Annotated in this window: 53 protein-coding genes, 5 tRNA genes and 1 pseudogene (2 of these 59 running past the window's edge); 44 read left to right on the plus strand and 15 right to left on the minus strand. The window is 37.3% G+C overall.

Annotated elements, in window-relative coordinates; translation table 11 throughout:
- The 8 genes from LQV35_RS06525 to LQV35_RS06560 all read left to right on the plus strand — a co-directional run.
- Nucleotides 1-460 carry the 3' portion of a hypothetical protein gene (locus LQV35_RS06525; protein WP_230057072.1) on the plus strand. It extends 254 nt beyond the left edge of the window, so the window shows 460 of its 714 coding nt (coding positions 255-714); its start codon lies off the left edge, out of view; it ends in the stop codon at nt 458-460.
- 9 nt (nt 461-469) lie between these two features.
- A complete protein-coding gene (locus LQV35_RS06530) occupies nt 470-1,015 on the plus strand; it encodes a YajG family lipoprotein (protein WP_230057073.1) in 546 nt (181 codons plus the stop codon).
- Complete coding sequence (locus LQV35_RS06535; RefSeq protein ID WP_230057074.1) at nt 1,012-1,581, plus strand: ComF family protein; 570 nt, start codon at nt 1,012-1,014, stop codon at nt 1,579-1,581. Before LQV35_RS06530 ends, LQV35_RS06535 begins: the two co-directional genes overlap by 4 nt.
- 104 nt (nt 1,582-1,685) lie before the next feature.
- Nucleotides 1,686-4,295 (plus strand): DNA topoisomerase (ATP-hydrolyzing) subunit A, encoded by a 2,610-nt coding sequence (gene gyrA, locus LQV35_RS06540; RefSeq protein ID WP_230057075.1) that lies wholly within the window; start codon nt 1,686-1,688, stop codon nt 4,293-4,295.
- Nucleotides 4,296-4,310: 15 nt separating this feature from the next.
- On the plus strand, nt 4,311-4,808 hold the full coding sequence (locus LQV35_RS06545; RefSeq protein WP_230057076.1) for an LPP20 family lipoprotein: 498 nt from the start codon (nt 4,311-4,313) through the stop codon (nt 4,806-4,808).
- Nucleotides 4,784-5,185 carry a hypothetical protein gene (locus tag LQV35_RS06550; RefSeq protein ID WP_230057077.1) on the plus strand — a complete coding sequence of 134 codons (402 nt, stop codon included), beginning with the start codon at nt 4,784-4,786 and terminating at the stop codon, nt 5,183-5,185. Before LQV35_RS06545 ends, LQV35_RS06550 begins: the two co-directional genes overlap by 25 nt.
- Nucleotides 5,182-6,336 carry a sigma-54-dependent transcriptional regulator gene (locus tag LQV35_RS06555; protein ID WP_230057078.1) on the plus strand — a complete coding sequence of 385 codons (1,155 nt, stop codon included), beginning with the start codon at nt 5,182-5,184 and terminating at the stop codon, nt 6,334-6,336. Before LQV35_RS06550 ends, LQV35_RS06555 begins: the two co-directional genes overlap by 4 nt.
- Before the next feature lie 113 nt (nt 6,337-6,449).
- Nucleotides 6,450-7,475: an aspartate-semialdehyde dehydrogenase gene (locus tag LQV35_RS06560; protein ID WP_230057079.1), complete on the plus strand. Its 1,026-nt coding sequence runs from the start codon at nt 6,450-6,452 to the stop codon at nt 7,473-7,475.
- Nucleotides 7,476-7,918: 443 nt separating this feature from the next.
- Here LQV35_RS06560 and LQV35_RS06565 read toward each other — a convergent pair whose 3' ends face one another.
- Genes LQV35_RS06565 through LQV35_RS06600 form a run of 8 tightly spaced genes read right to left on the minus strand, consistent with a single transcriptional unit; the run spans nt 7,919 to nt 17,150 of the window.
- On the minus strand, nt 7,919-8,752 hold the full coding sequence (locus LQV35_RS06565; protein ID WP_230057080.1) for a pyridoxamine kinase: 834 nt from the start codon (nt 8,750-8,752) through the stop codon (nt 7,919-7,921).
- On the minus strand, nt 8,752-9,663 hold the full coding sequence (locus LQV35_RS06570) for a radical SAM protein (protein WP_230057081.1): 912 nt from the start codon (nt 9,661-9,663) through the stop codon (nt 8,752-8,754). Before LQV35_RS06570 ends, LQV35_RS06565 begins: the two co-directional genes overlap by 1 nt.
- A gap of 1 nt (nt 9,664) precedes the next feature.
- Entirely contained in the window at nt 9,665-10,690 is a 1,026-nt protein-coding gene (gene hemE / locus LQV35_RS06575; protein WP_230057082.1) for a uroporphyrinogen decarboxylase, read from the minus strand.
- 21 nt (nt 10,691-10,711) lie between these two features.
- Nucleotides 10,712-11,218, minus strand: coding sequence for a YqhA family protein (locus tag LQV35_RS06580; protein ID WP_230057083.1), 507 nt, complete (start codon nt 11,216-11,218; stop codon nt 10,712-10,714).
- 48 nt (nt 11,219-11,266) lie between these two features.
- Nucleotides 11,267-14,137, minus strand: a complete 2,871-nt coding sequence (locus LQV35_RS06585; RefSeq protein WP_230057084.1) for a response regulator — start codon at nt 14,135-14,137, stop codon at nt 11,267-11,269.
- Nucleotides 14,134-14,877, minus strand: coding sequence for a hypothetical protein (locus LQV35_RS06590; RefSeq protein ID WP_230057085.1), 744 nt, complete (start codon nt 14,875-14,877; stop codon nt 14,134-14,136). The genes LQV35_RS06585 and LQV35_RS06590 overlap by 4 nt, the downstream gene beginning before the upstream one ends.
- Nucleotides 14,864-16,693, minus strand: a complete 1,830-nt coding sequence (gene uvrC, locus LQV35_RS06595) for an excinuclease ABC subunit UvrC (protein ID WP_230057086.1) — start codon at nt 16,691-16,693, stop codon at nt 14,864-14,866. The genes LQV35_RS06590 and uvrC overlap by 14 nt, the downstream gene beginning before the upstream one ends.
- The gene (locus LQV35_RS06600) at nt 16,680-17,150 is read right to left on the minus strand and encodes a hypothetical protein (protein ID WP_230057087.1); all 471 of its coding nucleotides are present in this window, start codon (nt 17,148-17,150) and stop codon (nt 16,680-16,682) included. The genes uvrC and LQV35_RS06600 overlap by 14 nt, the downstream gene beginning before the upstream one ends.
- A 180-nt stretch (nt 17,151-17,330) precedes the next feature.
- On the opposite strand from LQV35_RS06600, the gene nhaD reads away from it, so the two are divergent.
- The 3 genes from nhaD to LQV35_RS06615 are packed head-to-tail and all read left to right on the plus strand — an operon-like array spanning nt 17,331 to nt 20,793.
- Nucleotides 17,331-18,701, plus strand: a complete 1,371-nt coding sequence (gene nhaD / locus LQV35_RS06605) for a sodium:proton antiporter NhaD (protein WP_230057088.1) — start codon at nt 17,331-17,333, stop codon at nt 18,699-18,701.
- On the plus strand, nt 18,701-20,236 hold the full coding sequence (gene guaA / locus LQV35_RS06610) for a glutamine-hydrolyzing GMP synthase (RefSeq protein WP_230057089.1): 1,536 nt from the start codon (nt 18,701-18,703) through the stop codon (nt 20,234-20,236). The genes nhaD and guaA overlap by 1 nt, the downstream gene beginning before the upstream one ends.
- Before the next feature lie 59 nt (nt 20,237-20,295).
- Nucleotides 20,296-20,793, plus strand: coding sequence for a DNA-deoxyinosine glycosylase (locus LQV35_RS06615; protein WP_230057090.1), 498 nt, complete (start codon nt 20,296-20,298; stop codon nt 20,791-20,793).
- Nucleotides 20,794-20,877: 84 nt separating this feature from the next.
- Here LQV35_RS06615 and dnaJ read toward each other — a convergent pair whose 3' ends face one another.
- The 6 genes from dnaJ to ribA all read right to left on the minus strand — a co-directional run bounded on the left by dnaJ (nt 20,878) and on the right by ribA (nt 24,627).
- Nucleotides 20,878-22,002, minus strand: coding sequence for a molecular chaperone DnaJ (gene dnaJ, locus LQV35_RS06620; protein WP_230057091.1), 1,125 nt, complete (start codon nt 22,000-22,002; stop codon nt 20,878-20,880).
- Nucleotides 22,003-22,011: 9 nt separating this feature from the next.
- Nucleotides 22,012-22,866 (minus strand): zinc metalloprotease HtpX, encoded by an 855-nt coding sequence (htpX, locus tag LQV35_RS06625; RefSeq protein ID WP_230057092.1) that lies wholly within the window; start codon nt 22,864-22,866, stop codon nt 22,012-22,014.
- 104 nt (nt 22,867-22,970) lie between these two features.
- Nucleotides 22,971-23,327: a hypothetical protein gene (locus LQV35_RS06630; protein WP_230057093.1), complete on the minus strand. Its 357-nt coding sequence runs from the start codon at nt 23,325-23,327 to the stop codon at nt 22,971-22,973.
- A gap of 1 nt (nt 23,328) precedes the next feature.
- Complete coding sequence (locus LQV35_RS06635; RefSeq protein ID WP_230057094.1) at nt 23,329-23,529, minus strand: PP0621 family protein; 201 nt, start codon at nt 23,527-23,529, stop codon at nt 23,329-23,331.
- Nucleotides 23,523-24,065 carry a 16S rRNA (guanine(527)-N(7))-methyltransferase RsmG gene (gene rsmG / locus LQV35_RS06640; RefSeq protein ID WP_230057095.1) on the minus strand — a complete coding sequence of 181 codons (543 nt, stop codon included), beginning with the start codon at nt 24,063-24,065 and terminating at the stop codon, nt 23,523-23,525. The genes LQV35_RS06635 and rsmG overlap by 7 nt, the downstream gene beginning before the upstream one ends.
- Nucleotides 24,049-24,627, minus strand: a complete 579-nt coding sequence (gene ribA / locus LQV35_RS06645; protein WP_230057096.1) for a GTP cyclohydrolase II — start codon at nt 24,625-24,627, stop codon at nt 24,049-24,051. The genes rsmG and ribA overlap by 17 nt, the downstream gene beginning before the upstream one ends.
- A 60-nt stretch (nt 24,628-24,687) precedes the next feature.
- Between ribA and hemB the strand changes: the two genes are divergently transcribed.
- From hemB to LQV35_RS06705, 12 genes are all read left to right on the plus strand, one after another.
- Complete coding sequence (gene hemB, locus LQV35_RS06650) at nt 24,688-25,659, plus strand: porphobilinogen synthase (protein WP_230057097.1); 972 nt, start codon at nt 24,688-24,690, stop codon at nt 25,657-25,659.
- Nucleotides 25,660-25,802: 143 nt separating this feature from the next.
- On the plus strand, nt 25,803-26,729 hold the full coding sequence (argF, locus tag LQV35_RS06655) for an ornithine carbamoyltransferase (RefSeq protein WP_230057098.1): 927 nt from the start codon (nt 25,803-25,805) through the stop codon (nt 26,727-26,729).
- A gap of 4 nt (nt 26,730-26,733) precedes the next feature.
- Nucleotides 26,734-27,216, plus strand: coding sequence for a DUF2603 domain-containing protein (locus LQV35_RS06660; RefSeq protein WP_230057160.1), 483 nt, complete (start codon nt 26,734-26,736; stop codon nt 27,214-27,216).
- On the plus strand, nt 27,209-28,570 hold the full coding sequence (gene hemN, locus LQV35_RS06665) for an oxygen-independent coproporphyrinogen III oxidase (RefSeq protein ID WP_230057099.1): 1,362 nt from the start codon (nt 27,209-27,211) through the stop codon (nt 28,568-28,570). The genes LQV35_RS06660 and hemN overlap by 8 nt, the downstream gene beginning before the upstream one ends.
- A gap of 97 nt (nt 28,571-28,667) precedes the next feature.
- Nucleotides 28,668-30,401: a TolC family protein gene (locus LQV35_RS06670; protein WP_230057100.1), complete on the plus strand. Its 1,734-nt coding sequence runs from the start codon at nt 28,668-28,670 to the stop codon at nt 30,399-30,401.
- 47 nt (nt 30,402-30,448) lie between these two features.
- Nucleotides 30,449-31,072 carry a transglutaminase-like cysteine peptidase gene (locus LQV35_RS06675; RefSeq protein ID WP_230057101.1) on the plus strand — a complete coding sequence of 208 codons (624 nt, stop codon included), beginning with the start codon at nt 30,449-30,451 and terminating at the stop codon, nt 31,070-31,072.
- Nucleotides 31,069-33,024 (plus strand): bifunctional diguanylate cyclase/phosphodiesterase, encoded by a 1,956-nt coding sequence (locus tag LQV35_RS06680; protein WP_230057102.1) that lies wholly within the window; start codon nt 31,069-31,071, stop codon nt 33,022-33,024. The genes LQV35_RS06675 and LQV35_RS06680 overlap by 4 nt, the downstream gene beginning before the upstream one ends.
- A 3-nt stretch (nt 33,025-33,027) precedes the next feature.
- Nucleotides 33,028-35,163 (plus strand): type I secretion system permease/ATPase, encoded by a 2,136-nt coding sequence (locus LQV35_RS06685; RefSeq protein ID WP_230057103.1) that lies wholly within the window; start codon nt 33,028-33,030, stop codon nt 35,161-35,163.
- Nucleotides 35,164-35,165: 2 nt separating this feature from the next.
- The gene (locus LQV35_RS06690) at nt 35,166-36,662 is read left to right on the plus strand and encodes an HlyD family type I secretion periplasmic adaptor subunit (RefSeq protein WP_230057104.1); all 1,497 of its coding nucleotides are present in this window, start codon (nt 35,166-35,168) and stop codon (nt 36,660-36,662) included.
- Complete coding sequence (locus LQV35_RS06695; RefSeq protein WP_230057105.1) at nt 36,662-37,177, plus strand: DUF5416 domain-containing protein; 516 nt, start codon at nt 36,662-36,664, stop codon at nt 37,175-37,177. Before LQV35_RS06690 ends, LQV35_RS06695 begins: the two co-directional genes overlap by 1 nt.
- Nucleotides 37,174-37,794, plus strand: a complete 621-nt coding sequence (locus LQV35_RS06700; protein WP_230057106.1) for a response regulator transcription factor — start codon at nt 37,174-37,176, stop codon at nt 37,792-37,794. Before LQV35_RS06695 ends, LQV35_RS06700 begins: the two co-directional genes overlap by 4 nt.
- Nucleotides 37,787-38,419 carry a transglutaminase-like cysteine peptidase gene (locus LQV35_RS06705; protein ID WP_230057107.1) on the plus strand — a complete coding sequence of 211 codons (633 nt, stop codon included), beginning with the start codon at nt 37,787-37,789 and terminating at the stop codon, nt 38,417-38,419. Before LQV35_RS06700 ends, LQV35_RS06705 begins: the two co-directional genes overlap by 8 nt.
- On the opposite strand, the gene LQV35_RS06710 is transcribed toward LQV35_RS06705, so the two are convergent.
- Nucleotides 38,416-38,637 carry a hypothetical protein gene (locus tag LQV35_RS06710; protein WP_230057108.1) on the minus strand — a complete coding sequence of 74 codons (222 nt, stop codon included), beginning with the start codon at nt 38,635-38,637 and terminating at the stop codon, nt 38,416-38,418. The two genes, LQV35_RS06705 and LQV35_RS06710, sit on opposite strands and share 4 nt — an antisense overlap.
- A 140-nt stretch (nt 38,638-38,777) precedes the next feature.
- Here LQV35_RS06710 and LQV35_RS06715 point away from each other — a divergent pair.
- From LQV35_RS06715 to fusA, 21 genes and pseudogenes are all read left to right on the plus strand, one after another.
- Nucleotides 38,778-38,853, plus strand: a tRNA-Thr gene (locus LQV35_RS06715).
- Nucleotides 38,854-38,909: 56 nt separating this feature from the next.
- Nucleotides 38,910-38,994 (plus strand) — tRNA-Tyr (locus LQV35_RS06720).
- Nucleotides 38,995-39,001: 7 nt separating this feature from the next.
- A tRNA-Gly gene (locus tag LQV35_RS06725) sits at nt 39,002-39,078 on the plus strand.
- A gap of 122 nt (nt 39,079-39,200) precedes the next feature.
- A tRNA-Thr gene (locus LQV35_RS06730) sits at nt 39,201-39,275 on the plus strand.
- A 66-nt stretch (nt 39,276-39,341) separates the two neighbouring features.
- The gene (tuf, locus tag LQV35_RS06735; RefSeq protein WP_230057109.1) at nt 39,342-40,541 is read left to right on the plus strand and encodes an elongation factor Tu; all 1,200 of its coding nucleotides are present in this window, start codon (nt 39,342-39,344) and stop codon (nt 40,539-40,541) included.
- A gap of 61 nt (nt 40,542-40,602) precedes the next feature.
- Entirely contained in the window at nt 40,603-40,776 is a 174-nt protein-coding gene (gene rpmG / locus LQV35_RS06740) for a 50S ribosomal protein L33 (protein WP_230057110.1), read from the plus strand.
- A gap of 17 nt (nt 40,777-40,793) precedes the next feature.
- Nucleotides 40,794-40,869, plus strand: a tRNA-Trp gene (locus LQV35_RS06745).
- A gap of 15 nt (nt 40,870-40,884) precedes the next feature.
- Nucleotides 40,885-41,064: a preprotein translocase subunit SecE gene (gene secE / locus LQV35_RS06750; RefSeq protein ID WP_230057111.1), complete on the plus strand. Its 180-nt coding sequence runs from the start codon at nt 40,885-40,887 to the stop codon at nt 41,062-41,064.
- 11 nt (nt 41,065-41,075) lie between these two features.
- Nucleotides 41,076-41,606, plus strand: coding sequence for a transcription termination/antitermination protein NusG (gene nusG, locus LQV35_RS06755; protein WP_230057112.1), 531 nt, complete (start codon nt 41,076-41,078; stop codon nt 41,604-41,606).
- An 11-nt stretch (nt 41,607-41,617) separates the two neighbouring features.
- Nucleotides 41,618-42,043, plus strand: coding sequence for a 50S ribosomal protein L11 (gene rplK, locus LQV35_RS06760; RefSeq protein ID WP_230057113.1), 426 nt, complete (start codon nt 41,618-41,620; stop codon nt 42,041-42,043).
- A gap of 60 nt (nt 42,044-42,103) precedes the next feature.
- Entirely contained in the window at nt 42,104-42,805 is a 702-nt protein-coding gene (rplA, locus tag LQV35_RS06765) for a 50S ribosomal protein L1 (RefSeq protein ID WP_230057114.1), read from the plus strand.
- Nucleotides 42,806-42,958: 153 nt separating this feature from the next.
- Entirely contained in the window at nt 42,959-43,444 is a 486-nt protein-coding gene (gene rplJ / locus LQV35_RS06770; RefSeq protein ID WP_230057115.1) for a 50S ribosomal protein L10, read from the plus strand.
- A gap of 19 nt (nt 43,445-43,463) precedes the next feature.
- The gene (gene rplL, locus LQV35_RS06775) at nt 43,464-43,838 is read left to right on the plus strand and encodes a 50S ribosomal protein L7/L12 (protein WP_230057116.1); all 375 of its coding nucleotides are present in this window, start codon (nt 43,464-43,466) and stop codon (nt 43,836-43,838) included.
- Nucleotides 43,839-43,960: 122 nt separating this feature from the next.
- Nucleotides 43,961-48,100, plus strand: coding sequence for a DNA-directed RNA polymerase subunit beta (gene rpoB, locus LQV35_RS06780; protein WP_230057117.1), 4,140 nt, complete (start codon nt 43,961-43,963; stop codon nt 48,098-48,100).
- Entirely contained in the window at nt 48,093-52,601 is a 4,509-nt protein-coding gene (gene rpoC / locus LQV35_RS06785; protein ID WP_230057118.1) for a DNA-directed RNA polymerase subunit beta', read from the plus strand. Before rpoB ends, rpoC begins: the two co-directional genes overlap by 8 nt.
- 64 nt (nt 52,602-52,665) lie before the next feature.
- Complete coding sequence (locus tag LQV35_RS06790; protein WP_230057119.1) at nt 52,666-53,067, plus strand: DoxX family protein; 402 nt, start codon at nt 52,666-52,668, stop codon at nt 53,065-53,067.
- A gap of 173 nt (nt 53,068-53,240) precedes the next feature.
- Nucleotides 53,241-54,595: pseudogene (nhaC, locus tag LQV35_RS06795) on the plus strand (Na+/H+ antiporter NhaC).
- Entirely contained in the window at nt 54,595-55,725 is a 1,131-nt protein-coding gene (gene iadA / locus LQV35_RS06800) for a beta-aspartyl-peptidase (RefSeq protein ID WP_230057120.1), read from the plus strand. The pseudogene nhaC and the gene iadA overlap by 1 nt, the downstream one beginning before the upstream one ends.
- A 71-nt stretch (nt 55,726-55,796) precedes the next feature.
- A complete protein-coding gene (gene rpsL / locus LQV35_RS06805) occupies nt 55,797-56,189 on the plus strand; it encodes a 30S ribosomal protein S12 (protein ID WP_230057121.1) in 393 nt (130 codons plus the stop codon).
- A gap of 77 nt (nt 56,190-56,266) precedes the next feature.
- A complete protein-coding gene (gene rpsG / locus LQV35_RS06810; RefSeq protein ID WP_230057122.1) occupies nt 56,267-56,737 on the plus strand; it encodes a 30S ribosomal protein S7 in 471 nt (156 codons plus the stop codon).
- Nucleotides 56,738-56,749: 12 nt separating this feature from the next.
- Nucleotides 56,750-57,671 carry the 5' end (the start) of an elongation factor G gene (gene fusA, locus LQV35_RS06815; protein WP_230057123.1) on the plus strand. 1,157 nt of this gene lie beyond the right edge of the window, so only the first 922 of its 2,079 coding nucleotides appear in the window; the start codon lies at nt 56,750-56,752; the stop codon falls past the right edge of the window.

Raw genomic sequence — 57,671 nt, forward strand, 5'->3', positions numbered from 1 at the left:
GATAGATACAAATATTGGGCTTAAGAAGGTATATTTTCATCGTTTTACAGATGAGAGAAAGAGCGCTAGAAGTATCGTTTACACACGCAAAAATGGCACACAAACGGTCTTTAACTCAAATCCACGCCTTGAAGTACTTTTTTATATGTTCTTAGAGCATGAGCTAAATAGCCGAGGTATAGTAGTGGTAGATACGCAGACATCGCCATATACATATAGGCTTGATTTTAAATTTTATGGTTTAAAGGGCGATTATGATAGATCGGCTGAGTATCTTTCTGGTAGTATTAACGGTGAGTTTAGCCTTTCAAATATAAATCTTAAACGCCAGAAAAAAATAAATACCCGCCAAGTTGTTGAAAAGCTTAAGGCGAGCGACTCTAATGACTTTGACTTTTTTGTTGCGCTTTTGGTTAAGCAACTTGCCATAAATGTCGCTGATGAAATTTCAAAACTTTAAAGGAAAATGATGAAAAATTTACTACTTATCTTAGCCTTTGTATTTTTTGCAGGATGTTCTACAAAACAGACTTTTATAGCATTAAAAGAGTATGTGCCTTCACAAAGCGCTAAGAGTGCTAAAAAAGCCATTGTAATAGCTAGCGTAAATGATATGCGAACCAATAAAGATGTCATCGCTACGATAACTAGCACAAGTGGAGAGATAAGCGAATATGTCGTTTTAAATACCGATGTTGCGACATATTTTAAAAATGCCCTTTTAAATGAGCTTCATTCTCGTGGCGTAAGTGGTGGCGGTGAAAATACGATAGTTGCGAATATAAATATCACTGAGTTTAAAGCAAATATGAGTGGTTATGCAAGCGATAATACAAAAGCAAGTATCAAAGTAGTACTAAATGCAATTCGTGGCAGTGAGACGATAACTAAAAATTTTGCTGATAATCAGACGAAATTTGAGCTTATACGAACTGGAAGTGCGTTTTCTCCGATATTAAAAACGATGATAGACGATATGGTAAAACGCGTTGCAGACGGACTTATATCGCTTTGAGGTGTTTTGGCTGTGAGTGTTTTAGCCTAAGTTTTATATGCGGTCAATGCGCCAGAAATTTCCAAGACTTTGACCTGAGTTTTAGGCAGATCGCAGATCTTAAAGTCTATACTTTTTATGATTATTCTGATATAAAAAGATTTATCCATGCAAAACACAAAATGCAAGGTGGGTTTGCCTTAAAACACCTTGCCAAACTAAGTTTTGCAAAATTTGCAAGTGAGTTTAATCCAAATTTTACCCTAAATGCCATACCTATTGACGATAAAAATAAAAGCGGATACTCACATACAGCTATCTTAGCTCGTGCTTTGCGTTCTAAATTTATAAAGCCTATTTTTAGTGCCTTGCATGCTACTTCAAGCGTAAGTTACAGCGGACAAGAGCTAAAATTTCGAGAAGCAAATCCTAGAAATTTCAAACTACTAAAGTCACCATCTTATCCTGTTATATTGGTTGATGACATTATAACTACTGGTACGACTTTGCTTGAAGCTAAAAAGACACTTGAGAGCTTTGGTTTTGAAGTTGCTTTTGCGCTTGCTTTGTCTGATGCAAGATATTAAAATTTAAAAAGAAATTTTAGTAAAAATTAAATTAAAAAACTAACTCTTAGCAAGTTTTTATCAAAATTTAGCTAAAATCTATGCAGTTACTTTTAAGGATAAAAATGGAAGATAATTTGTTAAATTTAAACCAAGACATACAAGACATTGATATCGAAGAGTCGATAAAGGCAAGCTATCTTGACTATTCGATGAGTGTTATCATAGGAAGGGCGTTGCCTGATGCAAGAGATGGTTTAAAACCAGTTCATAGGCGTATCCTTTATGCTATGCATAAGCTTGGAGTTAGGGCAAGTGCAAAGTATGTAAAGTCGGCTCGTATTGTCGGTGATGTTATCGGTAAGTACCATCCGCACGGCGATACTGCTGTTTATGACGCACTTGTTCGTATGGCGCAAAGCTTTTCTATGCGTTATCCTAGTGTTGATGGACAGGGTAACTTTGGATCTATTGATGGTGATGGCGCTGCTGCTATGCGTTACACCGAAGCTAAGATGACTAAGCTTAGTGAAGAAATTTTGAGCGATATAGAAAAAGAGACGGTTGATTTTATACCAAACTACGATGGTAGTGAGATGGAGCCAGATGTACTTCCAAGCAGAGTGCCAAATTTACTTTTAAACGGCTCAAGTGGTATTGCTGTTGGTATGGCTACAAATATACCTCCGCACAGTCTAGATGAGCTTATAGATGGACTTTTGCTTGTTCTTGATAATAAAGATGCAACCCTTGAAGAGGTTATGCAGCATATAAAAGGTCCAGACTTTCCAACTGGAGGTATAATCTTTGGCAAAAAGGGTATCATAGAGGCATATCGTACGGGGAGAGGACGCGTAAAGGTGCGTGCAAAAACTCACATCGAGAAAAAGCCAAATAAAGATGTTATCGTTATTGATGAACTGCCATATCAAACAAACAAAGCTCGCCTCATCGAGCAAATCGCCGAGCTTGTAAAAGAGAAGCAGATAGAGGGTATTAGCGAAGTTAGAGATGAGAGCGATAGAGAGGGTATACGCGTTGTTATCGAGCTAAAACGCGACGCGATGAGTGACATCGTGCTTAATAACTTGTTTAAATCAACCACAATGGAAAGCACTTTTGGCGTTATAATGCTAGCCATCGATAACAAAGAGCCAAAAATTTTCAGCCTTCTTGAGCTGTTAAAACTTTTCTTAAAGCATCGTAAGACTATTATTATCCGCAGAACGATTTTTGAACTCGAGAAAGCAAAAGCAAGAGCGCACATCTTAGAAGGTCTAAAAATCGCCCTTGATAATATCGATGCGGTTATAAATTTGATAAGAAATAGCGCCGATACAGCTACTGCAAGAGCTGGACTTATGGAGAATTTTGGACTTAGTGAGCTACAGGCAAATGCCATCCTTGATATGCGCCTTAGCAAGCTTACAAATCTTGGTCGTGACGAGATCGAGAGCGAGCTAAAGGCACTTCTTGAAGAGATAGAGCGACTAAGTAAAATTTTAAAAAGTGAAGACTTATTAGAAAATATCATAAAAGAGGAGCTAACTGAAATTCGCTCAAAATTTAAAGTTCCTCGTATCACTGAGATAGTTGATGACTATGACGATATAGATATTGAAGATCTTATACCAAATGAAAATATGGTCGTCACCATCACTCACCGCGGCTACATCAAGCGCGTGCCAAGCAAACAGTATGAAAAGCAAAAGCGTGGTGGCAAAGGCAAGGTCGCAGTTACTACATACGATGATGACTTTATCGAGAGCTTCTTTACGAGCAACACGCATGATACTCTTATGTTTGTTACAGATCGTGGTCAGCTTTACTGGCTTAAGGTCTATAAAATTCCAGAAGGAAGTAGGACAGCCAAGGGCAAAGCAGTTGTTAATCTCGTACAACTTCAAGCAGATGAAAAGATCATGGCGATCATTCCAACAACTGACTTTAGCGAGAGCAAATCACTCGCATTCTTTACTAAAAATGGTATCGTAAAACGCACAAATTTAAGTGAGTTTAAAAACATCAGAAGCATTGGCGTAAGAGCCATCAGCCTTGATGAAAATGATGAGCTAGTTACAGCTCTCATTGTTGAAAACGATGATGACTTTTTGCCAAATGAGAACGAAAACGATGAATCGCAAAATGTAGAAATTTTGGCAACCGAGGTTGAAGCCGATGAAAATGGCGAGCCGATCAGCCTTGAGGGTGAAGAGAGTGGCGAGAAAATGCTATTTATCGTTACTAAAAAAGGTATGTGCCTTAAATTTAATGTAAGTAAAGTTCGCCAGATGGGTAGAGCTGCACGAGGCGTGACGGGTATTAAATTTAAAGAGCAGGGCGATGAGGTTGTTGGCGCAGCAGTTATAGAAAGTAACTCACAAGAAGTTTTAAGCATATCTCAAAAGGGTATCGGCAAGCGTACGACAGCTGATGAGTATCGCTTGACAAATCGCGGTGGCAAGGGTGTTATATGCATGAAGCTAAACAACCGTACTGGCGATCTTATCGGTGTTGTGATGGTTGATGATGATATGGATCTGATGGCTCTTACAACAAGTGGCAAGATGATACGCGTTGATATGCAAAGTATCCGTAAGGCTGGTCGAAATACAAGTGGTGTTATCGTAGTAAATGTCGATGGGGACGATGTGGCTAGTATTGCAAGATGTCCAAAAGCTGAAGATGACGAAAATGAGCTTGATGAGGGCGAAACAAGCCTCTTGGAAGAGTAAAATTAAGGAGTTGTGATGAGGGCTAAAATTTTAGGTGTGGTATTGCTAGCGGTTATTTTTGGAGGTTGTTCGTTTAATGGATTTTTTGGAGATGATGATGTTGCAAAGCGCAATGTTGTTATACAAAAGATAGACAAAGATGACCTTAGAGAGGTCATGAAAAAAGAGAAGATGATATATGATACAGCGCCAGTTGAAGTAAGTTTTGATGCGATAGGCGAGGGTATAGCCCCTACAAATGCTATCTCATATGCACAGGCTCAAACTCTTGCAAAGCGCGCTGCTGTCGCTGATGCTCAGGCGCAGCTTGCTGGCAAGCTTTACGGCGTGAAAGTAAATGGACAGGACACTGTGCGCGATGCGATGTTAAAAGATAGCTCGATCACTACTAAAGTTCAAGGGCTTGTAAAAAATGCTCGTATCAAAGAAGAAGGCTTTAAAAACGGGCTTTATAGGGTTGAGATGGAGCTTAGGATAGATCAAAATAAGTGGAACGAAGTCTTTGCTTACTGATACTTTTAGTATCTGGGATTTGGGCTGAGCAGCTGATATTTTCAGCCCAAGTCGATGTTACAAATGCCTCTTTATCAAGACAGGCTATAAGTATTACAACATCACACATACAGCTAAAAAATGCAAATTTTAAATATCTTTGTGAGATAAAAAATGAAGATAACAATAGCGATATAGAGATATTTTTAAACACGCACAAAGAAGAATTACTTGATTGTTTTATGTTGTATAAAGCTAGGGTAAAAAGCAAAGTTATAAAAAGCGAAAAAAATGTAAAGAAAACACTAAATTTACGCGTGCTTCCAACAAGGTTTATCATAGATTTTAAGTCAAAACTAGCCATTATTAAGACCATTTCAACAAAGGGGGATAGATGAAAATTCTCATCGTTGAAGACGATATAAATATGCGAAAGTCGCTAGAAATAGCGCTTGGCGACTATGATGAGTTTGAAATTTCTAGTGTTAAGAGTGCGATAGAAGCTCTAAAAAAGCTTGATAGTATTGCTCCAGAACTCATCATAACCGACATAAATATGCCCGGCATGGACGGTATAGAGTTTATAAAAGAGCTTGATGGTAAATTTGATGTCATTATAATGACCGGAAACGCTACCTTAAACAAAGCCATAGAGAGTGTAAGGCTTGGTGTAAAGGACTTTTTAACAAAGCCTTTTGATGTTGAGACGCTTTATCAGGCCATAAAAAGAGTTGAAATTTTAAAAGAGAAAACGCCGCATAAAAAAACTAAAACAGAAGAGATTAATAGCGAGTTTATAGCCTCATCAAAAGCACTTCAAGAAGCACAAAATATCGCACTAAAAGCTGCAAAAACAGACGCTAGCATTATGCTTATGGGTCAAAGTGGTGTTGGAAAGGAAGTTTTTGCAAATTTTATACACAAAAACTCAAAACGAAAAGAAGCACCTTTTATAGCCATAAATATGGCTGCTATACCTGACAATTTGATAGAAAGCGAGCTTTTTGGCTTTGAAAAAGGAGCATTTACGGACGCAAGTGCCAGCAAAAAGGGTCTTTTTGAGCTGGCAAATGGCGGAACTTTGTTTTTAGACGAGATAGGCGAAATGCCAATAAATTTACAACCAAAACTACTTCGAGCACTTCAAGAGCGCGAAATTTCAAGACTTGGTGCAACTAAACCCATCAAGATAGATGTCCGCATAATAAGCGCTACAAATGCTAATTTAGACGAGCTTATAAAAGAGGCAAAATTTAGAGAGGATTTATATTATAGGCTAAATACCATCCCTGTTTTAATACCTCCACTGCGTGAGAGAAAAGAGGAGATAATGCCGCTTGCTAACCATTTTTTAAGCCTAAACTGCAAAGAATTTGGCGTAGGCAAGAAAAGTTTTGCAAAATCAGCCATAAAAGAGCTTGAAAGCTACAACTTCCCGGGCAACATAAGAGAGCTTATCTCTGTCGTGCAAAGGGCTGTGATTTTAAGCGAGGGCGATGAAATTTCAGCACAAGATCTATTTTTGCAAGCTAGAAGCGTGAAAGATTAAATTTGTGTAAAATTTGAGATAAATTTAAAAAATTTTAAATTTGTTTGCAAAATTTTGGTGTAATATTTAAAAAAAGTTGTAAAATAGCCATAAATCAATGAAAAAGGATTAAGATGAGAAAATTTAATATCGCAGTCGTTGGTGCAACTGGTGCCGTTGGGGAGGAAATTTTTAATATTTTAGCTGAGCTTGATTTTCCTGTTGGTGAGATTTTGCCTCTTGCAAGTGCTAAAAGTGCCGGAAGTCAGATAGAGTTTAAAGGTAAAAACTATAAAGTAAAAGAGCTTACAGACGCTGTTTGGCAAGAGCATGATATAGATATAGCATTTTTTAGTGCGGGTGGTTCAGTTTCTGAGCGTTTTGCTCCGGCTGCGGCGGCAAGCGGTGCGGTCGTGATAGACAATACAAGCCATTTTCGTATGCAGCCAAATGTCCCGCTCGTAGTGCCTGAGTGTAACCCATCAGACATAACACTTTACAAGGAAACCGGTATCATAGCAAATCCAAACTGCTCGACTATCCAAATGGTGCAAATTTTAAAGCCACTTGATGATGCTTTTGATATAGAGCGTGTAAATGTGGCGACCTATCAGGCAGCAAGTGGAGCTGGAAAAGAGGGTATGGAGGAACTTGTTTTACAGCTTCAAAAATTCTTTGAGTTTAAACTTGATGAATGCGAGGCAAAGGTGTTCGCACACCAACTAGCGTTTAATGTCATACCTCACATTGATGTATTTTTGGATAATGATTATACAAAAGAAGAGATGAAAATGGTAAATGAAACGCAGAAAATTTTACACAAAAATATCGAAGTTTCAGCAACTTGCGTTCGTGTGCCAGTGCTAAGAAGCCACTCAGAAGCCATAACTATACACTTTAAAAATAGCGTAGATGCAAACAAGGCTCGTGAAATCCTAAGCAAAGCACCAAGTGTGGTTGTGGTAGATGAGCCATCTGAGAAAAAGTATCCGATGCCACTAATTTCAAGCGATACAAACGAAACTTATGTAGGCAGAATTCGCAAAGATAACTACCGAGACAATGTCCTTCATCTATGGTGCTCAGCAGATCAGATCCGCGTAGGTGCAGCAACAAATGCTGTAAGAATTGCACAAAAATGGATAGAGCTGCAAGAATAAGCTAAATTGACCGCTCATTTGGGCGGTCTTTGTAAAATTTAAATTTTCTAACCACCTTACATTTTCTCTTTTTTATTTACCATATCGGCTCTTTTGCTAAAATTTGTCAATAACAAGCTAGTAAAATTTAATAAGTTTATGCTAAAAATAGATTAAAAATCTATCAAATAATATTCTAAACAAAGATTTTTTAATCATTTTGGTTTTATAGTTTGGCTTTATTAAAATTTCTAGCAATAAAAAATGGGCTAAGTATGTTTTGTATTAATTGGTAGAAAAAGCAAAATTTGCCTAAAATTAACTTTGTAAATATATTGGTTTAAACCATTAAACATTTGTGATAGTGCTTAGAAAATTTGGATAGGCTTGCTATAAAATTCTACTAAAAAATGCTATCTTTTTTATTTTTTTAAAATTAGTTAACGCCACAAAGCTTATTTATGCTAAATTTGACATGATCCTAAAGTGTGTAAAATTTTTTCAAACTGTACGCCGTACCAAGTTTTATTTGGATCTTGTAGTGTGACTTTTATGCTCTCTACGACAAAATTTGCAGCTCTTTTTATCGCTTCTTCTTCACTAAAACCAAGCACTAGCGAGCCAAAAAGCACAGAGGCAAATATATCCCCAGTTCCACTTGTTTTTAGCGGAAGTAGTTCGTGAAAGTATTCGCATTGTTTGTTGCTTTTTGTATCAAACGCTATAACACCACAGCTATTTTTAGTGTAGCTTACGCCTTTTAGGACGATTTTTGAGGCGCCTATTTGTGCTAAGCGAGATAAAATTTCATCGATATAGCCCTTATCGTAACCATCATTTTTATATTCCATACCACACATCGCGGTTGCTTCTGTGAGATTTGGCGTTATTACATCAGCTTTTTTGCAAAGCTCGCGCATTGCCATTGCAAAATTTTGATCAAAACCAGGATATAGCTTGCCGTTATCACCCATGCAAGGATCAACAAGTATGATCTGGTTGTCTTGTTTAAACTCATCAAAGAGTTTTGCCATGATCTCAAGCTGCTTAAAGCTTCCCAAAAATCCAGTATAGATACCATCAAAATTTATATTTTCACTTTTCCATGTGTTGCAAATTTTTTCAATCTCATCGGTTAAATCGCAAAAAGTAAAATTCTTAAAACCCGTATGCGTTGAAAGCACTGCCGTTGGTAAGATACAAGTTTCTATCCCAAGTGCGCTAATAACAGGTAGTGCCACCGTAAGTGAGCACTTGCCAACGCACGATATGTCTTGTATGGTTAAAATTCGCTTCATTACTCCTGCCTAATCTTATAAAAATTTACTCCAGCCACACTGACTTTATGGACTTTGCCTTGATCTATAAGTATGCCTAGGTTTTGTTTTGATGATTCGCTAAAATTTTCACTCACATTTGCTTGGCTTTGTGGTCTGCGAGATAAAGTTTGTAAAATTTCATCACAGCTAAAGTTATAAATTTCTGTGCTTTTTTGGGCTTTGGCTATCACAACTGGTACATTTTTTATAAATCCAGCAAGCTCGTTTAATCGCTCATAACTCACGCTTTTTACAGGATATGCTGGAGGCCTGTCTATGCTGCTTATATCAACCCTGTCAGGAGCTATAAAATTTATAGCTTCATTTAACGCTAAAAACTCGCTTTGCTTGTCGTTAAAGCCAGCAACGACTAGTATCTCAAGCACAAGCAAGCCCTGAAAATTTTTACGAAAATCTGCCATTGCTTCGATGATGTTTCTAATATCTAGCGTGCTTTTATCGCGATCTATCTTTTTAAATGTGCTTTGTATCGCACTATCAAGGCTAAATTTTACTATGTCAAGACCTTTTAGTGCGTCCCGTATTTTGGGATTTAGTGCACCAGTGCCATTACTTAGTATGAGTAGTTTTTTGTCTGTTTTTATTAAATTTAGCTCAGTTATTAGCTCTTTTAGGTGCGGATAAAGAGTCGGCTCTCCATTTGCGCTTATGGTTATAACATCGATATTTGGATGAGTTTTTAGGGCGTTTTTGACCTCGGTTATGACATCTGCTACACTTGGAGGGTCTGGTATGAAATTTCTAGGTTTTGCCCCTTTTAGCTCACAATAAATACAGTCAAAGTTGCATGACTTTTCATTTGGACTGAGGTCTATGCCTAGGCTCATACCAAAACGGCGCGAGTTTATCGGACCAAAAACTACATTCAAACTATGCCCTTGCACTTTTTTCTTGAACTTGCTTGATGAAGTATTTAGCATGCTCTACTGGTATATCTGGCAAGATACCATGACCTAGGTTAAATATATGTGGTGTGCCTTTCATTACGCTTAAAATTTCATCTATGCCCTCATCAATAGCCCTTTTACTGTAAAGGCGAGTTGGCTCCATATTTCCTTGTAAAACATAGCGTGGGCTTAGGTCTGACTTTGCAAGGTCGATAGGCGTACTCCAATCCACTCCAAAAACATCAAAATTCCCGCTTATCTTATCTAAATATCCGCTTATGCCTTTTGGAAAGACGATGACTGGAAAGTCTGGAAATTCTGCTTTTATGGCATCTACTATGCGCAAGATGTAGCTCCAGCTAAACTCAAAGAAGGCACTCTCTTCAAGTGCAGCCGCCCAGCTGTCAAAAATTTGTATCGCATTTACGCCAGCTTTTATCTGCGCCTTTGCATAGCCGATACAGACTGTTGTGACCTTGTCTAAAATTCTATGCAGTAGCTCAGGATCGCTGTATAACATCTTTTTGCAGATCGCGTAAGTTTTTGTACCTTGTCCTTCTATCATATATGTAGCTAGCGTCCATGGCGCACCCAAAAAGCCAATGAGTGCCTTGTCGTTAGCCAAATTTTGTCTAGTTAAGCCTATTGTATCATATACATAGCTGAGATTTTTAACCGCAAGTTCGCTGTCTAGCTTATCAAGATCAGACTGCGTTTTTATCGGTGCGTCAAAGACAGGACCTTCGCCTTTTATAAATTTTAGCCCCATGCCCATTTCAAGCGGTACTACAAGGATGTCGCTAAAAAGTATAGCTGCGTCAACGCCTAAAATTTCTACAGGCTGTATAGTAACCTCACTTGCTTTTCTGTAATCTTTGCAAAGACTTAAAAAGTCACCGGCTTGGGCTCTTACTGCCATATATTCAGGTAGATAGCGACCAGCTTGTCGCATCATCCAAACAGGAGTGTATGGGGTTGGTTTTTTTAAACATGCGTCAATAAATATCATAAATTTCCTTTTTTGTAAATTTTAGTGATGACCTTTGTGCAGGAAGTAAAGTCCTATACAAAGTGCTAGGATCGAACCAGCAAGATATAACATCTCAACTGGCGTAGTAAAGTTTGTATGCAAAACTCGCTGGAAAAAATTTACGATTAGCACCATTACGATAACTTTTGCGAGTTTATCTTTTAGCTCATCAAGTGAATGCACCTCTAAGACATTTAAATTTCGGCTGTCTTTTAGCTCTTTTATTGGGCTTATGAAAAGCTCATAAATGCCAAAGCCAAAGATAAAAAGCACAAGTGCCATAAGATAAAGATCTATCGCTCCAACGATTGCTCCAACCACATCTGAGTGGAAATTTTCAGGGTGTATGCCTTTAAAAAAGTAAGCATAAATATCGCCAAAAACGACGATAACATCGTAGCTTGCGATGATAAAGAGCACTATTGCGCCCAATATACAAAAAACTACTGGTAAGACGGTAAACATATTACTCGCCAACATCAATCTCTCAAACAAACTCTTTAACATTTTTTTCCTTAGTAGTTTAAATTTTTCTAAAATTTTTAGATTAGTTGATCAGCTCTCTCTCTCTCTCTCTCTCTCTAAATACTCGCTACTTTCGACATCTCTTTGGAGATTTTTTATGATACTTGAAAGCTTAGTTTTGTTTATTTGCGGTGAAAGTGTTCTAACATAAGATTTTAGTCCGCCTAGCTCTTTGCTTATCTCGCTAAAGATAAACAGCCTGCTATCGACACTATATCTGATCCTAGCCTCATCAACATCAAGTATGACCTTATCCATCTCAAAGCCAGCCGCATTTTCATCGATAAGAACCGCGCCAAATGGCTTTTCTTTAAGCTCTTTCTCAAATTCATCAATGCTATTTGCCACAGTCAGATACTCGCTAAATTCTTTAAGTGCACCAGCGAAAATTTTGTTTTCTAATGGTGTTTTTTTGTAAAGCAGGATATGTTTGTTTGTCTTTTCTAGGTTGCCTTGCTTTTTAAAACTTTGGATATTGTCGATGTATTTGGTTAGAATTTGTTCAAGCTCTTTGCCAGCCATCGGTTTTTTAATGGTGCTATCAAACATCTCAATCGTTTGTTGCGATAAAAATTTGCTCGTATTGGAGATCATTGCTATGATAGGCGTTTTGAAATTTGGGTTTTCATCTTTTATGCGTTTTATCGTCTCAGCAACATTTGTATTGGTTAAATTTATGCTTGTAAATATTATAGTAAATTCATTCTCACTTTGTGTGCTTAAAAGCTCAAAGTTGTGCGCTATGGTTAAGTTAATGTTATAGTTTCTAAATGCAAACTCGGCAAATTTTACACTTATACCATTATCTTCGATAAGTAAAATTTGTGGTTTTGATAGGCTAAATTTAACGCTTTTTAGCTGAGAGCTTGTTTGCATAAAAGATAAAATTCCAAGTGGCGTTAGTGGATCTTTTATTTTTATTAGATTTTTTAAAGCAGAGCTTACCTCATGCTCATTGCGGGTAAAGACTATGTCGTAGTCGTGTCCAGCAAGTAGTTTTGTATCATTTACAAAGCTTTTAAATTTAATGCCAAGACCGTCCATGGTTCGCTTGAAAAAGTCGTTGTATTCTTTGTTGTTATCCTCAATAAAAGCAACATTTTTTGTAAATTTATCATAGAGCGACTCGCGAACATTTTTGATACGAAGCCTAAGTGTAAAGAAAAATTCATTTCCAACATTTGGAATGCTTTTGATATTTAGCTCAAGTCCTATCATTTTTAGGTATAAATTTGCCATCGATAGCCAAAAGTCGCTGTAATTAGCAGTAAGCAAGCGGTTTTTATCCGTGTCTAGGATGGTTGCTATCTTTGCTTCACTCATTGGCTTAGCATCATTTTTAACACTTACTAAAATTTGAGAAACATCACTACTTTTGGTAAAATCAGCTGGTTTTATCTCAACATAGAGCTTTGAGTAGGCGTTACACTGGGCTGTTGCACCAAAGATGAAGCCAGAGATGATGGCTATTATCTTACTTTCATCGCCTTCAACTTCATTTTTAATAGACGGATCGATGTAGGTTGCGTAGTTTATGTGCCTTTTTTCTATCTCGTAGATATTTGCCTCAAGAGCCTTTTTAAAGGTTGATTGCGGGCAAAATGTACTTGTTTCGCAAACAAGGTTTTCTTGCTTGAAATTTGCTATCTTGCTTAAGTTTTCTATTATGAGATGTGTGGCTGAGAAATTTTCTTCGATAAGATTTATCGCCTTAATGCACTCAACATCTTTTAGCTCTTTTTTAAGAAAGGCTAGGGCTTGAGAATTTTCTTTTAAAAGCAGTTTGTTCTTCTTTGCTATGTGTGTCATATAGTTATTTTTTAACCTATTTAGACCTTCTACATAGCTCTTTTCATCTTGTAGCTCTTGAGTGATGTCGCTTAGTATATTTATGATATCTGCATGCGAGTCATCGTCTGATTTTATATTAAATCTATGTTTTGCTTCATTTGTAGCCTCTTTGATTTTTTGGTATCTTAACATGTCCTTGTAGACGATGGAAAATTTATACATAAAGAGTAGCGAAAGCACCGTAAAAAGAAATAGCAAGAGCTTGGTGTTGTTTATGTTTTCTTCATTTGAGCTTAAGAGATTTTCATCTATGACATCAGAGATTTTGGTTAAGAGTGAAGTCAGGTAAATTTTTAACCTGTATAACATTATGATATCTTTTTCTATTATGACTTGCTCTTTGGCAACAAAATTTTGTCTAGCACTCTCAAATTCTTCAAATAAATCTTTGGCGTAGTTTTTTTCCGTTATAACTAAAATTTTTGCATTTATCTCATCATTTAGTAAAGCTTGTCTTGAAATTTCAGCCAAATTTTCCATATCAAGCCAGTCAGAGATAATTCTTTTATTTGGCGCAGTCTTGTTTTGCAATGCATCCAGTATAAAATTTCTATTATCAATCATTTTGGCAATATGGTTATGTATGGATGTGGTTGATAAAATGTAAGTTTTATCTTGGATCGATATAGAGTCTGATTTTGCAAAGGTTGAGTAGTTTTGCAGTATTTTGTTGTTTAATGTCTTATCAAAATTTATAAAAACTGCACTGTATTTTATATTTCCCTGTTTGATAAATTCTCTAGCATTTGCTAGCTGCTCTACCATCGATGTAGCAAGCTCTTTGTTTGTTAGATGCTCTATCTTTTCATTGACCTTATCTCTTATTTTTTTAACGATATCATTTTGTAAAACTATATTTTTATCTCTTGCATCTATGATGGCTCGTCGCTCAATAAAAAGTTCTCGCATTATATCTTTGAGTACGATTTGCTCTTTTAAATTTGTGCTTATTTCTTTTAAGTCTATTAGTTTTATAGCCTGATGATATGTCCCATAGCTAAATGTAAGGATAGCTAGGGCTATTGGCAGGAGCAGGAGATATTTTTTCATTTTCTGTCCATTTGTTGTTGTAATAAATCAGCCAGTGAGTTTATACACTCTCTGGCGCTTATAAGTAGGTCGTTGTAGCTTGTTGTATTTGCATTTAAAAGCATGTTGTAAATTTCTATCAATGGCGTTATATGAAGGTTTTGCGCTAGCTCTTTTAACTTTGCAACAACTTTTCTTACCATAGTATAGTCGCGTACGGTCATCAAATTTTGTAACGTGATGTCGATTTTATTTGCGCTTTGGACGAAAATTTTAAGATATTGCAAAAATTCATCTCTTGTAAGGGTGAGCTTTAAATTTGCTTGCTCTAGCCACTCTAGGTTTATGGTTATGTTTTGTTGTTTTAGGCTTTGTTTGTTTTTAAATTCACCAAATATCATTGGCAGTCGCAACATACTAAGAGTTGCGCCATCTTTTGTGTTTATCTCATCGTCAAACATCCTATCTTCAAGCCGTAAGTCAAGCTCGTAAAGCTTGTTTGATTGCTTGTGAGAAATTTCATTGACGCTTAAAATAACAACTAAAAGCTTGCCACTGCGTGAGCGTATATGTACTTTTTTGCTGTGAGATGATAGTGTGAGTATATGCTCGATAATGCTTTGTTTATTATCATATCCTACCACAAGCTCGCCTATGTCTTTGTGGTGTTGCAAAAATTCAGCAAGGCTTGAAAATTCTAAAAAGTCAAGAGCCTTTTCGCCCATTCCTAGGATGTTAAAATTTTCATCATATATTATCAACTCTTGTTCCTTTTAGCGCTTGAATCTTTTGCGCAACGCTTTTGTTTGTAAGCTTTGCTATCTCGTCAAAATTTGCGCTATAAATTGTATCAAAACTTCCATAAAATTTTACTAATTTTTCTATGCTACCAGCCGAAACTCCAGCCTGAGCGAGCTTTGAGCTTGCAAGATCTTTTTTTTGTCTTGTTTTTCGGTGAAAACTTATAGCAAAACGATGACTTTCGTCACGAAGTTTTTGAAAAAATTGTAGCTTTTTATCATCAGTGCTAAGGCTAAATTTGCCTTTTATGGTGTAAATTTTATCTTTTGCAAAACCTTTTGCACGATGTGCTTTGCTGTCTATTTTTTCCTTTGAGATGGCTATGATGTCAACATTTGCCCCGATGCTTGCTAAAATTTCATGTGCTAACCTTAGTATCGCCTCTCCGCCATCAAGCAGCCAAAGATCAGGTGCGGATAGTTTGTCAAAACGCAAAGCTCTTGCCGTAAGACTTTCGCGCATTTGATCATAATCATTCTTGCTTTGCAGGTGCATGTGTCGGTAGTTTTGCTTTGCCCATTCTCCGTTTTCGTATCGTATCATGGCACCAACATTTGCCTCACCAAAAAGGTGTGAGTTGTCAAAAGCTTCGATAACATAGGGCATGTGTTCAAGCTCAAAGTAGCTTTGTATCTCAGATAAAAGCTCGTTTTGGCTTGTCTTGCGGTGTTTTTGGATGTTTATTTGCGCATTTTTGGCAGCTACTTCGCAAATTTTACGCTTTTCGCCTATTTTTGGTGTTTGGATATTAAATTTTCTAGTGTTGTGTCTTGTATTTAGGATATTTTCTATTATGCAACTATCTTCAAACTCATCAAGAGTGTAAATTTTTGTGCTTACAAATGGTTGCTCTGGTGTAAAGCTTTCTAAGATTATTTGCTTATATGCCTCATTTATAGCGTTTTCATCAAGCTCTTTTGCCGCTGTGATAACGCTTTTTACTCCATTTACTCTTCCGCTTTGCACGCTAAAACGCACAGCGCAAAGCAAGTCATTTTCGCCCACAACAGCGTATGCTTCAAAATCCTCAAGCTTTGCAAGATCGACCTCGACTTTGGTATTTAAACTCTTAATAGTCTCTATTTGATCGCGAACCACAGCAGCTTGCTCGTAGTTTTGCATCATAGCAAAGCTACTCATCATCTCTTTAAGTCGCTTTATTAATAAATTTGGATTTTGCAATGCTAAAATAGCTTCTTTTACTATATTAGCGTATTCATCAGTAGAGATTTTGCCTTCGCAAGGGGCTTTGCAGCGACCTATTTGATGAAATAAACAAGCTTTTTTGCCTTTTAGGCACGAGCTTTTTTGCACTAAAGCAAAGTTTAGATATAACCCATCAAGTAGCTCTCTTGCGCCGCTAAAATATGGTCCAAAGTAGCGTATATTTGTCCCTTTTATGATCTTTCTTGTTATCTCAAAACGAGGGTAATCATTGGCTAAATTTATATAAATGTATGGGTATGTTTTATCATCACGAAGCAAGATGTTGTACTTTGGTTTTAGCTGCTTGATAAAGGAATTTTCAAGGATAAGTGCGTCTGCTTCTGAGTTTGTGACGATGTATTCAAGTCTGGCAGTTTGGCTTATCATTTTAGAAATTCTCATGCTAACTTTTGGGTTTGGAGCAAGTTTTGGCGTAAAACAAAAGTAGCTTTTTACTCGTTTTTTTAAATTTTTTGCTTTGCCTACATAAAGTAGGCGATTTTGCTCATCAAAATACTCATAAACGCCAGGCTCGTTTGGTAGAGTTTTTATCTGGTCAATTAATGCCATTTTTTGCCTTTATAATGGCTCTTAATGCTTCAAATTTCTCATATAATTTTTCATCTTTGCAAGAATTTTCAAACTCACCTTTTGCTCTGAGAGATCTAAAAATTTGTGTATTTTGTTGTGTTTGTTGAGGTTTTTTTACTCCATGTAAAACAAAAAATTTTATGTGATTTATGTCCTCAAAAACAGATATTTTTCCATCATTTTTTGCTTTTGTGGCTATAATCTTTAATAAGCTTTTTATGCTAATTATATTACTATTATGCCTTAGTTCTTGTAGTGCAAGAGGGTGCTTTAGAGCACAATGTAGTGTATCGCCGCTAACATAGCAAAATGCTATTAAATTTCTATGATGTGGTTGCATTACTTTTAACAAACATGCGTATTCGCGGGCTTTGCTTAAGTTTTTATACAAAGGATTTTTATAAATATGTTCAATCAAAATTTTAGCTTGTTTCATAAGCTCATTTTATCATTTTTTGTCTTAATTTTTCTCGCTGGTTGTGGATATAAGGCTCGACCTTTTTATGATGAGGCGCCTGAAAAAAAGAGTAAAACCGAGACGATAAATAAAATTTAAATAAAATTTAGCTCTTTTTAAGTAAAATATCACAAATTTTAAAAATTCCAAGGAGAAAAGATGAAAATTCTTTCACTTATGTTGCTGATGTTCTCAGCTCTTTTTGGCTCTGGCGGCGAGGTTGGTGCGATGCCCGATCTTACAACTACATGGGTAGGTATACTATGTTTTATCGTGTTTTTGATCGGATATTATTTTATCGCTGCGGAAGAGGTTTATCATATAAATAAAGCCAAACCAGCGCTATTTATAGGCACTTTTATGTTTGTGCTTATAGGAATTTATATGGTTGTAAATGGCATGGATGTTCATCCGCTAAATCATGAAGTAAATCATCTAATCCTTGAAATAGCTCAGATAGTATTTTTCCTAACGGTCGCGATGACATTTATCGAAGCTCTAATTGACAGAGATGTCTTTAACGCCTTAAAATACAACCTTGTATCAAAAGGATATAGCTACAAAAAACTATTTTGGCTAACTGGTGTTATCGCGTTTTTCTTAAGTCCAGTGGCAGATAACCTTACTACTGCACTCATTCTTTCGACCGTTCTTTTAACTATCGACCGAGAAAATAAACCATTTTTGGTCTCTGGCGCTATAAATATCGTGGTTGCAGCAAATGCTGGTGGCGCGTGGAGCCCTTTTGGTGATATAACTACACTTATGGTTTGGGCTGCTGGCAAGGCTCCATTTGTTGACTTCTTGGCGCTTTTTCCTGCTTCTATCATAGGCTGGGTGCTTACAGCGTGGCTACTTTCGCTTAGTGTTCCAGAGGGAAGCCCACACTTTGACCCTACCACAGAGCCAAAGGTCGCTATCAAAAGAGGTGGCAAAGTGATAATATATCTTGGTATTTTTACTATCATTTGTGCAGTCTTAGGACATCAGCTTTTCCATCTTCCAGCGATGTTTGGCATGCTTTTTGGTATGTCTTTACTTGGAATTTATACATATATCTTCAAGAAAATTTACAAAGAAGAAAAACCAATCAATTTGTTTCACTTTATGTCAAAGATAGAAAATGATACGCTGATGTTCTTCTTTGGTATCCTTTCTGCTGTTGGTGCACTACATTTTCTTGGGTTTTTGGACTATCTTATCAAGCTTTATGATGTGTTTGGACTTTCGGCGGTTAATATCGCAGTTGGCTTTGTTTCAGCTATCGTGGATAATGTTCCTGTTATGTCGGCAGTTCTTAAGTCAAACCCACAAATGAATTTAGATCAGTGGCTACTTGTTACTCTAACGGCAGGTATAGGTGGTTCGATGATAAGCTTTGGTTCAGCTGCTGGTGTTGGTGTTATGGGTAAGCTAAAGGGAATTTATACATTTGGTGCCCATATGTCACAAGCTTGGAAGGTCGTCGCTGGATATATACTTTCTATCGTGGTTTGGTATATTCAATTTGAAATTTTAGGATTGTATTAATGAAAAATGCAGATATTGTTGTTTTAGATTTTGGTTCACAATACACCCAGCTAATAGCTCGTCGACTTAGAGAGCAGGGCGTTTATGCAGAAATTTTGCCTTTTAACGCAAAGCTTGAAGAGATAAAAGCAAAAGCACCAAAAGGTGTTGTACTTAGCGGCGGACCTGCTAGTGTTTATGCTCAAGATGCTTACTTTTGCGATAAGGGTGTTTTTGAGCTGGGCGTTCCTTTGCTTGGAATTTGTTATGGTATGCAGCTTTTAGCACACACAAACGGTGCAAAAGTTGAGGCTGCAAACAAAAAAGAGTATGGCAAGGCAGAGCTTAGCGTTTCTGGCACACATCCGCTTTTTGATGGCACACCAGCTAAGCAAATCGTTTGGATGAGCCACGGAGATGTTGTCCTTGAGTTACCAAAAGGTTTTAACTCCCTTGCGACAAGCGAACACTCGCCGTTTTGTGCCTTTGGAGATGAGACACGCAAATTTTATGCACTTCAGTTTCATCCAGAGGTTCAGCATAGCGAGTTTGGAACACAAATTTTAAGAAATTTTGCAAAGCATATTTGTGGCTGCGAAACAACTTGGAACATGGGAAGCTTTGCTAAAGATCAAATGGCAAAGATCAAAGAAAAAGTAGGCTCTGATAAAGTGCTTTGTGCGGTTAGCGGAGGTGTTGATAGCTCTGTTGTGGCAGCGCTTTTAGCACATTGTATAAAAGAGAATTTAATCGTCGTTTTTGTTGATAATGGACTTCTTCGTACAAACGAAAGAGCGCAGGTTGAAAATACATTTAAAACTCGCCTTGGCGTAGATCTTATAACTATTGATGCGAGTGAGCTATTTTTAGGACGCTTGGCTGGCGTAACTGATCCTGAGAGAAAGCGAAAGATCATAGGCGAGACATTTATCGAAGTTTTTGACGCAGAGGCTAAAAAGCATACAAATGTCAAATATCTAGCGCAAGGTACGCTTTATACTGACATCATAGAAAGCTCTGTTGTTGGTGCTGGCAAAACGATAAAAAGTCACCACAATGTAGGTGGCTTGCCTGAGTGGATGAAATTTGAACTCATTGAGCCGTTAAGAGAAATTTTTAAAGATGAGGTGCGTGCACTTGGGCTTGAGCTAGGGCTTAGTCGTGACTTGGTTTTTCGCCATCCATTTCCTGGACCAGGGCTTGCTATACGCATAATGGGCGAGGTAAATAAGCCAAGCCTAGAGCTACTACGCAAAGCTGATGTTATACTTCGTGACGAGCTAAAGAGCACTGGTTGGTACGAAAAGACTTGGCAGGCATTTTGTGTGTTGCTGAATGTAAATTCTGTTGGTGTGATGGGAGATAACCGTACTTATGAAAATGCTGTTTGTATCCGCGTGGTTGATGCTAGTGATGGTATGACAGCGAGCTTTTCACGACTTCCGCATGATTTGCTAGAAAATGTAAGCCGTAGAATAATAAACGAGGTTGATGGCATAAACCGCGTTGTTTACGACATTTCAAGCAAGCCACCTGCAACTATAGAGTGGGAATAGGCTTATCTTTTAGGGTGACTACTTGTCATCCTAAAATTTTATAATGATAGTTTTATATAATGACAGAAAATTTAACACATCCTTTTGAGCCTATTTTTAATGAAAATTCTCAAATTTTAATACTTGGCTCATTTCCTTCCGAAATTTCTCGTAAATATGGTTTTTACTATGCAAATAAAAGAAATAGATTTTGGAAAATTTTAGCTGAGATTTTTAGCGAGCCGGTACCACAAAGCGATAGTCAAAAGTGTGACTTGTTATTAAGAAATAGCATCGCTATATATGATGCGGCGCTTAGTTGCACCATAAAAGGCTCACTGGATGCTAATATGAAAAATGTAGTTCCAGCTAATTTAAGTGAAATTTTTGCAAAGTCAAATATAAAAGCAGTCTTTGCAAATGGCACAAAAGCTTATAAGATTTGCCAAAGTTTTCATAATCAAGCCATCATAAAAGCTACTGGCAAGAGTGCTATAAAGCTACCATCAACAAGCCCTGCAAATACTAGATTTAATTTTGAAAAATTACTAAAAGAGTGGGAGCAAATTGTAGGTTAAAAGTAATAAAAATGGAGGGCAAGAAATATCAAAGAAAATGCAAATCTAGTACAAGCTTGCCCATAAAATAGGGCAAAAGAGCGATCACTCGCCCTTAAACCAGCCTGCTATCTTCTCAAAAACACTTTTATTAGCGGCCGTGCTTTCGCCACTTTTTACGCCAAAGCTCTCTTGAAGTTTTTTTAGAAGCTCTGCTTGTTCATCACTGATATTTTTTGGATATTGTATAGAAATTTGCACAACAAATCTACCAAGACGCTTTGAATTTACATCCTTTACGCCTTCATTTTCAAAGACAAACTGTTGCTTATCCTTTGCGCCAACTGGAAGCTCAAGCTCTTTTGAGCCACGAAGAGTCGGGATAATTAACTTTTCGCCAAGTGCTGCTTGTGTAAAAAATACAGGAACATCAACATAAATATCATTATTATGCCTTACAAAATGCTCATCTTCTCGCACCCTAATAAGCACATATAAATCCCCTTTTCCCCCACTTGGCATTATATTTCCAGCATCTGCTACACGCATACGCATGCTGTTATCTATGCCTTCTGGGATAGTGATTTTGAGACTTTGTTTATGTTCTTCAAAGCCACCACCTTTACATTTAGGGCACTTTTCTATTGCCATTTCACCACTACCATGACAGTATGGGCACTCTTGTACAAAGCTCATAAAGCCTTGTCTTTGGCTTATCCTACCGCTTCCACCACAATGCTTACAGGTTGAAATTTTCCCATCTTTTGCACCTGTTCCATGGCAAGCACTACACGCAGTTTTATTTTTATACTCAACCTCTTTTTCGCAACCAAAAACTGCTTCATGAAAGTCAATAGTAAGCGAAATTTCGATATCAGCTGGGTATTTTTCATTGCGTCTAGTTCGCCTTTTGCTAGAGCCACCAGCTCCACCAAAACCTCCAAAAAACGATTCAAATATATCGTTTATGTCAAAATCCGCGCTAAATCCACCAAATCCACCAGCTCCATTTAAACCATCTTTTCCATATCTGTCGTATGTTTCACGCTTTTGTGGATCGCTTAGTACTTGATAGGCTTCATTGACCGCTTTAAATTTTTCTTCGGCATCTTTATCGCCTTGATTGCGATCTGGATGATATTTTAATGCAAGTTTGCGATATGCTTTTTTCAGATTCTCGGCACTTGCATTTTTGCTAACTTCTAAAATTTCGTAGTAACTTTGTTCCACATTTCCCCTTTAACTTTTTTGTAACTCTTGTTTTATCTCATTTAGTACCGCTATGCGATCTCTTGTAAGCGGGTGTGTTCTAAATAGCGTACTGAAGGTGCTTGCAAGCTGTCCAAAAGGGTTTATGATAAACATATGTGCTGATTGAGGGCTTGCATTTTGCATTGCATAGTTTTTGGAGTAGTTTTCTAGTTTTTGTAGTGCACTGGCTAAATTTTCAGGCTTTTTAGTCATCATCGCTGCACCCTTATCTGCCTTATACTCTCGCTCTCTTGAGATTGCCATTTGTATGACTGTTGCTGCTAGCGGTAAAATAACAGCCATAACTATCGTAGCCATACCGCCGCCTTGTCTGTTGTCATCGCGATTTAGCATGCCAAACTGAGCCATATTTGCAAGCATGGCTATTGCCCCTGCTATTACAGCGGCTATGGAGCCAGTAAGGATGTCATAGTGTTTTACATGGCTTAGTTCGTGAGCTATAACCCCTTCTATCTCATCTTTATCAAGTAAATTTAAAAGTCCTTCAGTCACTGCTACTGCGGCGTTTGAGTGGTTACGACCTGTTGCAAATGCATTTGGGGCTTGCTCTGGTATGATATATACTTTTGGCATTGGCAAATTTGCTTTTTTGCACAACTCACGAACTATCTCAAACAATCCACTCGCATTATTTTCATCAACTTGTACGGCTTTGTAGCGCTTTAAAACTAGCTTGTCACTGAAAAAATAGCTAAAAAAGTTCATTCCAAGAGCCATCAAAAAAGCTATCATCATGCCTTGCTGACCAGCTATCTGACCACCTGCAAAGACAAACAAAAATGTAAGTCCGCCCATTAATATCGCAGTTTTAAAAATTTCCATTTGTCACCTCCATAAATTTTAGCCTGATATTATATCAAAATTTTAAATTTTATCTCACTTTTATAAAAACGAGTGTTTAAATTTGCGTAGATCGTAAATTTTATTTAAGTTAGTGCTTGCTTGTAAATCGCTGTATCAACCTCAAGCTCGGCTAAATTTTCAAGCTCACTATCAGTTTTTATAAAACAGGCGATTTTGCTATCAAAGAGATAAAACTGTGCTAGTTTGGCGATATTTTTAGCTATATTTTTTTCGCAAATAATAATTTTTGCCCCAACTGCATTTGCTATAATAGCCTCGCTTATACTCGTACAAATCAAGCCAAACTCAACCTTTTTTTTCTGGGCTACCCCTATCAAATTTTCGTCAAAATTTATAACACAGTTTTTGCAAATATCTTTTTCATATTTTACAAATTTTAGTGGCTCATAAGGCACGAGTGGATGTCCTATTAGCTGCATTTTAACCCTTTATGCATTCACGGCAGATAAATTTGCCATTACTTAATACTGCTTCTTTGCTTGCAACAAAGGTACCACACTTTTCGCACTCAACGAAATTTTCAATCTCTTTGTTTGTCCCATCTTTTTTTCGTAAAATTTTAAAAAACACAACATAAATAACGACGCCAACGATGATTAGCGTTAAAAATTTTCCTAACATATCCCATCCATTACTACATAATTTCTATTTTTTTCATTGTAAATTTCTGCTTTTAGCCCTGTCAGCTCATCGCTTACGCTTGAGCCTTTATAAAGCAAAAATTTTGTTTTTTCATCATAAAATCCATTGCATAGATTTATAAGATCTTTTGTTTTCATCAACGCCCTTGAAGTGATAAGTTCAGCATGAAATTTCTCTGCAAGTTCGATTTTTTGGCTGTGAATGACTAAATTTTCTAAGCTCAAACTAGCCTTTACAAAGCTTAAAAAAGATGACTTTTTTATATTTGGCTCAAACAAATGCCATTTACAATCTTTTAAAATCATAGCTAAAAAAATCGCTGGAAATCCAGCCCCAGAGCCAACATCTATGGCGATTTTTATATCTCTTAGATCTAGAAAATCAAGTGGTTTTATACTATCTTGGACTTGTTCGTTTAAATTTTTGTAATTTGTCAAGCTATGGACTTTGTTAAACTTAACTAAAATCTCACTAAATTTAGCCACATTTTGACTAAAATCACTTGGAATTTTCATCAAGCATGTGTCCCATTTGTTCTTTTTTTATACGCAAATAATCCTCATTATATTTGTTTGGCTCGATGATAATCGGCACTCTTGATACTACCTCTACGCAACTTAGGCTCATTAGTTTAAGTGGGTTGTTTGTGAGTAAATTTATCTTTTTTATACCAAAATCTTTGAGTATAAAATCAACAATCTCATAAGTCCTCTCATCGGCTTTAAAGCCAAGCTGATGGTTGGCTTCTATGGTGTCAAAGCCCTTATCTTGCAGGGCGTAAGCATTTACTTTGTTTAAAAGCCCGATATTTCGCCCTTCTTGACGCAGATATATGACCATGCCACCGTGTTCTTGGATATATTTTAGGCTTGCTTCAAGTTGATCTCGGCAGTCGCATTTTAGGCTTCCCATCGCATCGCCGGTCAAGCACTCTGAGTGAATTCGCACATTTACCACTTCGCCAAAAGGCTCTTTATATATCGCCATATGCTCTTTTGCACCTTCTTTAAAGGCTTTTATCTTAAACTGCCCAAATCTTGATGGCAGGTTTGCTATATTTGAAAATTCAATATTCATAAAAATTTAACTCCTGTTATGTTAAACTTGGTAAAATTGTATCAAAAATAAGGAAAAAATATGTTTAAACGATTTAGAAGGCTAAGAATCAACCAAAATTTAAGACAGATGATAAAAGAGACCACGCTAAATACTTCCGATCTTATCTATCCGCTTTTTGTTGTGCCTGGAAATGGGGTAAAAAAAGAAATTTCATCAATGCCGGGCGTTTTTCAAATGAGCCTTGATGAAATTTTAAAAGAGTGTGAAGATGTTGTAAGGCTTGGTATTAAGTCTATTATACTGTTTGGAATCCCAGCCACAAAGGATAGTATCGGCTCGGACGCACTTAGCGATGATGGTATCATAGCGACTTCTTTAAGGGCGATAAAGGCGAAATTTCCAGAGCTTCTTGTCATTACAGATCTTTGCTTTTGTGAATACACAGACCACGGGCATTGTGGGATTTTAGACCATGCGCATGAGACTGTTGATAACGACGCCACACTTGAAATTTCAGCAAAACAGGCTTTGATACATGCCAAAAATGGTGCTGATATGATAGCTCCAAGCGGAATGATGGATGGTATCATAGAGACACTTAGAGCGACCCTTGATGAAAATGGATATGAAAATTTGCCTATCATGAGCTATTCGACTAAATTTGCTTCTGCATACTACGGACCTTTCCGTGATGTGGCTGAGAGTGCACCTAGCTTTGGCGACAGAAGAAGTTATCAGATGGATAGTGCAAATAGGCTAGAAGCGATAAATGAGAGTTTGCAAGATGAGGCACAAGGGGCGGATATATTGATGGTAAAGCCAGCTTTGGCGTATTTAGACATCATCAGAGATATTAAAGAAAGGACTTTGCTACCGCTTTGCGTGTATAATGTGAGCGGGGAGTATGCCATGCTAAAAGCTGCTGCAAAGGCTGGCGTGATTGATTATGAGCGAGTTATGATGGAGACTTTGATAGGATTTAAGAGGGCTGGAGCAAGCCTTATCATAACCTATCACGCCAAGGAAGCGGCTGAAATTTTAAAAAGATAGGGGTTTGTTTGACTGGTAAATTTTGTTTTTATAAAATTTAGTTTTTACAAGCTATTTGTGCTAAATTTATTTAAAAACAACGAAATTTGCTTTGTGATACTTTGCCTTACTTTTTTAAGAAATTTGAAAATTTGGGAGTAAAAATGCGGCATTTTTTAACACTTGATGATTTTACTAGGGACGAAATAAATGAGATTATTAGCCTTGCATTTAAGATAAAAAAAGAGGCAAAAGAAAGAAATTTTAAACCATATCTAAAAGATCAAAAACTAGCGATGATATTTGAAAAAAGCTCGACTAGAACGCGTGTGAGCTTTGAAGTTGGAATGTATGAGCTTGGCGGAATGGCTATGTTTTTATCAAAAAATGATATACAAATCGGTCGCGGAGAGCCGATAAAAGACACGGCAAGGGTGATTAGCAGGATGTGTGATATGGTGATGGCTCGCGTAAATAGCCACGATACATTAAGCGAATTTGCTAAATTTTCATCTGTGCCAGTTATAAACGGACTAAGTGATAAATTTCATCCAGTTCAGCTTATGGCGGACCTTATGACGGTGTTAGAGCATGGATTGGAGGTAGCAAATATGAGTGTGGCTTATGTGGGCGATGGCAACAATATAACTCACTCATGGCTCATGCTTGCATCTAAGCTTGGTTTTGAGCTAAAAATCGCCACGCCAAAGGGCTATGAGGTGGATGGCAAAATTTTGGCTCGTGCAATGAAAAACACTGAGAGCTCAGGGGCTAAAATCATCATCACAAATGATCCAAAAGAGGCGGTTAAAGAGGCAATAGTGGTAACGACTGATACTTGGATTTCTATGGGGCAAGAAAGCCAAAAAGAGCAACGCATAAAAGACTTTGCTGGTTTTTGTGTGGATGAAAATTTGATGAGTCTAGCAAAAAAGGATGCGATATTTTTGCATTGCTTGCCTGCTTATCGTGGATATGAGGTTAGTGAAGATGTGTTTGAGGCTCATGCTGATGAAATTTTTGATGAGGCAGAAAATCGCTTACACGCTCAAAAGGCGATAATGGTCTGGCTTGATACGAAGAGAAAGTGAACATATGAGTAAGAAAAAAAGCACATACGAGCAGATCGATGAGATAAGCGCATCGCTTGGATTTGGAGATGATGAGAGAACGATATTTGAGATAGTTCCAGCAAATAGCCCAAATGAGCGCTGTTTAAGCCTAAAAAGCGGCTCTTGGGATGGGGCTGAGCCTTGGTTTGGTATAGATGAGAAACAAAATTTACACACTATGGTGTCGGTCAAATCGCTAATGACATTACTTGAAGCCCTGAAACACACACAAAAAGAGAATTTTGACTTACGACTTGAAAAGACAATATGGCAAAATGTTCCGATTGATTTTGCTGATGTTTGGGCTGTGGCGATGGATGAGGTCAAAAAGATTTCAAGGCAAAATAATGAGCATGAATTTGGCGTTGATCTTGAAAAACTTTTAAAGGGTATCAAAAAAGAGCACCCAAATTTGTTTGTGGATATGAAAGAGATAATGAAATTAAGGAGAGCAAGAAATGATTGACTTTGACGCCTATGTGAAATACTCACGCCCCGGACCAAGATACACAAGCTATCCAACCGCCTTAGAGTTTAGCCAAAATTTTAGCTATGAAAGCTATGTTAATGAGTTAAAAAATAGAGATAAATCTCGCCCACTTTCACTTTATTTGCACCTGCCTTTTTGTCGCTCTGCCTGTTATTTTTGCGGTTGCAATGTTATTTATACAAGCAAAGAGGATAAAAAGGAGAGATATATCGATTATATCGCAAAAGAGCTTGAAATTTTATCTACCCATCTTGATTGTAGTGCTCCTGTTTTACAGCTTCATTTTGGTGGCGGGACACCGACATTTTACAACGCTTCTCAGCTTGATCAGATTATAAAGCTCATAAAAGCGAAGTTTAAAAATTTTAGTCCTGAGGCTGAAATTTCGTGCGAGATTGACCCTAGGTTTTTAAACGAGGATCAGATAAAAGTCCTAACTTCACATGGCTTTAATAGGGTTAGTTTTGGTGTGCAGGACTTTAACGAAAAAGTACAAAAAGAGATACATAGAATCCAACCCTATGAAATAACTCAAAATGCAGTAAATTTAGCCCTGAAATACGGCATAAACTCAATCAATATGGATCTTATCTATGGACTTCCTTATCAAACACTTCAAAGCTTTCAAACTACGCTAGATAAGGCTCTTACGCTAAATCCAGATCGTTTGGCTGTGTTTAACTACGCTCATGTGCCTTGGATAAAAAAATCAATGCGAAAATTTGATGAAACTACGCTACCAACTCCGCGCACTAAGCTTGAAATTTTAAAATACACGATAGAGTTTTTTACTCAAAATGGCTATAAAATGATCGGTATGGATCACTTTGCAAAGCCAGATGATGAACTTTTTGCAGCCCTTGCAAATGGGACTTTGCATAGGAATTTTCAAGGATACACGACAAAGGGCGGGGCTGATTTAATAGGTATAGGAGTAACGAGTATCGGCGAGTGTGTTAGACATTATGCACAAAATCACAAGGATATGGACGAGTATGAAAAGGCTATTGATAGTGGGTTGTTGCCTTACTCTCGCGGAGTGCTTTTAAATGATGAAGATTTATTGCGAAAAGAAGTTATAATGAATTTGATGAGCAATTTTGCTCTTGATATATCAGATATAGAAGCAAAATTTGCTATCAATTTCAAACAACATTTTAAAAATGAGCTAGAAGAAGCTAAAGTTTTTAGCGAATTTGTCGATATAAACGATACTAAAATACAGGTAAATCAAACGGGTGCTATGCTTATACGCAATATAGCTATGTGTTTTGATGAGTATATGGTAAAATTTAAAGATAGTAAAAATAGCTTTTCTAAGACAATATAAGTCGTTTTTTTTTTAAAAACATTTACTTTTTTTAAAAAATATTATATAATCGCATAAAAGTTAAATAAAACTAATCTAAAAGGAAAAGGATTTTGTTATGAAAAAAGTAGTATCAGCGAGTCTGTTTGCAGCGATAGGTATAGCAACTATGGCTAACGCTGAAGATAGCATATATAGGATATATGTTGGCATGTTTGGTGGAAACAGGGATGAGGCCGTTATAGAAAGACTAGCAAGCACCATTAAGGCAAAGGTTGGCGATAGTGCAAAATTTGATGTTGTCGACAGCTACATAACAGACGCTCAACAAAAGGTACTTTATGTTGATACTAAACCAGCTTCAAGAGCTCAAGCTGATGCTTTGGCTGCAGAAGTTAAACAGGCTACGGGGTATAATGATATTTTTGTAAAACCAAAAGTCGGCACAAATCCAGTCACACAAACTACTAAAGTTGATACTCCAGTAGTAGCACAAGAAAGTATGCAGACCCCAACAATGGAACCAGTTGCACAAACTGCAGAAGTTCAAGAGCCTGCGGTGTCTGGAATTTTAACAATTAGAGAAGCAGCACAAAAAGTTCTAGCTGAAAACCCAAAAATAAAAGAGTCAGAGTATAGTTATTTTCAAGTAGGAAAAGACCTTAAGATAGCAAAGAATGCTTATTACCCGACACTTGATCTTCAGGGGTCAGTTGGCTATGAAAGAAGAGCGCAAGACGATGGTTTTAGACAACCAAGAAGAAGCGGAGACGGTAGAATCTCAAATGCCAGTCTTACTTTGGTTGAAAATTTATATAATGGCGGTGCTGATAAAAACCGTATAAATTCACAAAGTGCGCGCCTTGACTCAGCAGCTTATACTATAAACCAAACTGCTGATAGACTTATATTACAACTTGCAAATGCCTATCTTGAGCTACTTCATACCAAAAAGATAGTAGATATAGAAACTGAGACTGTAGCATCGCATGAGAGAATTTATAATCAAATCAAAGACCGTGCGGCTTCAGGCTTTGGTGTAGCATCAGAAGAGAGACAGGCCGGTTCTCGCTATACACTGGCACAGTCAAATTTGATCGCAGCACAAAATAACTACGAAGATGCGATTACGACTTTTGAAAAGCTCTATGGACAAAAAGTTGATGCAGATTCTCTTGTAATGCCTGATTTTAACCTTCCGTTGCCAAATAGCGAAATGGAACTACAAGATAAGGCTTTAATGTGTAACCCAGCATTGTTAGTGCAAAGAGCAAATATAGCGATGGCTGAATCTGTTATTAAGGAAAAAAATGCCCCATTCTTACCAAAACTTGATCTAGAAGTTTCTGGTAGATATGATCACTCTACGGTTTTATACGATAACTATGAAGATAAGGCATTTGATACACTTTTAAGACTAAGATATAACCTTTATAACAAAGGCATCGATAAGCTAGACAAAGAAAAGAGCCAGCTAGCTACTTCACAAGAGCAACAAACACTTGATGTTTTAACAAGAGACCTTAAAGAGAGCCTTAAATTTACATGGCAAAACTACAACTTAGAGCAAAAGAAAATGGCTTATTTAAATGAGCATGTTGAGTATGCTAAAGCTACGCTTGACTCATATCAAGATGAGTTTAGAATAGGTCGCCGTGACCTTATAAACTTGCTTGATGCTGAGACTGAATACAACACAGCACTAAAAGAAATTCTAAATACTGAAGTAGCTATCCGCTATGCTCAGTATAGAATGCTTGATAATATGGGTATGCTATCTGATAGCTTTGAGCCAGGTTTTGGTAGAAAGTATATTCAGGGTGCGTGCTCTATAGAAAACGACTTAAGATAAGTTAAAATATGACCCTGAGTAAGGTCAAATTTTTATCATGGGCGGTGATGTCAGCCGCCTTTTTGTTTATATTGGCATTGCATGCGCAAGATTATATTGCGTCGCATATACTAACTCAGCTTGAAAAAAGCTATGGGGATGCCGCTAGAAGAAGAGCTGTGGCATTAAATTCTATGATGAACTCTATCGCAAATGCGAGCGAGAGAGATAAGCTTACTAGGGTTAATGACTTTTTTAACTCGTTTAGATGGGCGGATGATTTGAGTGTTTGGGGTCAAAAAGATTATTGGGCAACTAGGACTGAATTTATCGGTAAAGGCGCTGGCGACTGCGAGGACTATGTTATAGCCAAATACTTTACTCTCAAACAACTTGGAGTATCTACAAGTAAGATGTATTTTACCTATGTAAAGGCGCTAAAATACAATCAAGCTCACATGGTATTATCATACTATGAAACATCAAAATCAATCCCTCTTGTTTTGGACAACATTAACGGAAATATCAAACCAGCAACTCAAAGAACTGACTTAGCGCCAGTTTATAGTTTTAACGGTGATTCGTTGTTTTTGGCAAAACAAGAAGGATTAGGACAGGCTGTTCCAGGTGGAAATAAGAAAAATCCAAAATGGCTAGAGCTGGTTGATAAAATGAAAAAAGAGGGACTATGACACTTTTTAAACAGATAATTTTTGCTATCATTACTTTTAGTATTGTTGTTTTTGTTTCAGTTGGGTTTTTAAATTTTAAAAGTCTTGGCAATTATATTGAAACACAGCTTGGCACAAATGCTCGCCATACAGCAAATTCACTTGGACTTTCTATTAAGCCAGTAATTGATCCAAACGATCTTTCTATGGTAGAGGTTATGGTAAATTCTATGTTTGATAGTGGTTATTATCAAGAGATTAGCTTAAAAGATATAGACGGAAATGTTTTGGTTGAGAACAAACAGCCGCTAAATGTTTATGGCGTCCCATCTTGGTTTATTAACCTAGTTAAGCTTGACGCGCCTGTGGCAGAATCTGAAGTTATGGCCGGGTGGAGTAAATTTGGAACGCTTTATGTTCAAAGTAGTACAGGTTTAGCATATCAGGAGCTTTATACAAGCTTAAAAAATATCATTTATACATTGCTTACTATATTTGGTGTAGCTTTTGTATTTACACTATTTGGCTTACAGGCACTCTTTTCTCCGCTAAAAAGCATCCAAAAACAAGCCGAAGCGATACTTGATAATAAATTTATTATACAAAACAAACTACCTTTTACTGTTGATCTAAAACAGATGGTTATGGCGATGAATACCATGGTTGGAAGGGTAAAAGATATCTTTGATAGAGAGTCTCAAACACTTAATAAATACCAAGAGCTTCTTTATAAAGATGGTATGACTGGACTATTTAATAGACGATATTTCCAAACAAAGATAAGTGAATTTTTAGGAAGCGAGGAGTATTCTAGTGGCTCTTTGATTGTAATCAGCTTAAAAGAGCTTACGGCGCTTAAAAATACCCTTGGTTTTGAAAGCTGGAGAAAACTCTGTATCGAAATTTCAGACTCTATAAATTCTCAAACTCAAGCACTCAAGCACTCAACCGTTTTAGCAAGGCTAAATGATAATGACTTTGCTATTATCGTTCCCAATGTTGCCTCTTTTAGCTTAGAAGATTTTGCCAAAAATAGCTTAGATGATATAAAAGAGATTTTTGCTAAAAATACTACCACTGAAAGCGAAGAGTGTTTAGTGCACACAGCACTTGTGGATTATAGTAGCGAAAGTAGCTTAAAAACACTTCTTACTACGGCTGATGTTACGCTTGCTAATGCAAGACTTGGTGAAAATTTTGGTTATAAAATTTATCAAGAGAGTAAAAATACAATGATACTTGGTAGGGAGCAGTATAAAGAGCTGATTAACAAAGCTATGAATGAAGATAGGTTTAAATTTGCTGCCCAAAAAGTTACTGATGGAGATGATAAATTTATCCAGCATGAGTTATTCTTGCGTTTTGTTGATGAGAGCGGAAAGTGGCAGATGGCGTCATATTTTATGCCAATGGTAAATGAGCTAAATATCAGTGTAGATCTTGATATTTATATACTTAATCGCGTTGCAAATATGCTTGCAAAAGGCGAGCTTCCAGATACTCCAATAGCTATAAATTTAAGTAAAGAGACGCTTTTGGCTGAGCCTGCCCGTGAGCTTAAGCTAGAGCAAGCACTTAAGCAAATTTCAATGCACGCAAGACAGAAAATTTATGTGGAAGTTCCAAATAAAGATGATATTAGCTCGCAGGCTATCATGGGTCTTGTTAGTAAGTTGCATAAATTTTACTTTGGACTTGGGCTTGATCATTTTGACTTTAGTGAAAAAAGTATGGCAAAGCTACAAGATATTAACCCAGAATATATCAAGATACAAGCTGGAAATATCATTGACTTTTTAAGCGGTAGTGAAGGTGAACATACCAAAAAGTCGCTTGAAGTTATAGCCCAGTCAAAAGGAATGAAGATTATTGCTATCGGAGTTGAAAATGAGGAGCAAAAGCAAAAACTACTTGACCTAGGTATAACAATTATGCAAGGAATTTATATAGATGATACTAAAAATATTGGATAATAAATGAGTACAAAAAAACAAGATCAACTTTTAGAATGTTTGGTTATCTTTACCAAACTTCATAATAACCCTTATAGTGCAGACGCCCTAACTGTAGGACTTCCAGTAAAAGATGGCGAAGATGTTGAGCTGTTTTCTCTTAGTAGCTCAAAGTCGCTCTTTAGCCGTGCTGCAGCTCGTGCTGGTTTTGCCTCGACCCTTGTTAGAAAAAATATAGAGGAAATTTCGCCACTTGTGTTGCCGTGCATTCTTATGCTTCGTGGTAAGCGTGCGTGCATACTTCAAAAGATAAGCTCTGATAAAAAGAGTGCGACCGTTATATCGCCAGAGGTTGGAAGTGGGGCGAGTGTGGTTGATGTGGATACTTTAAAAGAGGAATATTTAGGGTATTCATACTACTTAAAGCGTGAATTTGTCCCAGAAGACAGTAGCTCATCGCATTTGATTGACACAGGAAATGAGCACTGGTTTTGGGGTACGCTAAAGCGTTCTCGTAAAATTTATGCAGATGTTTTACTTGCTAGCTTTATTATCAGCCTTTTTGTGCTTGCAAGCCCGCTCTTTACAATGAATGTGTATGACCGCGTCGTTCCAAATAATGCTGTTGAGACGCTTTGGGTTTTGGCTCTTGGTGTTGGCATGGTTTATTTAATAGACTTGTTTTTAAAATTTATACGCTCATATTTTCTTGAAGTTGCTGGTAAAAAGAGCGATATTATCATGAGTTCGCTTATATTTGAGCGTGTTATGGATATGAAATTTAACAACAGACCAAAGTCAGTGGGCTCATTTGCTAACAATATGAAAGAGTTTGATACTATCAAAAATTTCTTCTCATCGGCTTCGCTCGTTGCCATTGTCGATCTACCATTTGCAGTTATATTTTTGATAGTTGTATATTTTATTGGAAGCTATCTTGTGGTAGTTCCTGTGGTTATTATAGCGATAATTTTAATTTATACATTTTCTATAAAAGATCCTCTTCAAAAGGCTATCAAAAGTACATTTGAAGCATCTGCGGCAAAGAGTGGAATTTTGATTGAGAGTCTAAATGCTCTTGAGACTATAAAAACTCTTGGCGCCAGCGGACATGTTCAGTGGAACTGGGAGGAAGCTACTGGAGAGATTGCAAACCGGAGTATAAAATCAAAGATGATAACAACATCTATTGCGACCATAACGGCATTTTTGGTTCAGTTAAATACGATAGCTATTATCGTTACTGGTGTGTATATGATAAAAGAGACGCACTTAACTATGGGTGCGCTTATAGCCGTTGTTATGTTAAGCTCTCGTGCGATAGCCCCAATGGGTCAAGTTGCTGCTTTAATTGCAAATTTTGAACAAACAAAAGCAGCATATGAGAGTGTTAATAAGATCATGAATATGCCAGTAGAGCGACCAGAAGGAAAGAAATTTGTCCGTAGAAATTCGTTTGATGGTAAAATAGAATTTAAAAATGTTAGTTTCACATATCCTGATACCACAAAAGGTTCACTCGATAGGATAAATTTTGTGATAAATGCGGGCGAGAAGGTGGGCATTATCGGACGAAATGGTTCGGGAAAAACAACGATACAAAAGCTTATCTTAGGTCTTTATGCCCCAACTGAAGGCGCAGTGTTGATAGATGGCATAGATATTAATCAAATAGACCCAGCCGATCTTAGACGCAATATAGGTTATGTCCCGCAAGATATTTTGCTATTTAAAGGAACTGTTCGCGAAAATATCGTTCAAAAAGCGCCTTATGCTGATGATATGCAAATTATAAAAGCAGCTAAAATAAGTGGTGTTGATGAATATGTAAATGCCCACCCGCTTGGTTTTGATATGCCAGTTTTAGAGCGTGGCGATGGTATTAGTGGCGGACAGCGTCAAAGTATAGCGCTTGCTCGTGCATTTTTGCTTGATAGTCCGATAGTGTTACTTGATGAACCAACAAACTCACTAGATAACACTGTTGAAAATAAGCTAAAAGGAAATTTAAAAGCAAATCTTGTTGATAAAACGATGTTGCTTGTTACACACAAAACATCGCTTCTTGAGCTTGTAGATAGGCTTATCGTCGTTGATGCGGGCAAAATTTTACTTGATGGACCAAGAGATGAAGTCCTGGCAAAACTTAGTGGGAAATAACAATGCAAGAAGATAAAATAGAAAAAGAAAATTTACAATCACAAAATATCGAAGAAACTACCGAAGTTTCAGATGATGTAGTCCAGCAAAAAGAGCATATAGATATACAGACGCAAGATGCGATAAGTAGCGAAACTTTTGATAGTGCAAAAAGCATAAGAGAGAGCATACAAAAGAAAAATTACGATGCTTATGATATTAGGTTTATGTCAAGCCTTTCAGAAGCTGTTTTAGCAAAGGCTCCATCAAATTCAAGAAAAGTGCTTTATGCTGTCTTAATAACCGTAGTTTGGCTTGTTGCTTGGGCTTCTCAGGCTGAAATAGACGAGATAACTAGGGGTGATGGTAAGATTATTCCATCGGGTAAAAATCAAGCTGTCCAAAACCTTGAAGGCGGTATAGTTGAGCAAATTTTTGTAAAAGAGGGGGATAAGGTAGAAAAAGATCAGATAATTTTAAAGATCGATAATAAAAATTTCTCAAGTAGCTATGGCGAGTCACAGATTAGGCTTGATGAACTTCAAGCTAAAAAGCTAAGACTAGAGGCTGAGGCAACTGGCAAGGAATTTACCTATGATATGCTAAAAGATTTAAATAACACAAGAGCTATCTCATACGAAATAGGGCTTTACAACTCAAATATATCTCGTTTAAATGAGCAAATTCAGGTCTTAAACGAGCAGTATCGCCAAAGGCAAAGCGAGCTTAATGAGCTTAGAAATAAAATTTCTCAGACTCAAACAAGTTATGGACTTGCTGTAAAAGAGCGCGATATTATGGAGCCATTGTTTAGAAAAGGGCTTGTAAGCGAGATAGAATTTTTACAACTTCAAAGAAAGCTAAGCGACTTAAAAGGCGAGCTTGATGCAGCAAGGCTTTCTGTGCCAAGAGTTGAATCAACGATGAAAGAGGTTGAAAATAAAAAGAGCGAAGCTAAAGCAACATTTGAAAGTACAGCCAGAAAAGAGCTTAGCGAAGTTTCAGCTGAGCTTGCCCGCATAAATGAGTCTCAGATAAATCTAAGTGATAGAGTGGAAAGAACTTTTGTGCGTGCACCAGTAAGTGGCATAGTAAGTAAGCTTATAGTAAATACCGTCTCAGGCGTTATTAAGCCTGGTGAAAATATAGCGGAGATAGTTCCACTAGAAGATAAGCTTGTTGCTGAGATAAAGGTAAAGCCAGCCGATGTTGCGTTTTTAAGACCAAACCTCGAAGCGATGGTAAAATTTACAGCTTATGATTTTAGTATTTATGGCGGACTAAAAGGCAAAGTTACTCAGATAAGTGCTGATACTGAGACAAATGAAAAGACTGGTGAGAGCTACTACTTGGTTCGTGTAGAAACTGAGAAAAATTACCTAGGAACAGAAGAAAAGCCTTTGCATATTATCGTTGGTATGATAGTTAGTGCAGACATTATAACTGGTAAAAAAACGATACTTGATTATATCCTTAAGCCTATATTTAAAGCAAAAAATAATGCTTTAACGGAGAGATAGTGGGACTTTGCATAAGGTATGATAAAAATTTTAGTGATTACAAAATCACAAAAGCTGGCGATAGTGGACTTATGTTTATCAGTGATGATGAAATTTCAGATATAGTTGATACAAGCGTTAGCGAGCTTTATTTTAAAGATATAACGAAAAAGTTTGATGATCTTTTGGTAAATGAACAAATTTATGATATAATAATTAAATTTGGTATCGAGATACAATATGCCAAGGAGATTGAAACTTTAAAAATTTTAATACAAGGCTATGATGAAAATAGCGATAATTTAGTATTTGATACTACTTTTTTAAGTAGTCCATATAGATACTCTATTACGGATGATAGCATAGAGGTGAGCATAAATTTGGGCAAGGATAGTGCCGCACATGACTTTTTGCAGAGTTTAGCTTTAAAATGTCGTGCTAACGAAATATACAAAGAGAAGAAAATTTTTGTATATATAAATGGAAGTTTAGTTTATGATAAAATTTACACATCACAAGATAGGAATACAAGATGAATGTAGTGTTATGTACAAATAATAATTCACTAAAAAACTTATGGAAGAGTTATAAGATAAAAAAGCTATCAAATATCGTAAAAACTGAAGCTGAGCTTTTAAGTGAGATTAAAAAAAATAAAGAGATTATTGTAGGTATCGATATAGGCGCATTAGCTGATCCACAAAAGTTTATAAAAGAAATTTTAGCGACATGCTCTGGGGCTAGGATTTTAATCCTTGCAAATGAGCCAAATTTTGCATATGGAAAACTACTTTTAGCTTATGGAGTAAAAGGATATGCAAACTCTCATATGCAAGAGATACACTTTGGTGATGCCATAAAGGCGATTGCAGATGGAAATGTATGGCTATATCCGGAGTTTATCCAACAAATGATTGGTGAACTTACGACTACCGCTACAACTGGCGTAAAAAATGATATATTAGCAGAGCTAACACCACGAGAAAAAGAGGTTGCCGAACTGATTTATAAAGGACATACAAATCAAGAAATTTCAGATCTTTCAGGCATTACTTTACGCACTGTAAAAGCGCACGCAGTATCTATATACGCAAAAGCTGGTGTGAAAGACAGGGTAGGTCTGGTTCTTGCTATGCAACAACAAGATGCTTAAAATTATTTTAGGTATCTTGCTTTTTTCTCATGCTCTTTTTGCTAAAGAGTATGTACTCTCTTCATCAACCCTAAACGCTTGTAAAAATGATGAGCGATGTAAAAATATTTTAAAACACTATGAAAATTTTATGAACAAGATTAAAAGTGAGAATTTTACTCGCAAGGTCGAACTTGTAAATGATTATATTAACACTATGATGCCACGATACGATGATTTTTATAATACCAATATCGATATTTGGAGCACAAGGGCTCAGTTTTTGCAAACTGGCGGAGGAGATTGTGAAGAGTATGCTATAAGCAAAAAAGAGAGCTTAAAAGATCTTGGCATTACAAACGATCACTGCTTGCTTGTAGTAAAAGAGAAATTTTCCGGTGGCTATCATATGGTCTTAGCGCTTTGGGAAAATCTCAAAAAAGAGCCGTTGATATTAGATAATCTTAGTTTTAAAGTTCTGCCACTTTCTAATCGCTATGATCTTGAGCCAAAATACTGTTTAAAAGATGAAAAATACTATAAAATTGCAAAAGATGGCAAAAGTTTAGAGCCACTAAATATTAGGATAGAAGCTTATGAAAAACTAATTGAAAAAGAGAAAAGAGAGAATTTTTGGAAGCGTTAGTTTTCACTATTTTTGTTTGATAAATTTACATTTATATTTTCTTTATTAATCTGAATTTCCTCTTTATTTTTTTCAATCATTTTTCTGTTTTCTTTGATATCAGCACGATTTTTCTCAACAAGTTTGCCAAGTACATTTATCCTTTTTTCATATTTTATCATTAAAAAATAAATAGCATATATAAGTATAAGTATTATTATCCAGGGTAGGTATTGCATTTTTAACCTTTTAAATTTTTTATATTATATGATTTTTAGAGTTAAAGACAATTTAAACTGAACTTTTGAAAAAATTTTCCAAAAACCCTTGACTTTTATTTTGTTTTGAGATATAATTCCCACTTCACTAATTGACGGATGCTGGTGTAGCTCAGATGGTAGAGCTACTGCCTTGTAAGCAGTAGGTCGGCGGTTCGATTCCGTTCACCAGCTCCATTTTTATAACAGTGTTTGACCAGAAATACCTAGCGAGCATTTATTTTTATTAATAAGGTGAGATACTCAAGCGGCCAACGAGGGCAGACTGTAAATCTGCTGACTATGTCTTCCGTGGTTCGAATCCACGTCTCACCACCATGCTACTGCGGGAGTAGCTCAGTTGGCTAGAGCATCAGCCTTCCAAGCTGAGGGTCGCGGGTTCGAGTCCCGTTTCCCGCTCCAAGAGAATAATGGATATTTAAACTGGGAGCTGTAAGATTTTATTTTTATTTGCTTCTAAAGTTTATTCCATTTGTAGTTGATTTGTTATTGTTAAATTTATCGTCTCTGACAAGCGTTTTAACGCTCATATGGCTCAGAGGTAGAGCACTTCCTTGGTAAGGAAGAGGTCGCGGGTTCAAGTCCCGCTATGAGCTCCAGGTTATACGATATTTTAAGATGATACAAATTTAGTTTCGATATTCATATTATTAATGGAGGACAAGATGGCTAAAGAAAAATTTTCACGCAATAAGCCACACGTAAACATTGGTACTATCGGTCACGTTGACCATGGTAAAACTACTTTGACAGCTGCAATTTCTGCTGTTCTTTCAAGAAGAGGTCTTGCAGAAATGAAAGACTACGATAATATCGATAATGCTCCAGAAGAAAAAGAGCGTGGTATTACGATTGCAACTTCACACATTGAGTACGAGACAGAAAATCGTCACTATGCTCATGTTGACTGCCCAGGACACGCCGACTATGTTAAAAACATGATTACAGGTGCTGCTCAGATGGACGGAGCAATTTTGGTTGTTTCTGCTGCTGATGGCCCAATGCCACAAACAAGAGAGCACATTCTACTATCTCGCCAAGTTGGCGTTCCATATATAGTTGTTTTCATGAACAAAGCTGATATGGTTGATGATGCTGAGCTTCTTGAGCTAGTTGAAATGGAAATTCGCGAACTTCTAAGCACTTATGATTTCCCAGGAGATGATACACCTATCGTTGCTGGTTCTGCTCTTCAGGCTCTAAATGAGGCTAAAGAGGGTAAAGACGGTGAGTGGTCAGCAAAAGTTCTTGAGCTTATGGCACAAGTTGATGCTTATATACCAACTCCAATGCGTGCTACAGACAAAGATCTTCTTATGCCTATTGAAGATGTTTTCTCAATCTCAGGTCGTGGAACAGTTGTAACTGGTAGAATTGAAAAAGGTATAGTTAAAGTTGGTGATACTATTGAGATTGTTGGTATTCGCGATACACAAACAACAACAGTTACTGGTGTTGAAATGTTTAGAAAAGAGATGGATCAAGGTGAAGCTGGTGACAATGTTGGCGTTCTTCTTCGTGGAACAAAGAAAGAAGATGTTGAGCGCGGCATGGTTCTTGCTAAGCCAAAATCAATCACTCCTCATACAAAATTTGAGGGTGAGGTTTATATCCTAACCAAAGAGGAAGGTGGTCGCCATACTCCATTCTTTAACAACTATAGACCACAATTTTATGTAAGAACAACAGATGTTACTGGCTCTATCACACTTCCAGAGGGAACTGAGATGGTTATGCCAGGCGATAACCTAAAAATTTCAGTTGAGCTTATAGCTCCAGTTGCACTTGAAGAAGGCACTCGTTTTGCTATCCGTGAAGGCGGTAGAACAGTTGGTTCAGGTGTTGTTTCTAAGATATTAGCATAATATTATAGCTTAATAAGACTTGTGGCGGGATGTTTTCCCGCCTTTTTTAAAGGGAAAATTTATGGCAAAAAATAACAGTAGAGTTAAGATAGGTCTTAAATGTTCAGAAAGTGGTGACATAAACTACACTACAACAAAGAATAGCAAGACTACAACAGAAAAGCTAGAGCTTAAGAAATATTGCCCTAGACTTAAAAAGCATACAGTTCATAAAGAAGTTAAACTAAAAAGTTAATTTAGGCTATAAACAGTAGGGCAATAGCTCCAACGGTAGAGCACTGGATTCCAAATCCAATGGTTGGGGGTTCGAATCCCTCTTGCCCTGCCAGTATTAAGGTAAAATATGGAAAAGATAATAAACTATATAAAGCTTTCAAAACTTGAAATTTTCAAGGTTATATTTCCAACAAAGCAACAAGTTAGAAATGCTTTTATCACCGTTTTTATTGTAGTTACTGTGGTTTCGCTTTTTTTAGCTTTAGTTGATGCAATTATGTCTTTTTCGCTTTCAAAATTGATATAAGGAATTCGGTTATGGCACATAAGTGGTATGCTATTCAAACATATGCTGGAAGCGAGATGACTGTTAAAAGAGCAATCGAAAATTTAGTTAAAGATCATGGTATTGATGAACAACTTAAAGAGGTTATTGTTCCAACAGAAGATGTTATTGAGATAAAAAACGGAAAACAAAAGATAAATGAAAGAACTCTTTATCCAGGATATGCATTTGCTCACCTTGATTTAGATACAGCTTTATGGCACAAAATTCAGTCTTTGCCAAAGGTAAGTAGATTTATAGGTGAGTCGAAAAAACCATCACCTTTAAGTGATAAAGATATTAATACAATTTTAGAGAAGGTTGAAAAAAGAGCCGCTCCAAAACCTAAAATTTACTTTGAGGATGGAGAGAGTGTTCGTATTACAGAAGGTCCTTTTGCGAACTTTACTGGTATCGTAGAAGAGTATGATATGATTCATGGAAAACTTCGCCTAAATGTTTCTATTTTTGGCAGAAGTACTCCAGTTGAAATTTTATATTCACAAGTTGAGAAGATAATTTAAGGAGAAAGTTTATGGCTAAGAAAGTTATAGGCGAAATAAAGTTGCATATAGCAGCTGCTAAAGCAAATCCAAGCCCACCGGTTGGCCCAGCACTTGGACAAAAGGGTGTAAATATTATGGAGTTTTGTAAAGCATTTAACGAAAAAACAAAAGATATGGCAGGATTTAATATACCTGTTGTTATTACTGTTTATGCTGATAAAAGCTTTACATTTATTACAAAACAACCACCTGCGACTGACCTTATTAAAAAGGCTGCAGGCATAACAAAAGGAACGGATAATCCTCTTAAGAATAAGGTTGGCAAATTAACAAAAGCTCAAGTTCTTGAGATTGTTGAGAAAAAGATTGTTGACTTAAATACAAAAGATAAAGAGCAAGCGGCTAAGATCATAGCTGGTTCAGCTCGTTCAATGGGTGTCGAAGTAATAGACTAATAGCCTAAACCGCCAGGTTGATCTACAAAAGGCGGAAGCACTTTAAATGCGGAGAAATTTATGTCAAAAACTACAAAAAGATTTCAAGAGCTACTTAAAAAAGTAGACGATAAGAAAATTTACAATATTTCAGAGGCTATCGATACAGTTAAAACATTAGCTTCTGCAAAATTTGATGAGACTGTTGAGATAGCACTTAAGCTAAATGTTGATCCAAGACATGCGGATCAAATGGTTCGCGGTTCAGTTATTTTGCCAGCCGGAACTGGTAAAAAAGTTCGTGTTGCTGTTATAGCAAAAGATGCTAAAGCTGATGAGGCTAAAGCTGCTGGTGCTGACTTGGTAGGCGCAGAGGATATTATTGATGATGTTCAAAAAGGTATTATAAATTTTGATGTTCTTATAGCTACACCAAATCTTATGGGCATCCTTGGTAAAGCGGCTAGAATTCTTGGACCAAAAGGTCTTATGCCAAATCCAAAAACTGGTACAGTTACAATGGATGTAGCTCAAGCTGTTAATAATGCAAAAAGTGGTCAGGTAAATTTCCGTGTCGATAAACAAGGAAATATTCATGCTGGTCTAGGTAAAGTTAGCTTTAGTAAAGAGCAACTTTCTGAAAATGTTTCGGCTTTTATAAAAGCTATAAATAAACATAAACCAGCTGCTGCAAAAGGTAGATATGTGAAAAATGCAGCACTTGCCTTAACTATGAGTCCATCTATATCTCTAGATACTCAAGAAGTTATGGATCTTAAGTAAAATTTATGGGCTGAAATTTCAGCCCTTTTTTAAGATTAAAATGTGAGTTTTTCTTAACTTAGATTTTAATCTTAGATTGGAGATAGCCGAGGTCTTTTGACTTAATTGATTCGACCCTCTCTGCTTGAAATCACCGGTCGGAAAGGAGAAAAAGTGACACGAAACGAAAAATCTGAAATCATCGCAAAACTTGAAGGTGAGTTTAAGACTGCTGAAGCTATCGTTGTTTGTGATTATCGTGGCTTGAGCGTTAAAAAACTTGAGGCTTTAAGACATGCAGCTCGCGAACAAAGTGTTAAAGTTCAAGTTGTTAAAAATACACTAGCAAACATAGCTCTTAAAAATGTTGAAAAAGATGGTATGGATCTTAAGGATACAAACATTTATGTTTGGGGCGAAGATCAGCTGGCTGTAACAAAAGTTGTTGCAAAATTTGAAGAGAGTAATTCTGAGCTCTTTAAAATTAAAACAGCTCACATAGATGGTCAAGTTGCAAGTGTTGATAAGGTTAAAGCTCTATCTAAAATGCCTAGTCGTGATGAGCTTATTGCAATGCTTTTGCAAGTTTGGAATGCGCCAATTCAAAATTTCACAATTGGATTAAATGCGCTTAAAGAGAAAAAAGAACAATCTGCATAAAAATAAAGAAGGATAAAAAATGGCAATTACAAAAGAAGATGTATTAGAATTTATTTCTAACCTTTCAGTTCTTGAGCTTTCTGAGCTTGTAAAAGAATTTGAAGAGAAATTTGGAGTTAGTGCTACTCCTGTTATGGTAGCTGGTGCTGTTGCTGGTGGCGGTGCTGATGCAGCTGAAGAAAAAACAGAATTTAATATCGTTTTACTTGATGGTGGCGATAAGAAGATTAATGTTATTAAAGTTGTTCGTGCTCTTACAGGTCTTGGTCTTAAAGAGGCTAAAGACGCAGTTGAGCAGACACCATCAGTTCTTAAAGAAGGTGTTAGTAAAGATGAAGCTGAAGCAGCTAAAAAAGAGCTTGAAGAAGCAGGTGCTAAAGTCGAACTTAAATAATTTCGTTTTTGCGAAATTATCAAAAATTCAAGAGAGAGCAAAGGCTCTCTCTTTTTTAAATTTAGACGCTCTTTATAAAAAGAGCTTAATACTTTCTTTCAAAATTACCACGAGGTAGATGTATGTTAAATAGCTTATACTCAGGAAATCGTCTAAGAGTAGATTTCTCTAATGTTGTTAAAGAGATAGATGTTCCTAACCTACTACAATTACAAAAAAAGAGCTTTGATCAATTTTTAAATCTAGATAATGCACATTCTGAAAGCGGGATTGAAAAAGTTTTTAAATCTATATTTCCCATTCACGATGCGCAAAATCGCCTAAGTCTGGAGTATGTTAGCTCTGAGATTGGAAAACCAAAATACACGATAAGAGAGTGCATTGAACGAGGACTAACTTATAGTGTAAATTTAAAAATGAAAATTCGCCTAATAGTTCATGAAAAAGATGAAAAAACTGGCGAGAAAATTGGCGTAAAAGATATAAAAGAACAAGAAATTTTTATCCGCGAAATTCCTCTTATGACAGATAGAATTTCATTTATTATAAATGGCGTTGAGCGTGTTGTTGTTAATCAACTTCACAGAAGTCCCGGTGTTATCTTTAAACAAGAAGAGAGCGCAACGGTAGTTAATAAACTTATCTACACAGCGCAGATCATCCCAGACCGTGGCTCATGGCTATACTTTGAATACGATACAAAAGATGTGCTTTATGTGCGTATTAATAAACGCAGAAAAGTTCCTGTAACCATACTTTTTAGAGCACTTGGATATAAAAAACAAGATATTATTAAACTATTTTATCCAATCCAAACTTTAACTATAAAAAATGGCAAATTTTTAACAGCCTTTAACCCAGATGACTTCCTTGGTCGTGTAGAGTATGACATAAAAGATGAAAATGGCAAACTCCTTCACGAGGCTGGCAAGCGTCTTACAAAGAAAAAAGCTGATAAACTTATAGAAGAGGGATTAAAATTTGTTGAATATCCGACAGATGTACTGACTGGTCGCTTCCTTGCAAGCCCTGTTGTGGATATGCAAAGTGGCGAAGTTCTTTATGATACTTTGGTTCAGCTTGATGAAAATAAACTGGTTAAAATTTTAAGCGAGCATGAGAATATAGAGATTATAAATAACTCAGCAGCTGGCGTTGATGATGCGATCATTAACTCTTTTATTGCAGATAATGAGACCCTTAAAGTACTTAAACAAACTGAGGGTATTGATGATGAAAATGATCTTTCGGCGATTAGAATTTATAAGGTTATGCGACCTGGTGAGCCAGTAGTAAAAGATGCGGCAAAAGCATTTGTAAATGACATTTTCTTTAACCCTGAGCGTTATGACCTAACAAAAGTTGGTCGTATGAAGATGAATCATAAACTCGGCTTTGATGTACCAGAGTATGTGACAGTGCTTACAAACGAAGACATTATAAAAACTGCAAAATATCTTATAAAGGTCAAAAACGGACAAGGCTTTATCGATGATCGCGATCACCTTGGTAACCGCCGTATAAGAAGTATTGGTGAGCTTTTAGCCAATGAGCTTCATCTTGGTTTTGTAAAAATGCAAAAGGCTATCCGTGATAAATTTACAGGACTTAGCAACAACATTGATGAAGTGATGCCTTATGATCTTATAAATCCAAAAATGATTACCGCAACTATAATGGAATTTTTTACTGGTGGTCAGTTAAGTCAGTTTATGGATCAAACAAACCCTCTTAGTGAGGTTACACATAAGCGTCGCTTATCAGCTCTTGGCGAGGGTGGTCTTGTAAAAGAGCGAGCAGGATTTGAAGTGCGAGATGTACACCCTACTCACTATGGACGAATTTGTCCAGTTGAGACACCAGAAGGTCAAAATATCGGTCTGATAAATACACTCTCTACTTATGCTAAGGTGAATGAACTAGGTTTTGTTGAAGCACCTTATAAGCGTGTTGTTGATGGTAAAGTGACTGATGAGATTGTTTATCTAACAGCAACTCAAGAAGAGGGCAATGTTATCGCCGCAGCCTCTACTAAACTTGATGAAAATGGACGCATTGTTGAGGACCTTATCGAGGTAAGAAAAGAGGGCGAAATGATGCTTGCACGCCGTGAAGAGGTTACATTTATTGACCTTTGCTCTGGCATGATAGCTGGTGTTGCTGCTTCTCTTATCCCGTTCTTAGAGCATGATGACGCAAACCGTGCCCTCATGGGCTCAAACATGCAGCGTCAAGCTGTCCCACTCTTAAAAGCTACTGCACCAATCGTTGGAACTGGTATGGAGGGCATAGTGGCTCGCGATGCTTGGGAGAGCATAAAAGCTAAGCGTGGCGGAGTTATAGAAAAAGTTGATAATAAAAATATCTTTATTTTAGGCGAAGATGATGCTGGCCCATACATAGATCACTACTCTTTAGAGAAAAATTTAAGAACAAACCAAAATACTACATTCTCGCAGCACCCTATCGTTAAAAAAGGCGATGAGGTAAGAGCAGGGCAAATTATCGCAGATGGTCCAAGTATGGAGCAGGGCGAGCTAGCGATCGGTAAAAATGCGCTTATTGCATTTATGCCATGGAATGGATATAACTATGAGGACGCTATCGTTATAAATGAGAGAATGATTCGTAATGATGAATTTACAAGCGTTCATATCTATGAAAAAGAGATTGAGGCTCGTGAGCTAAAAGATGGGGTTGAGGAGATTACAAAAGATATACCAAATGTCAAAGAAGAAGATCTTATGCACCTTGATGAAAGTGGTATAATTAAGATCGGTACTCAAGTTAAACCAGGCATGATCTTAGTTGGTAAAGTATCTCCAAAAGGCGAAGTTAAACCTACTCCAGAAGAGCGTTTGCTTCGTGCGATATTTGGAGAAAAAGCAGGTCATGTTGTAAATAAATCTTTATACGCTACCGCTTCACTTGAGGGCGTTGTTGTTGATGTTAAAATTTTTACCAAAAAAGGGTATGAAAAAGATACAAGAACACATAAAACATATGAAGATGAAAAGAGTGCTTTAGAAAAAGAGCACCATGACCGCTTGCTTATGCTAGATAGAGAAGAGATGTTAAAAGTTACTTCGCTTCTATCAAAAAGCACACTTACGAGTGAACAAACTGTTAATAAAAAAGAGTATAAAAAAGGTCAAAAGATAGATAAGTCAGACCTTGAAAATATCAATCGCTTTACCATAAATTCTATCGTAAAAGGCTTTAGTAAAGATATTCAAAAACAATACGACGAGTTAAAAAACTACTTCCAAAATGAGAAGAAAAAACTAAAAGAAGAGCATGATGCTAAGATAGAGATTTTAGGTAAAGATGATATCTTGCCAAGCGGAGTAGTAAAGCTGGTGAAGGTCTATATAGCTACTAAGCGTAAGCTTAAAGTTGGTGATAAAATGGCTGGTCGCCACGGAAACAAAGGTATCGTTTCAAATATCGTACCAGAAGTTGATATGCCGTATTTACCAAGTGGTCAGATAGTTGATATCGTCTTAAATCCACTAGGTGTTCCAAGCCGTATGAATATAGGGCAAATTTTAGAGAGTCACTTGGGTCTAGTAGGCTACCGCCTTGGCGAACAGATAAATGAAATTTTTGAAACCAAAAAGGGCGAATGGATCAAAGATCTGCGCAAAAAAATGATAGAGATCGCAAGTGTTTCAAATTTAATGAACGCTAAAAAGGTTCTTGGCGAGATAAGTGATGAGAAGTTGCTTGAGTACGCAAAAGACTGGAGCAACGGCGTTAGATTTGCAACGCCTATTTTTGAGGGTGTTAAACCAGAAGAATTTGCTAAACTTTTTGAAATGGCGAAGATAGATAGTGACGGAAAGACTGAGCTTTACGATGGACGCACGGGCTCAAAGATAAGAGAGCGTGTTAATGTTGGCTGCATGTATATGCTAAAACTTCACCACTTGGTTGATGAAAAAGTTCACGCAAGAAGCACAGGTCCATATAGCCTAGTAACGCAACAGCCAGTTGGCGGTAAAGCACTATTTGGTGGTCAAAGATTTGGAGAGATGGAGGTTTGGGCACTTGAGGCTTACGGCGCAGCACATACGCTCCGTGAGATGCTAACGGTAAAATCAGACGATGTTGAAGGCAGACTTTCTGCTTATAAGGCGCTTACTCGTGGAGAAAATGTTCCAGAAACTGGAATACCAGAGACATTTTTCGTTCTTACAAACGAGCTAAAATCGCTAGCGCTTGATGTTGAGATATATGATGAGGGAGAGGCAGATGAGTGAGTTAAAACCTGTTGAGATAAAAGAAGAGCGCAGACCAAGAGATTTTGAAGCTTTTCAGCTTCGTTTAGCAAGCCCAGAAAAGATAAAGTCTTGGAGCTACGGCGAGGTTAAAAAACCAGAAACCATCAACTATCGTACGCTTAAACCTGAGCGTGATGGCTTGTTTTGTGCTAAAATTTTTGGACCGATTCGTGACTATGAGTGCCTTTGTGGTAAATACAAAAAGATGCGTTATAAAGGTATTAAATGCGAAAAATGTGGTGTTGAAGTAACTAGCTCAAAAGTTCGCCGTTCTCGCATGGGGCATATTGAGCTTGTGACTCCAGTTGCGCATATTTGGTATGTAAATTCACTTCCAAGCCGTATCGGAACATTGCTTGGCATAAAAATGAAAGACCTTGAGCGCGTACTTTACTATGAGGCTTATATCGTTTCAAATCCTGGAAATGCCTTTTATGACAACGAAAATTCTAAAAAAGTAGAAAAATACGATGTTTTAAATGAAGAGCAGTATCAGCAACTAGCTCAGCGCTATGAGGATGAAGGCTTTGTGGCTCGTATGGGCGGTGAAGTTATCCATGATATGCTTGCTGAACTTGATTTGATGGAAATTTTAACACAGCTTAAAACAGAGATAGAATCAACAAATTCAGAAGCAAAGAAAAAAACTATCGTAAAGCGCTTAAAAGTTATCGAAAGCTTCCTAAACTCAGGCAACCGCCCAGAGTGGATGATGATAACAAATCTGCCAGTTCTTCCGCCAGACTTGCGCCCGCTTGTAAGTCTTGATGGTGGAAAATTTGCAGTTTCAGATGTAAATGACCTTTACCGCCGTGTTATCAACCGAAATAGCCGTCTAAAACGCCTTATGGAGCTTGATGCGCCTGAGATTATTATAAGAAACGAAAAGCGTATGCTTCAAGAGGCAGTAGACGCACTATTTGACAATGGTCGCCGTGCAAATGCCGTAAAAGGCGCAAACAAACGCCCGCTAAAATCGCTTTCAGAGATCATTAAAGGCAAGCAGGGTCGCTTTAGGCAGAATTTGCTTGGAAAGCGTGTTGACTTTTCTGGTCGTTCAGTTATCGTTGTTGGTCCAAAACTTAGAATGGATCAGTGCGGTCTGCCAAAAAGAATGGCGCTTGAGCTATTTAAGCCACATTTGCTTGCTCGTCTTGAAGAAAAGGGTTACGCAACAACTGTAAAACAAGCTAAAAAAATGATAGAAGATAAGACAAATGAGGTTTGGGAGTGCTTAGAAGAGGTTGTTAAAGATCACCCTGTTATGCTAAACCGTGCCCCAACGCTTCACAAACTATCTATCCAAGCGTTTCACCCAGTACTAGTTGAGGGTAAGGCTATACAGCTTCATCCGCTAGTTTGTGCTGCATTTAACGCTGACTTTGACGGTGATCAGATGGCTGTGCATGTTCCACTTAGTCAAGAGGCGATAGCTGAGTGTAAAATTTTAATGCTTAGCTCGATGAATATCTTGCTTCCAGCTAGTGGCAAGGCTATAACTGTTCCGTCACAAGATATGGTTTTGGGAATTTACTATCTAAGCCTTGAAAAAGCAGACGCCAAAGGTGCAAATAAAATTTTTGCTTCAGTTGATGAGGTGATGATAGCTGAAGAGGCTCACTCACTTGCGTTGCATGCAAAGATAAAAACTATTATAGAAGGCAGAACTCTCTTTACAACGGCTGGTAGATTGATACTTCGCTCTATCATACCTGATTTTGTTCCTGATAATTTATGGAATAAAATAATGAAGAAAAAAGACATATCGGCACTTGTTGATTATGTTTATAAAAATGGCGGGCTTGAGGTTACGGCTGACTTCCTTGATAAGCTTAAAAATTTAGGCTTTAGATATGCAACAAAGGCGGGAATTTCTATTTCTATAGCCGATATTATCGTCCCAGATAGTAAAGAAAAGCATATAGATGACGCCAAAAAGAAAGTGCGTGAAATTCAAAAACAGTACGGCGCAGGCTTATTAACAGATAGCGAAAGATATAACAAAATTGTTGATATTTGGACTGATACAAACAACACAGTTGCAAGTGAGATGATGAAGCTTATCCAAGGCGATAAGGGTGGATTTAACTCAATTTATATGATGGCTGACTCTGGCGCAAGAGGTTCGGCGGCTCAGATTCGTCAGCTTGCTGGTATGCGTGGTCTTATGGCAAAACCAGATGGTTCTATTATCGAAACACCGATAACATCAAACTTCCGTGAGGGTCTAAATATAATGGAGTACTTCATTTCGACTCACGGCGCAAGAAAGGGTCTAGCCGATACCGCTCTTAAAACGGCAAACGCTGGTTACCTTACTCGTAAGCTAATTGATGTTGCTCAAAATGTTAAGGTAACAATGCATGATTGCGGTACGCATGAGGGTGTTGAGATAACAGACATTACAGAGAGTGGTGAGCTTATAGAAAGCTTAGAGGAGCGCGTACTTGGTCGTGTGTTGGCTGACGATGTTATAGATCCTATAACAAATGAAATTTTATTCTCAGAAGGCACGCTAATTGATGAAGAGAAGGCAAAAATTATAGGCGAAGCAGGCATAAAATCAGTAAGCATTAGAACGCCTATTACTTGCAAGGCACCAAAGGGTGTTTGCGCTAAGTGCTATGGTATAAACCTTGGCGAAGGCAAGCTTGTGAAGCCAGGTGAGGCTGTTGGTATCATCTCAGCACAATCGATCGGTGAGCCAGGAACACAGCTAACGCTAAGAACTTTCCATATCGGTGGAACTGCTTCAACCGAGCAGCAAGACCGTCAAGTAGTAGCTCAAAAAGAGGGTTTTATACGCTATTACAACCTAAATACTTATGAAAATGGTGGAAAGATGATAGTGGCAAATAGAAGAAGTGCTGCTGTGCTGTTGGTTGAACCAAAAATAAAGTCACCATTTGATGGTAAGATTAGCATAGAATTTGCTCACGAAGATGTAAACATTACAGTTAAGGGCAAAAAAGATGAAGCTAAATACACTATCCGTAGAAGTGACCTAGCTAAGCCAAATGAGCTAGCTGGTGTAAGTGGTAAAATCGAAGGTAAGTTTTACATCCCTTATGTAAATGGCGATAAAGTAAACGAGAATGAAAGTATTGTTGAAGTCATAAAAGAGGGCTGGAATGTGCCAAATCGTATCCCATTTGCGGCTGAGCTTAAAATTTCAGACGGCGAGCCAGTCACTCAAAAGATAACAGCAAATGCAACTGGCGTGGCGAAATTCTTTATCTTAAAAGGCGATTATTTAGAGCGCCTAAAAGAGATTAAAAAGGGTTATAAAGTTACCGAAAAAGGGCTATTTGTTGTAGTTTCTGATAAAGATGGTCGTGAGGCGGTGCGTCACTATATACCAAGAAATTCTATCATTGAACTAAATGATAATCAGCCAGTCGAGGCTAAAACCTTACTTGCAAAACCAGAGAGTAATGACAAGCTTATCATTGCTGAGTGGGATCCATACTCAACTCCTACTATCGCTGAAGAGGCTGGCGTGATAAGCTTTGAAGACATCGAGCCAGGTTATAGTGCGGCTGAGCAGTTTGATGAAGCAACAGGTCAAAGTCGTTTGGTTATTAATGAGTATCTGCCAAGTGGAGTAAAGCCAACTATCGTTGTTGCTACTGCAAGGGGTGGCATCATAAGATACCAGCTTGATCCAAAAACAGCGATATTTGTAAGTGATGGGGCTGAGGTTGCGCAGGCTGATGTGCTTGCTAAGACTCCAAAGGCGGTTGCTAAGTCAAAAGATATTACTGGTGGTTTGCCTAGAGTTTCTGAGTTGTTTGAAGCTAGACGCCCTAAAAATACGGCTATCGTTGCTGAGATTGATGGTGTAGTTAGATTTGATAAACCACTTCGTTCAAAAGAGCGTATCATCATTGAAGCGGAAGATGGAGCAACTGCTGAATACCTTATAGATAAAACACGCCAAATTCAGGTTAGAAATGGCGAATTTGTTCATGCTGGTGAGAAACTAACCGATGGACTTATCTCAAGCCATGATATTTTAAGAATTTTAGGTGAAAAGGCGCTACATTATTATCTAATTAGCGAAATTCAACAAGTTTATCGTCGCCAAGGCGTTGCGATTGCTGATAAACATATTGAGATTATCGTTTCACAGATGCTTCGTCAAGTTAAGATCGTTGATAGTGGAAATACAAATTTCATAGTCGGCGACATGATCTCAAGAGCCAAATTTAAAGAGGAAAATGAGCGTATCATGAAGATGGGTGGTGAGCCAGCTATCGCTGAACCGATACTTCTTGGTGTTACAAGAGCGGCTATAGGCTCTGATAGTGTCATCTCTGCAGCATCTTTCCAAGAGACAACAAAAGTTCTTACAGAGGCTTCAATAGCAGCAAAATTTGACTATCTTGAAGACCTTAAAGAAAATGTCATCTTAGGTCGCATGATACCTGTTGGAACAGGACTTTACAAAGATAAAGAGATTAAACTAAAGCAAATTTAATCACCTCTGGGCAGGTTGCTAAGCCTGCTCTTTTTACCCTTTTTTTATACATATAAGGAAATTTATGAACTTTTTAAAACAACCAGATTTGGGTATATTTTTTGCTAGACTTGGTCTTGGTATTATGCTTTTAATGCACGGCATAGCTAAAATTTTAAACGGCATAGGTTTTATAAAAAACTTAGTTCTAAAACAGGGCTTACCAGAATTTGTTGCGTATGGCGTTTATGTGGGAGAGGTCGTTGCGCCTGTGCTTTTGATACTTGGAATTTATACAAGGGTTGCAAGTGCGATCGTACTAGCAACTTGTGCGGCGATATTATATCTTTTTTATCTGCCAAATGGCGACTTGTTTACACTTTCATCTCATGGTGGCTTTAAGCCTGAGATAGTCTATCTTTATATATCTTTGGGGTTTTGTATTTTACTTAGTGGTAGTGGAAAATATGCTTTAAAAAGGGATTAAAGGGTTAAATTTGCCAGCTTGATAAAATTTATTTTGTGTTTAATCTTAAAATAATTATTCTTTAAGCCCTAAAAAGATAAATTTGTGCTTTATAATTTATTTTTAAGGAAAATTTTATGAAAACACAAAAACAAAAACCCAGCTTTTTGATAGCTGTGACGCCTATTTTGGTAATGCTTGCTGGACTAGCCATAGGTGTTGGATATATGAAGTTGCGGGTCGAGCCTATCATTTTGCTCTCTGCTTTGGTTGCTGGATTTTTAGCATATAAGCTAGGCTATAGCTATAAAGAGATGCAAAAGGGTATGATAGATAAAATTTCAGACTCCATGCCTGCTTTGATGATATTATGGTCTGTTGGTTTGATTATCGGTGCTTGGATGTTTTCTGGTACGATCCCGATGATTATTTACTACGGAGTGCAGATAATTAGCCCTACCTATCTTGTTATAACTGCATTTTTGATTTCAGCTATACTTTCTACGGTTACTGGAACATCTTGGGGATCGGCTGGAACAGTTGGTGTTGCCATTATGGGTATATCGCAAGGTCTTGGCGTTGATCTTGCAGTTACTGCTGGTGCGGTTGTTGCTGGGGCTTATTTTGGAGATAAGATCTCCCCGCTTTCAGACACTACAAATTTAGCTCCCATAGCTGCTGGATCAGAGCTTTATGAGCATATTAAACATATGTTTTATACAACTGTACCAGCTGCCATAGTAGCGCTTATTGTGTATTCTACTTTTGGCTCAGGTGCTACTTCTGGCGGAGATATATCAGCTTCTGTTTTGGCGCTTCAGACTGAACTTGACAAAGTGTTTAACTTTAACATTTTACTTCTTTTACCAGTTTTAATAGTCATAGCTGGCTCTGTTCTTAAGTGGCCAACTATCCCAGTGATGATAGTTGCCGCGATGCTTGCTATCGCTTTTGGTGTGATATTTCAAGACTTTAGTTTAAAAGATGGCTTTACATCGGTAATTAAAGGGTTTAACTTAAGCATGAGTGGGATAGATGGCTCTTTTTCAAAAGACATTATGAGGTTGCTTAACCGTGGCGGAGTTGATTCGGTAAATGCGACAACCATTCTTGTTATTTGTGCTATGGGCTTTGCTGGCATTATGTCTATTACTGGTATGCTTGAGGTTGTGCTTCATACTTTGATGGCTGGAGTAAAGAGTGTATTTGGTGTGATTTTCTCAACGATTTGTTCTTGTTTGACTGTTGCATTTGTTACCGGAAGCTCATATCTTTCTATATTAATCCCAGGAGAGATGTTTAAAGATTTCTACAAAGAAAAAACCTTGCAGCTAAAAATTTATCTAGAACACTAGAAGATTCAGGCACGGTTATAGTACCGCTGATACCTTGGTCTGCTGCTGGGGCATATATGGCTACAACTCTTGGAGTGCCAACTATTGAGTACCTTCCTTGGGCAGTTTTAAATTATATGGGGGTTGTCTTTGCTATCATTTTAGCGCTTACTGGCATTGGTATAACAAAACTTGCAACTAAAAAGGAAAGCTGATGTTGCTTATTAAAAATATAGAAATTTTTTCGCCAAAATTTCTAGGCAGAAAAGATATTTTTATATGCTCTGGTAAAATCATTTGTATAGGCGATAGTTTAAACCCAAATTTGCCAAATTTAAAAATCATCGATGGTTCAAAATTTATAGCAACACCTGGCTTTATAGATAAGCATGTGCATATTACTGGTGGTGGTGGCGAAGGCAGTTTTAAGACTCGTGTTCCTGAGATTATGCTTTCAAAACTCATTGAGGCTGGCATAACAACAGTGGTTGGACTTTTGGGGACTGATAGTGCAACAAGGAGTGTTGAAAATTTAGTAGCTAAGGCAAATGCCTTAAGAGAGGAAGGCATAAGCTGTTATGCCCACACTGGTGCGTATAGTTTGGATACTCCAACAATTACGGGCGATATACAAAAAGATATTGTATTTATAGAGCCTATTATCGGCACAAAGCTGGCTATAAGCGACCATCGTTCAAGCTCTGTAAGCCCAGATGAGCTTACTCATATAGTCTCGGCTGGTCGTGTGGCTGGTATGCTAAGCGGTAAATCAGGGCACACTACACTTCATATGGGCGATGGTCAGCGTGGACTAGAGCTTGTAAGAGATGTTTTGGCTAAATACGATACTCCTATCACTTTTTTTCAGCCAACTCATGTAAATAGAAATGAAAGGCTATTTGCTCAAAGTATTGAGTTTTTAAAGGATGGCGGCTATATCGACCTTACTTGCATGCTGGGACTAACCCCATTGCAAGCTATAAAAAGGATAAAAGAGCAAGAAATTTCAACTCAAAAAGTAACGATTAGTTCCGATGGTTATGGTAGCTTTTCAAGTTATGATAGTGATGGAAAGTTACTTAAAATAGGTGTCTCAAGCGTTATGGCAACTTTTAATGAGTTTAAAAATTTCATAGAAAATAAATTTGAGCTTGAAGAGGCGCTTTGTTATTTTACGAAAAATGTTGCAAATTCAATAGCTCTAAAAAATAAAGGGGAAATTTTAGAGGGCAAGGATGCTGACATTTTGCTGTTTGATGAGAATTTAAATTTAGAGTTTGTAATAGCAAATGGAGTAGTTTTAAAGGATAATGCAGGATACATAAAAAAAGGAACTTATGAGTAATTAAAGAGCTTTTAAGTAAAATTTAAATAAAATTAGGTCTTTTTTAATAAATTTAGTTGAAAGGAATTGCTGTGCCAACCATAAACCAATTGGTCAGAAATGAACGTAAGAAGGTGACTTACAAGTCAAAATCACCTGCACTTAAAGAGTGCCCACAAAGAAGAGGAGTTTGCACGAGAGTATATACAACTACTCCAAAAAAACCAAACTCAGCTTTGAGAAAAGTTGCCAAAGTTAGATTAACAAGTGGCTTTGAAGTTATTAGCTATATCGGTGGTGAGGGACACAACCTACAAGAACACAGTATCGTGCTAGTTCGCGGTGGTAGGGTTAGAGACTTACCAGGTGTTAAGTATCACATCGTTCGCGGCGCACTTGATACAGCTGGTGTTGCAAAAAGAACAGTTTCGCGCTCTAAATACGGTGCAAAACGCCCTAAGCCGGGTCAAGCAGCTAAGAAGTAAGAATTTAGGTTCGCAGATCAAGCTTTTAGTGGCTTAGATTTGAGTAAAATTTAGTAAAAATTTGAAGGAAAAATCAAATGAGAAGAAGAAAAGCCCCAGTTAGGGAGATTATGCCAGATCCAATATATGGCAACAAGGTAATCACTAAATTTATTAATGCATTGATGTATGATGGCAAAAAAAGCGTTGCTACTGAGATTATGTATGGCGCGATAAAGGCTATCGAGAAAAAAAGCGGCGATATAAAAGGTATTGATGTATTTAACGATGCTATCGAAAATGTTAAACCTATACTTGAAGTAAAATCACGCCGTGTGGGCGGCGCTACGTATCAAGTTCCAGTTGAGGTTCGCCCAGTTCGCCAACAAGCACTTGCTATTCGCTGGTTAATTACTTACGCTAGAAAAAGAAGCGAAAGAACGATGATAGATAAGCTTGCAAACGAGCTATTTGACGCTGCAAACTCAAAAGGTGCATCTTTTAAGAAGAAAGAAGATACATACAAAATGGCAGAAGCTAACAAAGCATTTGCTCACTATCGCTGGTAAGAAAGGCTTAATATGGCAGATAGAAAAACCCCATTACATATGGTTAGAAACATTGGTATCGCAGCTCACATTGACGCTGGTAAGACTACTACGAGTGAGAGAATTTTATTTTTCACTGGTATGAGCCATAAGATCGGCGAGGTACATGATGGTGCTGCGACTATGGACTGGATGGAGCAAGAAAAAGAGCGTGGCATTACTATTACATCTGCTGCGACGACTTGTTTTTGGAAAGACCATCAAATAAACCTAATCGACACTCCGGGACACGTTGACTTTACTATTGAGGTTGAGCGTTCTATGCGTGTTCTTGATGGTGCTGTTGCTGTATTTTGTTCAGTTGGTGGCGTTCAGCCTCAGTCTGAAACTGTTTGGAGACAAGCAAATAAATACCGCGTTCCAAGAATGGTTTATGTAAATAAAATGGATAGAATTGGTGCAAATTTCTATAATGTTGAAAACCAAGTTCGAACAAGACTAAAAGCTAATCCAGTACCTATCCAAATTCCTATCGGCGCAGAAGATGCTTTCCGTGGTGTTGTTGATTTGGTTACTATGAAAGCACTTGTTTGGGAAGATGATAAGAAACCAACTGATTACGCAGTTATCGAAATTCCAGCCGATCTTAAAGAAAAAGCAGAAGAATATAGAGCAAAGATGGTTGAAGCTGTTGCTGAAACAAGTGATGATTTGATGGAAAAATTCTTTGGTGGCGAGGAATTAACGGTAGATGAGATTAAAAAAGGCATTAAAGCAGGCTGCTTAAATATGACTATTGTTCCGATGATATGCGGAACTTCATTTAAAAACAAAGGTGTTCAGCCATTGCTTGATGCAGTAGTTGACTACCTGCCTGCGCCAGACGAAGTTGCGGCGATTAAAGGTGAGTATGAAGACGGTAGAGAAGTAACTGTAGAAAGCACTGATAATGGTG

Origin of the sequence: Campylobacter suis, from assembly GCF_905120475.1 — a bacterium.
GTDB classification, from domain to species: Bacteria; Campylobacterota; Campylobacteria; order Campylobacterales; family Campylobacteraceae; genus Campylobacter_A; species Campylobacter_A suis.

Coding starts and splice junctions, on each gene's coding strand:
- LQV35_RS06530 (WP_230057073.1), top strand. CDS start 470: ATGAAAAATTTACTACTTATCTTAGCCTTTGTATTTTTTGCAGGATGT.
- gyrA (WP_230057075.1), top strand. CDS start 1,686: ATGGAAGATAATTTGTTAAATTTAAACCAAGACATACAAGACATTGAT.
- LQV35_RS06545 (WP_230057076.1), top strand. CDS start 4,311: ATGAGGGCTAAAATTTTAGGTGTGGTATTGCTAGCGGTTATTTTTGGA.
- LQV35_RS06555 (WP_230057078.1), top strand. CDS start 5,182: ATGAAAATTCTCATCGTTGAAGACGATATAAATATGCGAAAGTCGCTA.
- LQV35_RS06560 (WP_230057079.1), top strand. CDS start 6,450: ATGAGAAAATTTAATATCGCAGTCGTTGGTGCAACTGGTGCCGTTGGG.
- LQV35_RS06565 (WP_230057080.1), bottom strand. CDS start 8,752: ATGAAGCGAATTTTAACCATACAAGACATATCGTGCGTTGGCAAGTGC.
- hemE (WP_230057082.1), bottom strand. CDS start 10,690: ATGATATTTATTGACGCATGTTTAAAAAAACCAACCCCATACACTCCT.
- LQV35_RS06580 (WP_230057083.1), bottom strand. CDS start 11,218: ATGTTAAAGAGTTTGTTTGAGAGATTGATGTTGGCGAGTAATATGTTT.
- LQV35_RS06585 (WP_230057084.1), bottom strand. CDS start 14,137: ATGAAAAAATATCTCCTGCTCCTGCCAATAGCCCTAGCTATCCTTACA.
- uvrC (WP_230057086.1), bottom strand. CDS start 16,693: ATGGCATTAATTGACCAGATAAAAACTCTACCAAACGAGCCTGGCGTT.
- LQV35_RS06600 (WP_230057087.1), bottom strand. CDS start 17,150: ATGAAACAAGCTAAAATTTTGATTGAACATATTTATAAAAATCCTTTG.
- nhaD (WP_230057088.1), top strand. CDS start 17,331: ATGAAAATTCTTTCACTTATGTTGCTGATGTTCTCAGCTCTTTTTGGC.
- guaA (WP_230057089.1), top strand. CDS start 18,701: ATGAAAAATGCAGATATTGTTGTTTTAGATTTTGGTTCACAATACACC.
- LQV35_RS06615 (WP_230057090.1), top strand. CDS start 20,296: ATGACAGAAAATTTAACACATCCTTTTGAGCCTATTTTTAATGAAAAT.
- htpX (WP_230057092.1), bottom strand. CDS start 22,866: ATGGAAATTTTTAAAACTGCGATATTAATGGGCGGACTTACATTTTTG.
- LQV35_RS06630 (WP_230057093.1), bottom strand. CDS start 23,327: ATGCAGCTAATAGGACATCCACTCGTGCCTTATGAGCCACTAAAATTT.
- LQV35_RS06635 (WP_230057094.1), bottom strand. CDS start 23,529: ATGTTAGGAAAATTTTTAACGCTAATCATCGTTGGCGTCGTTATTTAT.
- rsmG (WP_230057095.1), bottom strand. CDS start 24,065: ATGAAAATTCCAAGTGATTTTAGTCAAAATGTGGCTAAATTTAGTGAG.
- ribA (WP_230057096.1), bottom strand. CDS start 24,627: ATGAATATTGAATTTTCAAATATAGCAAACCTGCCATCAAGATTTGGG.
- hemB (WP_230057097.1), top strand. CDS start 24,688: ATGTTTAAACGATTTAGAAGGCTAAGAATCAACCAAAATTTAAGACAG.
- argF (WP_230057098.1), top strand. CDS start 25,803: ATGCGGCATTTTTTAACACTTGATGATTTTACTAGGGACGAAATAAAT.
- LQV35_RS06660 (WP_230057160.1), top strand. CDS start 26,734: ATGAGTAAGAAAAAAAGCACATACGAGCAGATCGATGAGATAAGCGCA.
- hemN (WP_230057099.1), top strand. CDS start 27,209: ATGATTGACTTTGACGCCTATGTGAAATACTCACGCCCCGGACCAAGA.
- LQV35_RS06670 (WP_230057100.1), top strand. CDS start 28,668: ATGAAAAAAGTAGTATCAGCGAGTCTGTTTGCAGCGATAGGTATAGCA.
- LQV35_RS06675 (WP_230057101.1), top strand. CDS start 30,449: ATGTCAGCCGCCTTTTTGTTTATATTGGCATTGCATGCGCAAGATTAT.
- LQV35_RS06680 (WP_230057102.1), top strand. CDS start 31,069: ATGACACTTTTTAAACAGATAATTTTTGCTATCATTACTTTTAGTATT.
- LQV35_RS06685 (WP_230057103.1), top strand. CDS start 33,028: ATGAGTACAAAAAAACAAGATCAACTTTTAGAATGTTTGGTTATCTTT.
- LQV35_RS06690 (WP_230057104.1), top strand. CDS start 35,166: ATGCAAGAAGATAAAATAGAAAAAGAAAATTTACAATCACAAAATATC.
- LQV35_RS06700 (WP_230057106.1), top strand. CDS start 37,174: ATGAATGTAGTGTTATGTACAAATAATAATTCACTAAAAAACTTATGG.
- LQV35_RS06705 (WP_230057107.1), top strand. CDS start 37,787: ATGCTTAAAATTATTTTAGGTATCTTGCTTTTTTCTCATGCTCTTTTT.
- LQV35_RS06710 (WP_230057108.1), bottom strand. CDS start 38,637: ATGCAATACCTACCCTGGATAATAATACTTATACTTATATATGCTATT.
- tuf (WP_230057109.1), top strand. CDS start 39,342: ATGGCTAAAGAAAAATTTTCACGCAATAAGCCACACGTAAACATTGGT.
- rpmG (WP_230057110.1), top strand. CDS start 40,603: ATGGCAAAAAATAACAGTAGAGTTAAGATAGGTCTTAAATGTTCAGAA.
- secE (WP_230057111.1), top strand. CDS start 40,885: ATGGAAAAGATAATAAACTATATAAAGCTTTCAAAACTTGAAATTTTC.
- nusG (WP_230057112.1), top strand. CDS start 41,076: ATGGCACATAAGTGGTATGCTATTCAAACATATGCTGGAAGCGAGATG.
- rplK (WP_230057113.1), top strand. CDS start 41,618: ATGGCTAAGAAAGTTATAGGCGAAATAAAGTTGCATATAGCAGCTGCT.
- rplA (WP_230057114.1), top strand. CDS start 42,104: ATGTCAAAAACTACAAAAAGATTTCAAGAGCTACTTAAAAAAGTAGAC.
- rplL (WP_230057116.1), top strand. CDS start 43,464: ATGGCAATTACAAAAGAAGATGTATTAGAATTTATTTCTAACCTTTCA.
- rpoB (WP_230057117.1), top strand. CDS start 43,961: ATGTTAAATAGCTTATACTCAGGAAATCGTCTAAGAGTAGATTTCTCT.
- rpoC (WP_230057118.1), top strand. CDS start 48,093: ATGAGTGAGTTAAAACCTGTTGAGATAAAAGAAGAGCGCAGACCAAGA.
- LQV35_RS06790 (WP_230057119.1), top strand. CDS start 52,666: ATGAACTTTTTAAAACAACCAGATTTGGGTATATTTTTTGCTAGACTT.
- iadA (WP_230057120.1), top strand. CDS start 54,595: ATGTTGCTTATTAAAAATATAGAAATTTTTTCGCCAAAATTTCTAGGC.
- rpsG (WP_230057122.1), top strand. CDS start 56,267: ATGAGAAGAAGAAAAGCCCCAGTTAGGGAGATTATGCCAGATCCAATA.